Origin of the sequence: Tessaracoccus lubricantis (assembly GCF_039544535.1) — a bacterium.
Classification (GTDB): Bacteria; Actinomycetota; Actinomycetes; order Propionibacteriales; family Propionibacteriaceae; genus Arachnia; species Arachnia lubricantis.
Genome location: NZ_BAABLV010000017.1, coordinates 113767 through 158578 on the forward strand (window position 1 = coordinate 113767; position 44812 = coordinate 158578).

Consider the following 44812-nt stretch of genomic DNA (forward strand, 5'->3'; position numbering starts at 1 on the left):
GGTGACGTGGACGTCGTGGCCGCAGGCGTGCATCACCGGGACGATGGTGCCCTCACGGTCCGCCATGGTCTTGGTGGAGGCGTACGGCAGGCCGGTGGCCTCCTGGACGGGGAGCGCGTCGATGTCGGCGCGGAACATGACGGTGGGTCCGTCACCGTTGGCCAGCACGCCCACCACGCCGCCGCCGATCTCCCGCGTGTCGTAGCCGTGGTCGTCGAGCCGCCGTCGGATCTCTGCGACGGTGTCGGCCTCCTGCATGGAGAGCTCCGGATTGCGGTGGAGTTGTTGGTAGAGCTCCTCGAGCTCCGAGCGGTGCTCCGACACCTTCTCGCTGACCCATTGCGTGTTCGGTCCGGTGGTCATCTGATCCCCCTTCGGGGTGTGACTGCGCCTGTGAGCGGCCTCGTCGTCCCTGTCTATCACCGCAGCGGGGACAATCACAGGATTCAGGAATAGTTGAAACATCAATTATGTTGTACAGTAGTGACAACAGCTTCCAGGAAGGCAGATCATGCAGTTCGGCATCTTCACCATCGGTGACGTCACCACCGACCCCACCACGGGCAAGACGCCCACCGAGAACGCCCGCATCAAGGCCACCGTCGAACTGGCGATGAAGGCCGAGGAGGTCGGCCTCGACGTGTTCGCCACCGGTGAGCACCACAACCCCCCGTTCATCGCGCCGGCCAACCCGCCCATCCTCATGGCGTACCTCGCCGCCAAGACCGAGAAGATCCTGCTCTCGACGGCTACCACCCTCATCACCACCAACGACCCCGTGCGCCTCGCCGAGGACTACGCCTACGCGCAGCACCTGACCGAGGGCCGCATCGACCTCATGATGGGCCGCGGCAACACGGGCCCGGTCTACCCGTGGTTCGGCAAGGACATCCGTGAGGGCATCGGCCTCGCCGTCGAGAACTACTCGCTGCTGCACGCGCTGTGGCGCGAGGAGGTCGTCAACTTCGAGGGCAAGTACCGCACCCCGCTGCACGGCTTCACGTCGACGCCGCGCCCGCTCGACGGCATCCCGCCGTTCGTCTGGCACGGTTCCATCCGCTCGCCCGAGATCGCCGAGCAGGCCGCCTACTACGGTGACGGCTTCTTCCACAACAACATCTTCTGGCCCGCGTCGCACACCCGACGGATGGTCGAGCTGTACCGTCGCCGCTACGAGCACTACGGTCACGGCACGGCCGACCAGGCGATCGTCGGCCTCGGCGGCCAGGTGTTCATGCGCAAGAACTCGCAGGACGCCATCCGTGAGTTCCGCCCCTACTTCGACAACGCCCCGGTCTACGGCGGCGGCCCGTCGCTGGAGGACTTCACGCGCGAGACGCCGCTCACCGTCGGCTCGCCGCAGCAGGTCATCGAGCGCGTGCTGAGCTTCCGCGAGTACGCCGGCGACTACCAGCGCCAGCTCTTCCTCATGGACCACGCCGGCCTGCCGCAGAAGGTCGTGCTGGAGCAGATCGACATGCTGGGCGAGGACGTGGTGCCCGTGCTGCGCAAGGAGTTCGCCAAGCTGAAGCCCGCGCACGTGCCCGACGCCCCGACGCACGCGAGCCTGCTCGCGGCCCACGGCCCCGTCGAGGAGGTGGCGCCCAGCGAGCCGCAGGTCGACCGCTGGACCGGCACCCGCGCCGAGGACGGCAACAAGCTCTGACCCGTCGTCGCCTCGGCCCCATCCAATTGCTCACGGAGACCACCCCAAGGAGAGACATGAAGAAGATCGTCGTGATTTCAGGCGGCCTCGGGTCGCCGTCGTCCACCCGAGTGCTCGGCGACGACATCGTCGCCCGGCTGCGCGAGGACCTCGCCGCCAAGGGCGAGGAGCTCGAGGTCACCGTCGCGGAGCTCCGCGAGCTGGCCCACCCCATCATGGACGCCATGCTCACCGGCTTCCCCACCGGCGACCTGGCCCGCATCACCGACGCAGTGGCCGCCGCCGACGGGCTCGTCGTGGTGAGCCCCACGTTCTCCGCGTCGATCTCGGGCCTCGTCAAGAGCTTCTTCGACATCCTCGAGATGGACACCCTCAAGGGCAAGCACATCCTCATGGCCGCCACCGGCGGCACCGAGCGCCACTCGCTGATGCTCGAGTTCGCGATGCGCCCGCTGTTCAGCTACCTCGGCGCCCTCCCGGTGCGCACCGCGATCTTCGCGGCCACCTCCGACTTCGGCGGCCCCGGCGTCGGCTCCCTCGACCGCCGCGTCCGCGCCGGTGCCCAGGAACTGGCGGACGCGCTGGCGGGCTCGCAGCGCGCGGTGGAGGCCGACGACTTCGTCGAGTTCGCCACCCTGCTGCGGAACTGAGGCTGCCTATGCTGGACGACATGCTTCCCGATCGCCGACTCCTGCTCGTCCACGCCCATCCCGACGACGAATCCAGCCAGTCCGCCGCCACCATGGCGCGCTACCTCGCAGAGGGCGCCCAGGTCACCCTCGTGACGTGCACGCTCGGCGAGCTCGGCGAGATCCTCGTGCCTGACTGGGCGCACTACTCCCCGCGGGAGCTGGGTGAGCACCGGCAGGCGGAGATCGCCGAGGCCATGGCGATCGTCGGCGTCACGGACCACGTCTTCCTCGGCGGGGCCGGCCGCTACCACGACAGCGGCATGGTGACCACGCCCGACGGCCGGGCCGGGGTGCCCGACGACATGCCGGCCAACGCGTTCTGGCGCGCCGACCTCCTCGAGGCGGCCGACCACCTCGTCGAGGTCATCCGCACCCGTCGCCCCCAGGTGGCCGTCACGTACGACCCGCACGGCAACTACGGCCACCCGGACCACATCCAGGCCCACCGCGTGCTGATGTACGCCGTCCAGTTGGCGGCGACACCCTCACACCGCCCCGACCTGGGCGCGCCGTGGCAGGTCCAGCGGGTGCTGTGGAACACGCACAACACCAGCCGGTGGGCCGAGGCCTACGCGATCGCGCGGGAGCGTGGGCTGCAGCTGTGGGAAGAGGCGGACCACGACCACGGCGACGACTCGGCCGGGCGCATGTTCGGGCCGGACCCCGACCAGATCGTCGCGGTCGTCGAACTCCAGCCCTACCTCGACATCTGCCGGCGGGCGCTGTTCACGCACCGCAGCCAGGTCAACGCCGAGGACCCGTTCTGGCAGTTCTTCTCGATCATGCAGGAACTCCCCGGCTCCGGGGAGGCCTACCTCCTGGGCGCCGGCCAACCGTTCCCCGCCGGAGACGGCCCGGCCACGGACCTGTTCGAGGGCCTCACTCCCGACGGCCGCTAGGGCCCACCAGCCGTCCCGCCGATGCCGTCGATGATGACCACCGCGATAGCGTGAGGCCATGAGTGACGAACAGCACCTGGCAGACGAGTGTGTGTTCTGCGGCATCGTTGCGAGCACCGTGCCCAGCGCGAAAGTGGCCGAGGACGAGCTGACCCTCGCGTTCATGGACATCGATCCGGGCGCGGACGGACACCTGCTGGTCATCCCGAAACGTCACAGCACCGACCTCATCGACGTGCCGGCCGACGACCTCACCGCCACCACCTTGGCGGCGCAGCGGATCGCGAAGGTGGTCCTCTCGCACCTCGGCGCGGACGGCGTCAACCTGTTCAACTGCTGCCGCCCCGCCGCGTGGCAGACGGTCTACCACTTCCACCTCCACGTCATCCCACGCTACTTCGACAAGGGCAAGGACCGGATGGAGCTGCCCTACGAGCCCGGCCACCCCGCAGACCTCGACGCCATCGCCGACCGGGCGAGTGTCCTCGCCGCCGCCCTTGGGCATTGAGCCGGGGCCGCGCCCCGCCCACCGGGTCGCGGAACGCGTGGCCGACCCGGCTGAGGTGTGCACCTAGAATTGCCGCCATGAGGAACAGACTCGCCGCAGTAGCTCTCACCGTCGTCGCCGCCGTGTCGCTGGCCGCGTGCTCCGGCTCCGACGAGCCCGCGCCGCAGGACACCCCCGCCGGGGCCACCGAGACCCAGACGGGCCTGCCGCAGCCCGAGGAGCAGACGTTCACCGGCGAGATCCAGACCGAGGTGATCAAGGTCGGCCCCATGGACGTCACCGTCCCCAAGGGCATCAAGCTGCCCGAGAGCACCATCGTCACGCAGTCGGAGCAGTCGGCCGTCATGATGATCGACGAGGACCCGCAGCCCGTCATCGACGCCGTCATGGCGAGCGCGGAGGAGGCCGGCTACGAGGTCTTCGCCAAGCCCAGCGAGGACCAGACGGTGTTCGTCGGCAATGGCAACGCCGTCCTCTTCACCGCCATCCCCAACGCGCAGATCCTCACCTGGGGCCCCGAGTCCATGAAGGAGATCCTCGCCGAGGGCTGACCCCGCCGTCGGGCACCCCGCGTGTACAGTCACCCGCGTGACCGACATCGACCCCGCCAAGGCCAAGCCGCTGCGGCGCACCGTCCTCATCGTCGCGCTGCTCAACCTCGGCTACTTCTTCATCGAGGCGACGGTGGCGTGGGGCATCGGGTCGGTGTCGCTGTTCGCCGACTCGGTCGACTTCCTCGAGGACACCGCCGTCAACCTGTTGATCTTCATCGCGCTGGGCTGGCCGCTGGCCCACCGCGCGAAGGCCGGCAAGCTGATGGCCGGCATCATCCTGGTGCCCGCGGCCGCCGCGCTGTGGCAGGCCGTCGCGAAGTTCTCCAACCCCGACGCCCCTGACCCGCTGTCGCTGATCCTGACCGCCGGGGGCGCCGTCGTCGTCAACTCCGTGTGCGCCTACCTGCTGCTGCGGCACCGCGACCACGGCGGCTCCATGACGAAGGCCGCCTGGCTGGCCGCCCGCAACGACGTCATCGTCAACGTCGGCATCATCGCGATGGGCGCGCTCACCCTCACGGTGGTGCGCAACGGCTGGCCCGACCTGCTGCTCGGGCTCGGCATCGTGGCGCTCAACCTGCACGCCGCCAAGGAGGTGTGGGAGGTGGCCGAGGAGGAGGACCTGGCCGCCAAGGCCCTCGCGGGCGAGGTCGACGACGACTGAACCACCCCAGCCAAACAGCCCCTGACAAGGACCGTGAGACGCCGACACCGGCCTGCGTGACGTGTGGGGATAGTCTTTCCGCATGACGGAGAGCAGCCAACCCGGGCACGGGTATGTCCTCGCCGGCCGCTACCTGCTGGAGGAGAAGCTCGGCCGGGGCGGCATGTCGACGGTGTGGCGGGCGCGCGACCAGGTGCTGGACCGCGAGGTCGCGGTCAAGGTGGTCAACGAGATGGAGGACGCGGAGATCACCGCCGAGCGCTTCCGTCGCGAGACCCGCGTCACCGCGGCGCTCAACCATCCCAACATCGTCACCGTGTTCGACGCCGGGGTCGACAATGACCGCGCGTTCCTCGTCATGGAACTGCTCCCCGGCGCCACGCTCGCAGACGACCTGCGCACGCGGGGCGCACTGCCGTTCGACGAGATCCGGAGCATCGCCCTGCAGGTCACCGCAGCACTGGGCGCCGCGCACGAGGCGGGCCTGGTGCACCGTGACGTCAAGCCGGGCAACATCGCCCGCACGGCCGACGGCGGGGTCAAGGTGCTGGACTTCGGCATCACCCACATCCTCGACGAGGCCGTCAACGACTCCGGCTCCCCGCTGACCGCCACGGGCGCCGTCATCGGCACCGCCGCCTACCTCGCCCCCGAGCAGGCGCGGGGCCAACGCGTCGACCAGCGCGCAGACCTGTACGCCCTCGGCTGCGTGCTGTACGCCCTTATCACGGGCCGCCCGCCGTTCCAGGGCCCCACGGCCGTGTCCACGATGATGGCGCACGCCACCGAGCCCGTGCCGGACCTCAAGGCCGCTCGGCCGGACGTGCCGGCTGGCCTCGCCGCCGTCGTCACCGCGATGCTGGCGAAGGACCCCGAGGCGCGGCCGGCGGACGCGGCCACCGTGGCCGCCGCCCTCAGGGCCGAGACCGCGGAGGCCGCCACCCTGTTCCTCCCGGCGCCCGTGGTAGGCGACGACACCGTCACGGTCCCCGCCCCCGGCCTGCCCGCGCCCATGCGCGCCTACCCCGCGGACGCGCCCGGTCCGCAGGTCGAGTCGACCACGCCCATCACCCCGGCCCGCGCCATCGAGGACGACGAGGCCGACGGCCTCCTGCTGGCGCCCGACGAGGTCGACGAGGACCGCAACCGCCGGCGACTGCTGGTGGTCCTGGTCGCCGTCGCGCTGCTCATGGTGGTCGGCTTCGCGTGGTGGCTGCTCTCGGGCGAGCCCCCGACGGCGTCGCCCACCCCCACCTCGGCCGTCCCCGCCTCCACGTCACCCAGCTCCGACGACTCGCCCACCGACAGCGCGAGTCCCACCCCCAGCGGCTCACCGTCGGCCTCGCCGAGCCCCAGCCCGTCGCCCAGCCCCAGCCCGTCGCCCACGGCGGCCACCACGACGGCGGCTCCGGCCACGACGCAGGCCCCGGCCAGTACGCAGCCACCGGCGCAGACCGCCCCGGCGGAGACGCAGGCGCCGCCCCCGCCGCCGGCGCAGGAGCCGCCGGCCGGCCAGACGGCCGCCGAGGCCGCCCAGCAGGTCCAGGGGACTGCCGACGACCTCAGCGTCGCCGTCCGCGACGCCTTCACCAGTGGCAGCCTCGACAACGACGCGCGCAAGAGCATCGACGCGGGCCTGCGCGACCTGTCCGGCGCGCTGCGCAACGGCGACGAGCAGGCGGCCAGCGACGCGCTCTCAGCCGTCGACCAGGCCATCAGCGACTCCGGCCGGAAGGACTCGTTCGAGGGCCTCTACGAGCGGCTCAAGGACCAGGTCGACGACTGGAAGGACGTCCTCTAGGCGAGGCCCAGCAGCGGCCGGAGGTCGTCGAGCCGCGCCACAGAGTGCGGTGCCGGGTCGTCGACGGCGGCCTCAGGCGACTCGAGGGTCGCCGCCCCCAGGCCAGCCGCCATGGCCGCCGCTGCGTCGATGGGCCGGTCGCCCACCGAGAGGCACTCGGCGGGGTCGAGCCCGTGCCTTTCGAGCATGACGCGGTACATCTCCGGATCGGGCTTTCGCGGGTGGCCGTCGGACGTGGAGATCAGGTCGTCGGCCACGAGCCCCAGCCCCTCCAGCAGCGACTCGGCCGAGCCGCGGGCGCGGTGCGTCACCACCAGGTTCAACCCGTCGGCGGCGGTCACGTCGCGCATCAGCTCGCGCGCGCCGGGCATCGACGGCGGGGGAGCGGAGCGCCAGCGCTCCTTGAGCGCGTCCTCGGCCGCCTCGAACTCCGCCTCCGGCACGTCGAACCGGGCGCTCAGCGCAGCCACTGCCTCGCCCGTGGAGCGCCTCGTGAGCACGGCGACCTCGGAGTCCAGCAGCTCGTGGCCCCTTGCCCGCACCACGTCGGCAAGCGCGGCGTCGAGCGCCGGGTAGGTGTCGACGAGGGTGCCGCCCAGGTCCCAGAAGACGTGCCTGTACATCCTCACAGACTACGCGTGGGCGGGTCCTGCGGGTGCTCGTCGGTGCGCCACTCCCACAGCTCCGCGGCGGCGGCGAGCACGTCGTCCCTGAGGCTGACTGGGTCGCGATACTCGGTCACCGGGAGCCGCGTGATGCGGGTGAGCGCCTGCGGCACCCGGCCCGCCGCCTCCCGCGCGCGCACCGAATTCGGTTGCCAGCAGCCCCAGGACCGCATAGCCCAGGTGGGCGACGGCCACGAACGTCGGGAGGTACGGCCGCATCCGCGCGGGCTCGTCGGCCGACGCCTTTGCCATGGGGTGGCCACCCCCAGCGCCGCCGACAGCGTCAGCCCCAGCCCCACCGTCGGCAACAGCCTGGCGCGGAACCGGCCTGCGGTGTTGGCGCCGAACAGCACCGTGAAGGAGCCGAGGCCGGCCATGAGGCCCAGGCTGACGTCGCCCACCAGCGTGGCCACCAGCACCGGCCCGGCCACCGCGACGGCGGCGCGCACCGCGAAGGGTAACCTCCCCGGGGCCTTGTTCACGGCGAGGACTGGATGCACCCGGTCATCTTCTCACGCCCGGCTGGGCCCCCTCCGGGTGCAGACCGGCGACCCCCGGATGCGCCACAATCGAAAAATGATCATCGCACTCGACGAATCCGGCTGGGCGACGGCGGACTGGCCGCTGGGCACCACCCCGTCAGCGGAGGGCATCACGTTCGCCGTGTACGCCCCTGCCGCCACGCGCGTCCAACTGGAGATCTACCCGGAGGCGCTGGGTGCCGACGCGTCGCACACGTTCCTGCCGGCGAAGGGGCGCGACGGCATCTGGCGCGCCAACGTCCAGGGCCTGCCGCTGGGCGCGCTGTACGGCTACCGGGTGTGGGGGCCGAACTGGCCGTACGTGGAGACGTGGGAGCCGGGTTCCGAGGAGGGCTTCGTGTCGGACCTCGACCAGGAGGGCAACCGGTTCAACCCCAACAAGGTGCTGTTCGACCCGTATGCCCGCGAGGTCACCCACAACGTGTTCTCCGACGGCATCCTCGAGCACGGCACCGACGCTGTGTTCGGCACCGGCGGGGAGGAGGTGGACCCCACCCCCGCCGTCGTCGAGGTCGAACCGGAGGAGCCGCTGCCCACCCGCCGTTCCGTCGACACGGCCCGCCAGGCGCCCAAGGGCATCGTGATCACCGACTTCACCCCGGTGCACGCCAAGCCCGGCATCCCGGGCGAGAAGACGTCGATCTACGAGGTGTCCGTCCCGCAGCTGACCGGCCATCCGTCGGCGTGCCGGCTGGGTGACCTGCTGAAGGACGAGCCCGGCTTCGAGGGCGTGGTCAACGTCCCCGACGAGTACCGCGGCACCTACAAGGGTGCGGGCATGATGGCGCCCTATCTCAAGGCGTTGGGCTTCACCACGGTCGAGCTGTTGCCGCTGCAGCAGACCAACGCGTCGGAATCCGCCCGTCAGGGCTACACCAACGCCTGGGGCTACATGACGCTGAGCTACTTCGCGCCCCACCGCGACTATTCCTCCGACAAGAGTTGGGGCGGGCCCACGCGCGAGTTCAAGGAGATGGTCTCGGCCTTCCACGCGGTGGGCATGGAGGTCTACCTCGACGTGGTCTACAACCACACCGCGGAGGGCGGCAACTGGGACGGCGACGTCAACACCACCGGCTTCACGTCGCTCGGCGGCTTCGCGACGGCCGAGTACTACCAGATGACCGCCGACTTCCGGCTCGTCGACGGCGCCACCGGCACGTCGAACCAGCTCAACTTCTCGTCGGACGCCGCCTGCCGGTTGGTGCTCGACTCGCTGCACTACTGGACGCACGACATGGCGGTCGACGGCTTCCGCTTCGACCTGGCCACCGTGCTGGGCCGCAAGCCCGACGAGGCGCACCCCGAGGACTGGGCCAGGCAGAAGCGGTTCTTCACCGACCACCCGCTGCTGGTGTCGATCGCCGAGTTCGCGGCTCGCGAGGGCATCGAGGTCATCGCCGAGGCGTGGGACCTGTGGGGCTACGAGGTGGGCAACTTCCCGCGCGGCTGGGGCGAGTGGAACGGCCGCTACCGCGACGCCGTGCGCCGCTACACCAAGGGCGACGGCAACACCCGCGACTTCCTGGACATGGTCAACGGCGACTACCACCACTTCCACGACTCGGGCGGCGCACAGAAGTCCATCAACTTCGTCGACGCCCACGACGGCTTCAACATGGTGGACCTCGTCAGCTACCAGGAGAAGAACAACGACGAGCCGTTCCCGTTCGGCCCCTCCGACGGTGGTTCGGACAACAACCTCAGCTGGGACTCCGGCGGCTCGCAGGAACTGCGCCGCCAGCGGGTGCGCAACCTGTGGACGCTGCTGTTCTTCTCACGCGGCGTGCCCATGGTGGTGGCCGGCGACGAGTTCGGCCGCACCCAGAACGGCAACAACAACCCGTGGGAGCTCGACTCCGTGGCGATGCTGAACAACTACGCCATGATCCCGACGGCGGCGCCGCACCTCGTCGACGTCGAGGCCGACGTCGAGGCGGCCTACCACGACAACCTCGGCCGGTTCGACAACGACGAGGACGTCAACGGGCTGTTCCGCTTCGCCACGTTCCTGGCGAACCTGCGGCAGCGCCACGAGTCGCTGCAGCAGAAGCACTGGGGCGACCTCATCCCCGACAACAAGGACGTCAGCTACCTCTTCCACACGCCCACGGGCGAGGGGTACCCGGAGGAGGGCCACCGCGCCGTCGCGATCTGCATCAACAACCCCGGCGACGACTTCTGGGTGCTGATCAACATGGCCGAGCACTCCATCGAGTTCACCGTGCCGCCGCCGGTGCACGGCCACGTCCACCGGCGCGTGATCGACACCGCGGTCTGGGCGGAGCCGAACCACAACTTCTGGCCGGAGGGCGAGGGCGACGTCATGGAGGGCCCCACGTCGGTGGAGCCGTGGTCCATCGTGGTGTGGCAGGAAGTGCCCCTGCGCTCGGAGAAGGGGACAGACTAGGCCCATGAGCACCCTCGCAGTGATCTTCAACCCCACCAAGATCGACCGCGCCGACATCGAGGCGGTCGTCGAACCGGCCCGCGCCGAGGCCGGCTGGGAGGAGACCCTCTGGCTGGAGACCGCCGTCGACGACCCGGGCGTGGGCATGGCGCGCGAGGCGGTGGAGAAGGGGGTCGACGTGGTGCTCGCCGTGGGCGGCGACGGCACCATCCGGTGCGTGGCGGAGGGGCTGCGCGGCAGCAGCGTGCCGTTGGCGCTCGCGCCGCAGGGCACCGGCAACCTGCTGGCCCGCAACCTGGACCTGACGCTGGACAACCTGCCGGAATCGGTGGACTCGGCGATCAACGGGCGGTCGCGCCCGGTCGACCTGGGCGTGGCCGAGTGGGAGCGCCCCGACGGGTCACGCGAGGAGCGCGTCTTCGTCGTGGCGGCGGGCGTGGGGCTCGACGCGCAGATCATGTCGAACACCGACGAGGCGCTGAAGAAGCGCGTGGGCATGCTGGCCTACGTCAAGGCCGGCGTCGAGGCGCTGTTCCGCAACCGCCGGATGTCGCTGACGTACCGCCTCGACGACGCCGAACCCGAGCGCGCCCGGCTCCACACCATCCTGGTGGGCAACTGCGGCTCGATCGGCGGCAACGTGTTGCTGCTGCCCGACGCCGCCGTCGACGACGGCGTGCTGGACGTGGTCGGCATCCTGCCGCGCGGAGTGTTCGGGTGGCCGCGGGTGATCTGGAAGGTGCTGGTGGACAACGCCATCCTGCACCGCACCCGTAGCGAGTTCTGGCGCAAGCAGCGCGACCGCGGCCGCGAACTCAACTACCAGCAGTGCCGCGAGATCCAGGTGACGTTCCGGCGCACCGAGGAGATCGAGCTGGACGGCGACCACTTCGGCGAGATCGTGGCCGTCGACATCCGCGTCGAGGAGAAGGCGCTGCTGGTGCAGATGCCGTCCGACTGGACGCCCGACGACGCCCACTGAGCCCCCACCGCACCCTGATTGCACCCCCAATGCCCTGTGCGTGGGCCGCTGCCCGCCGCATACTCGACGCATGGAACTGTTGCCACTGACGTTCGCCTCGGGCTGGGCCTCCGGCATCAACGCCTACGCGACGGTGTTCGTGCTCGGCGTCCTCGGCCGCTTCGTCGGCACCGACGGCGTGCCCGAGGGTTTCCAGCGCACCGACGTGCTGATCATCATGGGCATCCTCGCCCTGGTCGAGCTGGTGGCCGACAAGGTGCCGGTGGTCGATTCGGTCTGGGACGTGCCCTCCACCGTGATCAGGCCGGTGGCCGGCGCGGTGATCGGTGCGCTGATCGCCGGCGCCAACGGCGACCTGCTCACGATCACCCTCGCGGCCGTCGGCGGCGTCACCGCCCTGGTGAGCCACCTGGCGAAGGCGGGCATCAGGCTGGCGGTCAACACCTCACCCGAGCCGGTCTCGAACGTGACCGCCTCGGTGGCCGGGGACGTCGGCGTGGTGGGCGTGACCGCGCTGGCCGTCCTGTACCCGGTGGCCGCCGCCGTCATGGCTGCGGTGCTGCTGGCGTTGATGGTCTGGCTGGCGCTCGCGCTGATGGCGAAGATCCGACGCGGCTGGCGCTGGCTCAAGCAGCGCTGGACGGCCCCGCCGCCCTCGGATCAGTCGGCCTGAGCGGCCCTTCGGCGCAGCCACCAGCGGATCACCAGCAGCGCCGCCAGGCCGGCGCCGGCCACGATGAGCGCCGTGTAGGGCAGCGCAGGGCTGCCGGTGTCGCCGCCGGGTGAGGGCGTCGTCGACTCCGGGGCCCGGGGCGTCAGCGCAGAGGGCTCCCCGAGGGCAGCGGTGATCTCGCCGATGGTCGACTCACTGATGGGCCCGGTGCCGTCGCAGAGATTGGAGCGCCACACGCCGCCGTCGTCGCGGGAGAACAACGCGATCGTCGTGCCCTCGGAGATGCCCTCGAGCCCGCAACTGGGGCCCTCGAGGGCGGACAGGACGGCCACTTGCGGCACGTCCGGGCCCTTCCACAGCCGGGTCAGCTCGACGGTGTACGTGGCGTCGTCGGCCGAACTCACCGCATTCTCGGGCCGGTCCACGCCCACGACGACGCCCTCGGCCACGAGGTCGGCGCTCTGGGCCTTCTCTGCGATCGACAGGTCCGCGCAGCTGCACGCCATCGCGCGGGGCGCCTGGTGCCAGCTCACGACGCCGATGCCGGCCAACAGGAACAACACCATCAACCACGACCTCGTCCTCATCACCCCAGTGTCGCGCCGTCGCAGCCGTCCCGCGCGCGCGGGGGGGAAGCGCAACCGGATCGTTATCGCCGCTGGTCGAGCCGGGGTCTCGACACGCTCAAGCAGCGAACGGGGTCCAGTCTCGGCCGAACGCCTCGGCCACCGGCTGCGACGTGAGCCGGCCGCCGTGGGTGGACAGGCCCTTCGCCAGCGCGTCGTCGAGGCGCATCGCCTCGCGCCAGCCGTGCTCGGCCAGCCGCTCCACGTAGGGCAGCGTCGCGTTGGTCAGCGCCCACGTGGACGTGTTCGGCACCAGAGCGGGCATGTTGCCCACGCAGTAGAAGATCGAGTCGTGCACCCGGTAGGTCGGGTCGTCGTGCGTGGTGGGGCGGGAGTCCTCGAAGCAACCGCCCTGGTCGATCGACACGTCCACCAGTACCGAGCCCGGCTTCATCTGCTCGACCATGTCGTTGGTCACCAGCCGCGGCGCCCGGCCGCCAGGGATGAGGACGGTGCCGATCACCAGGTCTGCCTCCGGCAGGTATTCGCGGATCGCCATCTCGGACGAGCGCAGCCCGCGCACCCGGTTGTCCCAGCGCCAGTACGCCTGGCGCAGCTTGTCGATGTCGGTGTCGAGCACCGTCACGTCGGCGTTCATGCCCAGCGCCGTGTTGACGGCGTTCTGCCCGGCGACGCCGCAGCCCAGCACCAGCACCTTCGCGTTGGGCACGCCCGCGACGCCGCCCATCAGCACGCCGCGGCCGCCCTGCGTCTTCATCAGGTGGTACGCGCCCAGCTGGGGGGCGAGGCAGCCCGCCACCTCGCTCATGGGGTACAGGAGGGGCAGCAGGCCACTGGGCTTCTGCACCGTCTCGTAGGCGATGGAGGTGGCGCCGGAGGCGAGCAGCGCGTCGACCAGCGGTTCGTCGGCCGCCAGGTGCAGGTAGGTGAACAGCGTGAGGCCCTCACGGAGGCGGTGGTACTCCTCGGCGACGGGCTCCTTGACCTTGAGCAGCAGCTCGGCCTCGCCCCACACCCGCTCCACGTCGTCGACGACGGTGGCGCCGGCATGGCGGTACGCCTCGTCGCCGAACCCCGAGCCCAGCCCGGCCCCTGCCTCGACGACGACCTCGTGCCCGCGGCGGGTCAGCTCCTGCGCGCCCACCGGGGTGATGGCGACGCGGTTCTCGTTGTTCTTGACCTCGCGGGGGACGCTGATGCGCATTGCTGATTCCTTCCGGTACCCGCTCAGGCTATCGGCCGATCCCGGGGCCCGCGCCAAGGCGCGACAGGTCTGCTCCGGGTGCGGTTTCACACCGGTGAACACAGGCTGAGAGTTCTCAGATCGACGGTGTGCAAGGGCAGCTGATTCCGCTTGTCAGGGCGCGGATCGGCAAATAACCTGAAGGTAATCCTGAGAAAATCTTTGGAAATCGGGGTCAGGGGGTGTTAACGTCATCCCGCTACTTCGAAAGGACCCCCCTCCATGCTGAAGCGCCTCATCGCCGCCGCGTCCGCGGCTGTCGCCGGTCTCGCCCTGGGCCTCGTGGCCCCGCAGGCCGCGCACGCCGTCGAGACCAACCAGTACACGCAGCCGGGCAACCACCTGGTCAACGGCCGCTACTGGAAGACCGCGTGCGAGAAGTACTCCGACCTCATCGTGCGTTGCCGCACCGAGATCTGGGCCACCAAGGTGGCCACGGTCCAGGGCCAGCACGTGCTGCACGACGGCTGGGTCTTCAACAACCTGACCTACCTCCCCTCGGGCCGCGGCCAGTGGGCCGGCAACCCCCTCGCCGCAGGCGGCAAGGTGGGCGGCACCCGCACCTGGACGGCCGCCGACGGCCGCCAGTGGCGCACCGAGTGCGACACCGCCACCACCGGCCGCAACGGCTGCCGCACCTACGCGCTGACCTCGGTCACCGCGCACGACGGCGGCGCGTTCGTCACCGAGGACCAGTGGCAGTTCAACAACATCATCCAGTTCGCCACCTCCGAGATCCCCGCGGTGACCACCATCCCGGCCGCCGCCCCGCCGCTGGCCGGGGTCCCCGTCGAGACCGCGCCGCAGCTGCCCGCGCACCTGCGCATTGACCTCAGCCGCGCCGCCACGTGGGACCGCATCGCCCAGTGCGAGTCCGGCGGCCGCTGGAACATCAACACCGGCAACGGCTACTACGGCGGCCTACAGTTCAACCTCGCCACCTGGCGCTCCGTCAACGGCGGCGACTTCGCGGCCTACCCGCACCAGGCCACCCGCGAGGAGCAGATCACCGTGGCCAACCGCCTCTACGCGCAGCGCGGCTTCCAGCCGTGGAGCTGCGCCTGACACCCCCCCAGAAATAGCTGACGAACCCCCGGGCGATCCGCCCGGGGGTTCGTTGCCTAGACTGGTGGACCGTGCGTTCGAAGTGGTTGGCCCTTGTCGGCGGTGTGTTGGTCCAGTTGGTGATCGGCGGTGTGTACGCGTGGAGCCTGTTCGGCCACGCGCTGCAGGCGCCGGAGGCGATGGGCCTGAGCCACGTGCAGGCCACCATCCCGTTCGAGACCGCCATCGGCATGATCTTCGTTGGCGCCTCGATCGGCGGGCGCCTGCAGGACCGCAGCAGCGCCCGCACCGTCGCGGTGGTGGGCATGGTCCTCTACGGGCTGGGCGTGCTGCTGGCGTCGCTGGCCACCGATCCCGGCCACCTCTGGCTGCTGGTGCTCGGCTACGGCGTCATCGGTGGCTTCGGGCTGGGCATGGCCTACATCGTGCCCGTGGCGCTGCTGCAGAAGTGGTTCCCGCGGCACACGGCGCTGGTGACGGGCCTGGCGGTCGGTGGCTTCGGGTTCGGTGCGACGGTGACCTCGCCGTTCGCCGCGTGGCTCGTCGCCATGACGCCCGAGACCCCCGCCATGGCCTTCCGCTGGCTGGGGCTGGCCTACCTGGCGCTGGGCCTGACGGGCGCGGCGATGCTGGTCTCACCGGTCGTCGGCGCTGCCACGAAGGCCGCGGTCGAGGGCGACCTCACCGCCCCGCAGGCGCTGCGCACCCCGCAGTGGTACCTGCTCACCGGCATCCTGATGCTCGCCGTCATGGCGGGCATCTCGCTGATCTCGATGGTGGCGGGCGCCGCCATGGACGTGGGCGGGTTCTCCCCGGCCGGCGCCGCGCTCATCGTCGGCGTGCTGGCGCTGTTCAACGGCGGCGGCCGGGTGGCCTGGGCCGCCGTCGCCGAACGCCTCGGCCGGCTGCGGGTGCTGACGGTCATCCTGGCGCTGGAGGGCGTGGCGCTGGTGCTGCTGCCGCACACGCAGGGCGCGGTGTTCGTGGCGCTCGCCGCCGTCGTCTACCTCTGCTACGGCGGCGCGTTCGGCGTGTTGCCGTCGACGGCGGGCCAGTTCTTCGGGCTGACGCATGCAGGCGCCATCTACGGCCTGATGCTCGTGGGCTGGTCCGCCGGCGGCGTGCTCGGCCCGCTGCTGGCCACCGGGCTGGTGGGGGACGCCGGTTCCTACACGCGGGCCTTCTCGGTGATGGGCGCGCTCGCCCTGGCCGCGGTGGCGCTGCCGCTGGTCACCCGGCCGGTGCGCCGGGGCGCGGTTCAGGCGTCGAGCACGCCCAGCTCGATGAGCCACTCGCGAGTGTCCTGATCGCTGACCCAGCGGCGGGCGTTCCAGCCCACCGCCAACGCGCCGTCGACGTTGGCCTGCTTGTCGTCGGTGAACGCGATCTCCTCGGGCCGTAGCCCCAGTTCGTCGGTGACCCGCTCGTAGATGGCGGGGTTGGGCTTGACGGCGCCCAGCGTGGCCGAGACGTACAGGTGGTCCACGTCCGCGCGCCAGTTCGCGCGGTCCGCAGCCACCTGCATGGCGTGCGGGGAGTTCGAGAGCACCGCGACGACGGCCCCGGCCGCGCGACAGTCGCGCAGCAGCTGCCACGCCGCAGGGCGCAGGTTGGACCAGGTGTCGGCGTCGAGTTGGGCCATCTCCTCGATCAGCGCGTCGTCGTACTCGGGGGTGCCGACGGCCTCGAGGAGGCGGCCCCAGTAGTCGCGGTCGGGGCTGCCGGCGTCGTAGTCCGCGCGGCCCGTCCAGTAATGCTGCGTGAGGAGTTTCTCCGTGGTGCCGACGCGTTCGGCGAGCAGCGGGATGAGGGAGGGCGGCGAGGAGAGGACCTCGCCCAGGTCGAACACGACGGCCTTGATCATGGCCCCACCCTAGGCGGTGGGGTCAGTGGGGGAGGGCGAGTTCGTCGCCGCGGGCGACGGCGAGGCCGTCGGCGACCAACGAGTCGATGCCCCGGCCCAGCTGCTCCGGGTCCGGCCACACGAGGTCTGCGCGCGGGACGTGGCCGTGCGCCGCGCGCAGGGCGGCCATGATGCGGCCGCGGCACTGCCTGTCGGTGCCCTCCCACGCCTGCGCCACGCGCGGCGGACCGTCCCACTCCGGCTTGCCGGCCCTCAACCAGGCGCAGTGCGAGGCCACGGGGCAGCGCTCGCAGGCCGGGTTCCTCGCGGTGCAGACCGTCGCGCCCAGCTCCATGGCGGCGGCCGACCACAGCGCGGCTTCTGAGTCGCCGTCGGGCACGTACGTCCAGGCGCGGCGCCGTTCGGCGGCCGTCTCGGTCCGGGCGGGGTGCTCGGCCCCGGCGTCGATGCGCGCCAGCACCCGGCGGACGTTCACGTCGAGCACCAGCGAGCGGCGGCCGAACGCGAACGCCAGCACGGCAGCGGCGGTGTAGCTGCCGACGCCGGGGAGCGCCAGGAGCGCGTCCTCGTCCGGCGGGAGTTCGCCGTCGTAGCGTTCGACGACGGCGCGGGCGGCCCCCTGGAGGCGCAGCGCCCGGCGCGGGTACCCGAGCCGGCCCCACGCCCGGAGCACGTCCGCGGTGGTCGCCTCGGCGAGTCGGGCGGGCGTGGGCCAGCGTTCCATCCACGCCAGCCAGGGGCCCTCGACGCGCGCCGCAGGCGTCTGTTGCAGCATGATCTCGCTGACCAGGACGCCCCACGGGGACACACCTGCGGCGCGCCACGGCAGCGGCCGGGCGTTGGCGGCGAACCAGGCGCCCAGCGCGTGCTGGAGCTCGCCCTCGCGAGCCGCGCTCACGCGTCGAGGATGGGGGTGATGACGGCAGCCAGGTCGGGGGAGTCGGCGACGGCCTCGCGCAGTTCCCGCGCACCGTGCGGTGCCAGCGCGGCCCGGTAGCCCCTCACCAGCAGCGGGACGTAGCGGCTGTCGATGCCGCTGTCCAGGATCATGGCCGCGGTGTCGGCCACCTGCCGGGCGGCCTTCGCGCGGACCTGCGGCGCGCTCAGCCGCCGCATGCGCATCAACGTGGAGGTGTAGGACGCGTCCTCCAGGCCGGAGGCGAAGTAGACGCGGGCGGCATCTGCCAGCTCGGCGTCGACGTCGTCGACCCCCGCCTCGCGGATGGCCGCCACCACGGCGGCGTCGTGCTCGAACTTCTCGACATGCCTGCGCACCGTGCGCTCGTTGGGCCGCAGCTGCCCCGACTCCACCAGCAGCGCCAACCAGAAGCCCACGAACTGGTCACCGGAGCGGCGCTTGCCGTAGCGGGCGAGCGCGAGCGCGGGATGCATGTCGTCGGGGTCCGTGAGGTGGTACTCGGTGAGCAGCGCGGCCATGGGGACACGCTACCCGCTGTCCTCAGCTGTCAGTGAAACCCCTCAGGGAAGGTTGAATCCGCCCCTGCGGGGGCGTGGAATGGGGACATGGAGAAGTTCCAGTTGCTGCGTACCCCCATCCGGTCGATAGTGGTCGACGACTCGGCCTGCGACGTCAACGACCTCGCCGTCTGCGGCGGCGTCCAGGTGACCGTGCCGGCCACCGAGGGCTGGGCAGACCTGGTGCAGCGCGCCGTCGACTCCGACTGGACCGGCATCGAGGCGCTCGCCGGCATCGACGGGACGGTGGCAGACGTTGTCCGCCGCAACGCCTCAGCCCACGGGCAGGAGGTCTCCGACACGGTGATGTCGGTGCGCACCTGGGACCTGGAGGCCGACACGCAGCGCACGTTCGCCGTCGTGGACTGCGGGTTCGGGGAGGGCACCACGCGCTTCGAGGAGCGCCTCGACGACGGCTCCCCGCGCTACGAGATCCTGGACGTGAACTTCCTCTTCCGCCAAGGCGACCTGACCCGCGTCAGCGACGACGAACTGGCGCGCCGTCTTTCGGTCGCGTTGGGGGACCGGGTGCCGCTGCGCACCGTCGCCGATGCCGTGGCGCCCTGATCACATGGGGGCGTTGGTGAACCGGCTGTAGTGGCCCTGGAACAGCGCGTCGATCTTGCCCGTCTCGCCGTTGCGGTGCTTCGGGATGTGGAACGCCGCCAGGCCGCGCTCCTCGTCGGAGGGGTTCTGCGAGTACATCTCGGGGCGGTGCAGCATCAGCACGATGTCGGCGTCCTGCTCCAGCGAGCCGGACTCACGCAGGTCTGACAGCTGCGGGATGCCGTCCTTGCGCTGCTCGGTGTTACGGGACAGCTGCGACAGCGCGATGACGGGGATCTCGAGTTCCTTGGCCAGCAGCTTGATCTGGCGGGAGAACTCCGAGACCTCCAGCTGGCGCGACTCCACCTTCTTGCCCGAGGTCATCAGCTGGATGTAGTCGATGCAGATGAGCTGCAGGTCATGACGCTGCTTGAGGCGCCGCGCCTTGGCGCGGATCTCCATCATGGTGAGGTTGGGGGAGTCGTCGATGAAGAAGTTCTTCTCCGCGAGGATGGCCGACTTGTCCGTGACGCGCTGCCAGTCGTTCTCGTCCATCTTGCCGCCGCGGATACGCCCCAGGGGGACCGACGCCTCGGCGGAGAGCACCTTCATCACGATCTCCGTGCGGCTCATCTCGAGCGAGAAGAACGCGGCGGGGAGGTTGTGGTGGATGGCGGCGGAGCGGCACACGTCGAGCGCGAACGTCGACTTGCCGACGCCGGGGCGGGCCGCGACGATGATCATCTGGCCGGGGTGGAGGCCGTTGGTGATGCGATCGAGCTCCGTGAAGCCCGTGGGCACGCCGGAGAGGGCGTCGCCACTGTTGGCGATGGCCTCCATCTCGTCGAACGTGGGCTCGAGCAGCTCGCGCAGCGACTTGTAGTCTTCCGACGAGTTGCGCTCCGTCACCTCGAACAGCGTCTGCTGGGCCTCGTCGACGATCTTGTCGACGTCGCCCTGGCCCGCGTAGCCCAGCTGCGCGATGCGGATGGAGGCGTTGACCAGACGACGCAGCACTGCCTTGTCGCGGACGATCTCCGCGTAGTACGGGGCGTTGGCGGCGATCGAGACGCTGGAGAGCAGGTCGTGCAGGTAGACGGCCCCGCCGACCTTCGCCAGCAGGCCCGTCTTGCCGAGCTCTCCCGCGACGGTGATGGGGTCTGCGGGTTCGCCGCGGCCGTAGAGGCTGATGATGGCTTCGTAGATCGACTCGTGGTTGGGCCGGTAGAAGTCTGCGCCCCGCAGTACCTCGACCACGTCGGAGATGGCGTCCTTCGACATCATCATCGCGCCCAGCACGCTCTGCTCCGCAGCGAGATCCTGCGGAGGCGTGCGGTCGAGCTCCCTGTCGTCGTAGACCGCAGCCGGTGCCTGCGCCGTCATCAGCCCCATCCCCTTCCAGTTCGTGCCCAAGGCTAAGGCACCCCACCGACGGTTCCGTCGGGCCCGGTGTGGAGCAGCCTGTGGACAGCCGGACCGGGGCTGTGGACGGCTGTGGACAACTCCTGCGGGCAGGGAGGGATGGGTGTGGATGAACCTGTCGGCTGAGCGTGAAGTGCCCGTTATCAAATCGTTATATTGGCCCCACCCGGGGGCCGCGGGGCCAATTGTCCACAAAGAGACGCGCCGGCTCCTTCAGCGGATGGTCATCTGCATCGGTGCCGCGCGCCACGTGAGGGCCCAGGGCCAGCCAATTAGGCAATGACAAGCCGCTTCGGTGCTACATCGGCCCGCCTCGCGCCGACGCCCCACGTCGTGGTATACCACGCCCGTTCACGAGGACTTCACCTCCCGGACGGCTGTTGTCCACAGGCCCTGTGCGTTGGATGTGGACAACCTCGTCGTCCTCCGGCGTCCCTGGCGCGCTGCGCCGCCCCATCAGGGCCTGTCGGGGGCCGGTATCGCACCCCGGCCCCGCCGTCGTCAGTGCTCAATGCGATGATGGATCGAGATTGAGTTCCTTACCCCCCGGGGGTATAGTCAGTCGAGAGGGAGGTGCCATGACAACGGAAACCGAAACCTGTCACGCACATGGCTACACGCCGGAGAAGGCCGCCTATCTGCGGCGCCTGCGGTTGATCGAGGGCCAGGTGCGCGGTCTCGCCCGCATGGTTGAAGAGGACCAGTACTGCATCGACATCCTGACCCAGGTCACCGCGGTGACCTCGGCGCTCAAGGCGGTCTCGCTCGGGTTGCTCGAGGACCACCTCACCCACTGTGTCGCCGACGCCGCACGCAAGGGCGGGCCGGAGGGCAAGGAAAAGATCGACGAGGCAATGCAGGCGATCAAGCGCCTCACCCGATAGCCCGTCTGACAAGGAAGGAATCTCCCCATGATCACCCAGTACACCGTTTCCGGCATGACCTGCGGCAACTGCGTCAACCACGTGACCGAAGAGGTCTCCGAGGTCGAGGGCGTCAAGAACGTCTCCGTGTCCCTCGAGGGTGGCGCCATGTCCGTCGAGTCCGACGAGCGCATCCCGTTCGACGCCATCATCGAGGCCGTCCGCGAGGCCGGCAACTACAGCGTCGTCGAAGCCTGACCTAGACCCCCACCGGGTATGACCCCCGGGCCATCGTGCCCGGGGCCTATTCGGCCTGCCCGCACCCCCGCGGGCGGCCGTCGCACCACACACGCGCCACGAGTCAGAGGACCCATGTCCATCACGAAGACCCAGCCCATCACCACCAAGATCCAACTCGACATCCAGGGCATGACCTGCGCGTCCTGCGCGGCCCGGATCGAGAAGAAGCTCAACAAGGTCGACGGCGTCTTCGCCTCGGTCAACTACTCCACGGAGAAGGCGACCGTCGAGGCCCCCGCGAACCTCACCGCCGACGACCTCATCGCGGTCGTCGAGCAGAGCGGCTACGGCGCCAGCCTGCCCGTGCCGATCGAGCAGAAGAGCGACGAGGCAGCGCTGCTCAAGCCGCGCGTCATCTGGTCGTTCGTGCTCAGCGCCCCCGTGGTGCTCGTCTCGATGGTGCCGGCGCTGCAGTTCCCGGGCTGGCAGTGGGTGGCGCTGGCGCTGTCCACCGTCGTGGTGCTGTGGCTGGGCCGCTCGTTCCACAAGGCGACCTTCACCAACCTCCGCCACGGCGCGACCACGATGGACACGCTCGTCACGATGGGCACCGGCACCGCCTACGCCTGGTCGCTGTACGCGATGCTGTTCGGCCACGCCGGTGAGATCGGCATGAAGCACCACTTCGAGTTCACGCTCTCGCGGCAGGACGCGATGGGCTTCATCTACTTCGAGGCCGCCGTCGTCATCATCTCGTTCCTGCTGCTGGGCCGCTACATCGAGGCCCGCGCCAAGACCGAGTCGGGCGCCGCGCTCCGTGCGCTGCTCGAGGTGGGCGCCAAGCAGGCCACCGTCCTACGCGGCGGCGAGGAGCAGCGGGTCGACGTCAAGCAACTGCGGGTGGGTGACCTGGTCGTCGTGCGCCCGGGCGAGAAGGTCGCGGCCGACGGCGAGGTCGTCGAGGGCCGCTCCGCCGTCGACGCCTCCATCATCACCGGCGAGTCCCTGCCCGTCGAGGTGGAGCCCGGGTCGACGGTGGTGGGCGGCTGCGTCAACACCACCGGCCGCCTCGTCGTGCGCACCACCGCCGTCGGCGCGGACTCGCAGCTGGCGCGCATCGCGAAGATGGTCGAGGAGGCCCAAGAGGGCAAGGCCGACGTGCAGCGGCTGGCCGACAAGGTCTCCGGCATCTTCGTGCCCGTCGTGCTGGTCATCGCGGCGCTCACGCTCGTCGGCCACCTCGTCGCGCAGCACGGCTGGACGGTGGCGCTCTCCGCGGCCATCTCGGTGCTGATCATCGCCTGCCCCTGCGCGCTGGGGCTGGCCACGCCGTCGGCGCTCATGGTGGGCACTGGCCGCGGCGCCCAGCTGGGCACCGTGATCCGCGGCCCGCAGGTGCTGGAGCGGGCCCGCCGCGTGCAGACCATCGTCTTCGACAAGACCGGCACGCTCACCAGCGGCCACATGTCCGTGGTCGACGTCGAACCGGCCGAGGGGGTCGACCGCGACGAACTGCTGCAGCTCGCCGCCGCCGTCGAGGCCGCCTCCGAGCACCCGATCGCCGCCGCGCTCGTCGCCGCCGTCGACAGGCCGCGTCCCGTCGAGGACTTCCAGAACGTGCCCGGCCGGGGGGTGCGCGGCGTCGTCGACGGCCGCACCATCCACGCGGGCTCGCCCGCCTACATGGCGGACCTGGGGCACCAGCCGGTGGCGTGGAGCCGTGACGTGCTCGGGTCGGTCGTCGAGGTGGCAGACGACGAGCGCGTCCTCGGCCGCGTGGTGGTGGCCGACACCATCAAGGACTCCGCGGCAGACGCCGTCGCGCAACTGAAGCGGCTCGGGCTGACCCCGGTGCTGCTCAGCGGCGACAATGAGGCGACCGCACGCGCGGTGGCCGACGAGCTGGGCATCGCAGACGTGCGCGCCGGCGTGACCCCGGAGGGCAAGGTCGCCGCGATCAAGGAACTGCAGGCCGCCGGCCAGCAGGTCGCCATGGTGGGCGACGGCGTCAACGACGCGGCTGCCATCGCGCAGGCAGACCTCGGCATCGCCATGGGCACCGGCACCGACGCGGCCATCGCGGCGGGCGACATCACCCTGATGCGCCACGACCTCGGCGCCGCCGTCGACGCGGTGCGCCTCTCCCGCGCGACGCTTCGAACGATCAAGGGCAACCTGCTCTGGGCCTTCGGGTACAACACCGCTGCAATTCCCCTGGCGGCGTTCGGCATGCTGACCCCGATGATCGCCGGTGCGGCCATGGCGTTCTCCAGCGTGTTCGTGGTGTTGAACAGTCTCAGGTTGCGCGGTTTCCGCTCCCTCGCCAAGGGCTGAGACCGGGCTCTGGCTAGGCAAAGCGCCCCTGAGAAGTGCTTTCAGGAAAAACTCAGAAAAAGATCCGACGATTTGGCGGCTCCGGCTTTGCAGAAGCCCGAAATCTGGGTACAGTAATCACATCTTCCGCTGACGCGGAAGCCCGAAAGCCGCCCGGCCCGCTGCCGCCCCCCAAGGGCAGCGGGCCGGGCCTTTTCATGCGCACCGCCCCGCCGTCGCTCCCAGGTCTCACCTTCGCCGGATTGGGCCCGACATGTCTGCGCGGCGGGGTAGCGTCGGGGGCATGGCACGCATTGAATCCGACTCAATGGGCAACATCGAGGTTGCCGAAGACCGCTACTGGGGCGCGCAGACCGAACGCAGCCTCCACAACTTCGACATCGGCCGCAACGCCTTCGTCTGGGGGCGCCCCATGGTGCGCGCGCTCGGCATCCTGAAGAAGGCCGCCGCGCAGGCCAACGGCGAGCTGGGCGAACTGCCGCAGGACGTCGCAGACCTCATCGTCCGCGCCGCGGACGAGGTGATCGCCGGCGGGCTGGACGACCACTTCCCGCTGGTGGTGTTCCAGACCGGCTCCGGCACGCAGTCGAACATGAACTCCAACGAGGTCATCTCCAACCGGGCCATCGAACTGGCCGGCGGCGAGATGGGCTCGAAGAAGCCCGTGCACCCCAACGACCACGTCAACCGCGGGCAGTCGTCGAACGACACGTTCCCCACCGCCATGCACATCGCCGTGGTCAGCGAGCTCAACTCGCTGCTGTACCCCGCCATCAAGCACCTGCGCGACGTGCTCGACTCGAAGGCCAAGGAGTACGACGACGTGGTGATGGTGGGCCGCACCCACCTGCAGGACGCCACCCCCGTGCGCCTGGGCCAGGTGTTCGCCGGCTGGGTCGCACAGCTGGACTTCGCGCTCGACGGCATCCGCTTCGCTGATTCCCGCGCACGGGACCTGGCGATCGGCGGCACCGCCGTCGGCACCGGCCTCAACGCGCACCCCGAGTTCGGCGCGCTCGCCGCGAAGAGGATATCCGAGGAGACCGGGCTGGAGTTCCGCCAGGCCGACAACCTGTTCGCCGCGCTGTCGGCGCACGACTCGCTCGTCGAGGTCAGCGGCTCTCTCCGCGTGCTCGCCGGGGCGCTGATGAAGCTGGCCAACGACGTGCGCTGGTACGCGTCGGGGCCGCGCAACGGCATCGGCGAGCTGGTCATCCCGGAGAACGAGCCCGGCTCGTCGATCATGCCGGGCAAGGTGAACCCGACGCAGTCGGAGGCGCTGACCATGGTGGTGGCACGGGTGTTCGGCAACGACGCGACGGTGGGCTTCGCCGGTAGCCAGGGCAACTTCCAGCTCAACGTGTTCAAGCCCGTCATGGCCCACGCAGTGCTGGAGTCGATCCGCCTGCTGGCGGACGGCATGCGGTCGTTCACCGACCACTGCGCCGTCGGCATCGAGCCCAACCACGAGCGGATCCGGGCGAACCTGGACTCGAACCTCATGCTCGTCACCGCGCTCAACCGGCACATCGGCTACGACAAGGCCGCGAAGATCGCCAAGCAGGCGCACAAGGAGGGCACTTCGCTGAAGGAGTCGGCGGTGGCCAATGGTGTCGCGGCCGAGGACTTCGACGCCTGGGTGATCCCCGCCGACATGACCGGCAAGTAACGCTGGTTGAGCCGGGCGCTCACGTTGGTTGAGCCGCGAGCTCTGCGAGCGTGTCGAAACCCCCAGACGTCTCTCCGGCCGTAACCCACGTCGCGTCACGTCGGCCCGGTTGGTCTGTTTCCGCGGAGGTCGCGTGAAGAAGGGCGCGAGTGTTGCCCTTGCTGCCGTGGGCGACGTTGCGGCGTCGCCCCACGGCGTGGACTCTGAACTCGCGCCCTTCATCACCCGACCTCCGCTTCGATCCTTCGCCCAGGCTGGAGTGCAGTCCGATACCGTGCTCGACCTGGTTGCCGGACCGCCCGGCGACGGGGTGGCTCCGTCGTCGGGTCGCCCGCTCCGGGCAACAGTTACCTGAGCGCGGGGTCGGGTCCGCCTCACGCACTTGCATCCCCCGCCCCCGGCCGCTCCTTGATCCCTGGTGACCACAGCTTGGCCGCGACGATGTCCTACCTGTCGATCGCCGCCGCGTCGCACTCGCAGACTGGAGGGACCCGGACCCTTCCCCGCGGCGCAACTGCATCGAGTTGGCACTCAACACGTCGCCAGCGCGCCCTCAGGAAGCAGAGTCCGCGACCTCGGCGTAGATCGACAGCATCTCCGCGGCCTGGGACGCGATGCTCCACTGTGACCCCAACTCCACGGAGCGCTCACGGGCCCGAGAACGCCAGGCGTCGTCGGGCAGCTTCTCGAACACGCGGATGATCCCCGCCGCGAGTGAGGCCGCCGTCGGCCGCGTGACCTCGCCGTTGACGCCCGGGTCGATCACCAGCTGCAGCTCGTGGTCGACCGACACGATCGGCAGCCCCGCCAGCGCCGCCTCGTGCAGCACCAGAGCCTGGGTGTCGGTCAGGCTGGGGAAGGCGAACACGTCGGCCATGCCGTAGTAGGCGCCGAGGTCGTCGCGCTTCTGCTCGCCGGGCAGGATGATGCGGCCGGCGTCGCGGCCCTCGGCCAGGATGCGCTTGATGCTGGCGTACCGCTGCCAGTCGCCGACGATGCACAGCCTCGACTCGGGGTACTGCGCATGCACCAGCCTGAACGCCTCCGCCAGCAGCGGGATGCCCTTCTCGGGGGCGATGCGCCCGGCGTACAGCACCATGGGCCCGGCCGGGTGGTCGAACGGCGGCGGGCCGGGCGGCAGCGGGTCGACCCCGTTGGGCACCACCCGCACGTTGATGTTCTCGGTGATGTGGGTGCAGCGTTCCGCGGTCTTGGGCGACGGCGTGGTCACCAACGTGGCCGTCTCGAGCATCTTCTGGCACAGCGCCAGCAGCGATGCGGTCGAGCGGCCGCGGTCCTCGTAGCGCACCTCGGCGGCGCGGAGGTCGCGTTGGGAGACGAAGTCGCCGCGGGTGATGGTGGCCCAGGCCCGGACGACACCGGTCAGCAGCGGCAGCACCGTCGAGTAGTGGTCTGCGTAGGCGTCGAAGTCGGTGTGCCACGTCAGCAGCATGGGGATGCCCAACCGCTGCGCGGCCCAGGTGCCGAGCACGCCGATGGTGCCGAACCCGTGGACGTGCAGCACGTCGGGCTTCAGCTTGGCGATCTCGTCGATGGTCCGTTCGAAGTGCCGCCCGTTCGCGACCCTGGTGGGCATCTTCGGCACCCGCACGGACGGCAGCCTGATCTCGGTGCGGCCGGGCCTGCCGTGGTGCGGGTTGGGGCCCTTCGCGGCCGGCGCGACGACCACCACCTCGTGCCCGGCGTCCAGCAGGTTGCCCTCGAGTTGCTGCACCGCGAACATCAGGCCGTTGGAGCCCGGGCCGTAGTTGTCGATGAACTGGGCCACCTTCAGGCGGCGTCCATCGGTGGAAACGGCAGCGGTCACCCGGCCACTCTAGCGTCATCGCGCCTGCCCGGGCCGGGCGGTGCCGGCCCTTCCCGAATGGACCCCGCCCGGGTTACGGTCAGGGATGCGCGTGGTGATCGCCCCCGACACCTTCAAGTCGACGATGACCGCCGTCCAGGCCGCACGCGCGATCTCGGACGGCTGGGCAGACGTGCGCCCCGGCGACCGGGTCACCCTGCGCCCCATGGCCGACGGCGGCGAGGGCACCCTGGACGCTTTCGCCTCGCTTGCGGGTGCCCAGCGCCTGCCGTTGGAGACCGTCGACGCGCTCGGCGAGTTGCGTCAGGCTTCCTGGGTGCGGCTGGAGGACGGCACCGGGGTGGTCGAGCTGGCACACTGCTGCGGCCTGGGCACCATCGGCCACCTCGCCCCGCGCGAGGCGCACACCTACGGCTTCGGCCTGGCCATCCGGGCAGCGCTCGACGCCGGTGTCAGGCGACTCCTCCTCGCGCTCGGCGGCAGCGCCTCCACTGACGGCGGCCTCGGGCTGCTCGTGGCGCTCGGCCTCGGCGTGGGCCGCGACCCGCGCAAGGGGACCGAGAATTTATCGCTACCCCGGAAGGGCCTCGATGTGGATAATCCACATCGAGGCCCCGAATCGGTAGGGATAAGTTCGCCGTTCACGGAGCACTTCGGCAACGCCGCGCTCCAGGAGGTCACGGAGGTCGACTGGGCGGGCGTCGTGCCCCTCCCGGAGGACGGCGCGCTGGTGCTGTCGGACGTCACCAACCCGCTGCTCGGCCCCTTCGGGGCGGCCGCGGTGTTCGGCCCGCAGAAGGGCGGCGCCTCATTGGTGGCGGAGATGGATCAGAACCTCGCCCGCTGGGCCGCCCTCGTCGGCGGCGACCCGAACGCACCCGGCGCCGGCGCCGCGGGCGGGGCCGGGTTCGCGCTGCAACTCTGGGGCGCGACCACGACCTCCGGCGCCCGGGTGGTGGCCGACGTCATCGGCCTGCGCGAGGCCATGGAGGACGCCGACCTCGTCATCACCGGCGAGGGCTCCTTCGACGCCCAGAGCTTCAGCGGCAAGGCGGTCGACGTGGTGCGGCAGTTGGCGGTGGAGGTGGCGCAGTCGCGTGGGCGGGACCTGCCCGTCGCGCTCATCGCCGGGCGCAGGGACGCCGACTTCGGTGGGCCCGCCGTCGCCCTCTGGGACTTCGCGGGGGAGCGGGCGCTCCGTGACCCGGTGGGCGTCGCGCGTGAGGCCGCCCGTCAGCTGGCACTGCAGGTCACCGAGGAGCGTCGCTGACGGCGGCCGGGTCCATCCGCACCACCCGGGTGCACTGGGCCATGACGTCCGGGTCGTGCGTGATCACCAGCACCGGGTGCTCGGCGAAAGCGCGCCAGACGTCGGCCATCAGCGCATCTGCCGTCTCCCTGTCGAGGTGTTCGGTGGGTTCGTCGAGGATGATGAGGTCGCGCCGGCCCACCAGCAGCCGGGCCAGCGCCAGCCGGCGACGCTCGCCGCCGCTCAGCGTCGTGCCCGATTCGCCGATCCGTCGCTGCGGGTCCATCGGCAGCCCGGCCCTGGCCAGCGCCTCGACGACGGCCTCGTCGGTGGCGTCCTTGTCGCCGATCCTGACGTTCTCGGCAACGGTCGTGGCGAAGATGTGGGCGTCCTGCTCCAAGTAGCCGACGTGCCCGCCCCGCGACACCCGGCCCGCGAGCGGGGCGATGAGCCCCATCGCGGTGGCGGCCAGCGTCGTCTTGCCGACGCCCGAGGGCCCCACCAGCGCCACCCGTTCGCCCGGCGCCACGGCCAGGGACACGCCCTCCTGCACGACGGCGACCCCACCGTCGGGCAGCGGCCAGCCCAAGGTGGCGGCCTCCAGCTCGAGCCCCGGCGCGCCCTCGCCGGGCACCACGTCGCCGGTGCCGACGGGTTCGGCCTCCAGCACCTCCGCCACCCGGCCCAGCGCTGAGCGCGCCCGCGTGTGGGTCTGCGCGGCCTGCGCGAACGTGCCGAGCACCTCGTGCAGGGCGAGCGGCGTCAGCGTCAGCACGGCCAGCATCCGGGGGTCGAGGCTCCCCGCGGCCAGCGCCTGCGTGCCGAAGAACAGCGCGGCGCCCACGGCGACTCCGGCCGCCACCAGCTGCCCGCCCGTCGCGATGCCCCGGATCCAGGCGCCGCGGGCCTCCAGGCGGCGCAGCTCGTCGTCGACCTCGAGTAGCCGCTCGAGTGCAGCGCCGTCCGCGCCGTAGGCGACGAGGTCGGTGGACGTGCGCGCCACCTCGCGGACGCCGTCGGCCAGTCGACCCCGGGCGGGTCCGGCGGCGAGGTCGACGGCGAGGCTGGCCCGCTGCGTCCACCACGGCAGCACCACGCCGGCCAGCAGCGCCGTGACGAGGAGGGCCAGCGCGGTGGGCCAGTTGAACACGGCGAACATCGCGGTTGTGCCCACGACGACCACCGCGGCCGACACGAACGGGATCACCACGCGCACCACCAGGTCCTGGATGGCGGTGACGTCTGCGACGACGCGCGTCAGCAGGTCGCCGCGGCGCCGCCCGATGAGGGTGGTGGCGGCCAGCCGCTCGTAGACGCGCACGCGCAGGGCGGTCTGCATGCGCAGTGCGAGGTCGTGGCCGACGATGCGCTCGACGTAGCGGAACACGCCGCGCGAGATCGCGAAGGCCCGCACCCCGACGGCGGCCGGCTGGAGGTACAGCACCGGCGGTGCCATCGCGGCGAACGACAACAGCCACGCCGACACGCCCAGCAGCGCCACCGACGAGGACGACGCCAGCATCGCCAGCAGCACCGCGAGCAGGAACCGGCGGCGACCCTTCGGCACCTCGTCCATCAGGTCCCGCGCCAGGGCGACGACGGGCCGCGTCTGGTTCAGCCAGCGCATGTCGCCACCTCCACGACCCGGTCGGCCGCGGCCAGCACGGCGGGCCGGTGGCTCACGATCAGCGCGCCCGCGCCCGTGGCCCGCACGGCCTCGATGACCCGGGCCTCCGTGTCGGCGTCCAGCCCCGCCGTCGGCTCGTCCAGCACCAGCAGCCGGGCGCCGCCCATCCGGATCCGCACCAGCGCCCGCGCCAGCGCCACGCGGCGGCGCTCGCCGGCCGACAGCCCCTCGCCGTCGTCGCCGACGTGCTTGCCGGCGCCGAACTCGGCCCCGGCGTCCGCGAGTGCCCGCGCCACGTCGTCGGGCGTGGCCGACGGATGACCGAGCGCGACGTTGTCGCCGACGGTGCCGTTGAGCAACCCCGGCTCCTGCGCCACCCAGGCCACCTCGGCGCGCCAGGACGCCAGGTCGACGTCGGCCAGCGACACCCCGCCCACCGTCACGCGCCCCGAATCCGGGGCCAGGAAGCCCATCGCCAGCGCCAACGCAGTCGACTTCCCGCCGCCCGACGACCCGCTCAGGGCCACCACCTCGCCCGGCTCCACTCGCAGGCTCAAGCCGTCGACGGCGGGCTCGGCGCTGCCGGCATACGTGAACGACACGTCCTCGAGGGCAAGCGCCCCGTCGGGCGCCGGGAGCGTGCCCGAGTGTGCCCGAGCCTCGTCGATGACCTCGAACGCGGCGTCGGCGGCGGCGATCCCGTCGGCCGAGTCGTGGAAGTGGACGCCCACCTGCCGCACCGGCAGGAACGCCTCGGGCGCGAGGATCAGCACGAACAGGGCGGTGGTGAAGTCGACGTGCCCGTAGACCAGGCGGAAGCCCACCGTCACCGCCACGATGGCCACCGACAGCGACGCCAGCAGCTCCAGCGCGAACGCCGACAGGAACGAGATGTACAGCACCTTCATCGTGGCGCCGCGGTACTGCTCCTCGGTGAGGTCGACGCCGCGGCGCTGAGCCCGGGCCCGCGCGAACGCCTGGAGCGTGGGCAGGCCGGCGATGAGGTCGCCGAAGTGGTTGGCCAGCCGGTCGGCCAGCGAGTAGGAGTGGCGGGTGGCCTTCTCGGTGGTCCAGCCGATCAACGCCATGAACACCGGGATGAGCGGCAGCGTGAAGGCGATGATCAGGGCCGACTGCCAGTCGGTCAGCAGGATCACCCCACCCACCAGCAGCGGCACGGTCGCCGCCAACCCCAGCTGGGGGAGGTACTTGGCGAAGTAGCCGTCCAGCGCGTCGAGCCCCTGCGTGACCGTGCGCATCAGCGATGCCGACGATGTCGCCGACACCGGGGTGGCGAGCCGGGCCGCCAGCACGTCGCGGCGCAGCGTCGACTTCACCGACGCCGCGCTCCGGTGCGCCAGCCACGAGTTCAGCCAGGCCAGCGCCCCGCGCCCCACGAACACCAGCGCGAGCAGGGCCAGCGCGGCCTGCCACCCCGTCGGGAACCCGCCGAGGTCGAAGGCGGCGGTGACCCAGTCGGCGATCAGCCATGCCTGGGCGATCAGGAGCCCGGCCGTCGCGATGCCGACGAGCACCGTCGCCACCAGGAAACGACGGGTCGCCTCGGCCCGCTTCAGCAGTCTGGGATGGATCGGCCCGGCCACTCACTCCTCCTTAACAGAATCCCGCCTTGAAGAAACGTCCCGATCCCCCCGGATGTGGGCGGATCGGGACGTTTCCCCAAGGCCACGGTACGTCAGGCCGCGACGTGGACCTCGTCCGGGATGTTCTTCGTGGAGATCCGCTTGCGGAACACGTAGTAGCTCCAGCTCTGGTACCCGATCACCACGGGCACGAAGATCACCGCGGCCCACGTCATGATCGTGAGCGTGGTGGGCGACGACGCCGCCGAGAGCATCGTGAGCCGCTCGGCGATGGGCAGCGTCTCGTTCTGCGCGAAGCCCAGGTTGCCGTACATCTTCAGGAAGATGCCGGTGAACAGGGCCACGACGGTGACACCGGTGGCCACGAAGCTCCAGCCATCGCGTCCCTTGGCGATCAGCACGGTGCCGGCGACGATCGCCACGATCGCGACGATGCCGGCCGCCCACGCGTAGACCGAGAAGTCGCCGAACTCCGAACTGGCCGGCCAGAAGATGTTCTGGCCGAGCACGAACAGGGCCACCAGCCCGGCCGCGAGCCAGCCGAACTTCGACGCGAACGCCTTGGCCCGGTCGTGGATGATGCCGCTGGTCTTGAGCGCCAGGAACATCGAGCCGTGCACCAGGAACAGCACCACCAGCATCACGCCGCCCAGCAGCGCGAACGGCCCGAACAGCCCCAGGAAGGTGCCGTCGAACAGCGGGGCCGGCCCGGCCGGGGTGTCGACGGTGGCCTGCGGCAGCCCGACGACGAAGTTGGCGAAGCCGACACCCAGCACCAGGGTGGTGACGAAGGAGCCGGCCGTGGCGAACCAGTCGAGCATGGCGCGGTACTTGGAGTCGTGGTGCTTCGAGCGGTACTCGAACGCCACGCCACGCAGGATCAGCCCGACCAGCACCAGCAGGAGGGGCAGGTACAGCGCCGAGAACGTCGTCGCGTACCAGCCGGGGAAGGCGGCGAACATCGCGCCGCCGGCGGTCAGCAGCCACACCTCGTTGCCGTCCCACAGGGGGCCGATGGTGTTGACGACGACCCGCTTCTCCTTCTCGGTCTTGCCGAAGACGGGGATGAGCATGGCCACGCCGAAGTCGAAGCCCTCGAGGAAGAAGAAGCCGACCCACAAGACGGCGACCAGCGCGAACCAGACCGCGACGAGCACTGGGGTCTGAACAGTGGTTTCAAGCAGATTCAACATGTCTCAACCTGTCAGTAAGCGAAGCTCATCGGGGCGTCGGAATCGGTCTGCACCTCGACGGGGGCCACCTCTGGGAGGCCGGCCCGTGCGTACTTGAGGAACAGCCAGACCTCGAGGACGGCCAGGCCGCCGTAGAGGAGGGTGAACACGATCAGCGAGAACAGCATCTCGCCCGCGGTCACCGACGGGGACACGGCCGCCTGCGTGGGCAGCACGCCCGCCACGATCCACGGCTGGCGGCCCATCTCGGTGAAGATCCAGCCGAACGAGTTGGCGAACAACGGCAGCAGCGGCATCGCGAACATCAGGCCCGTCCAGAGCCTGCCGGGCTTGGGCAGCCGGTCCTTGCGCACCGTCCACAGCGTGAACGCGGCGATGGCGATGCCGATGAAGCCCAGGCCGATCATCAGGCGGAACGTCCAGTAGGAGATGGGCACGTTCGGCATCGGGTCCACGTCGTAGTTGGCCTTCAGTTCGGCGGCGTACTCCTGCTGCAGCAGGGTCTTGGTCTCGTCGAAGCGCTGGAAGCCCTTCTCCTGGTACTCGGCGCGCAGGTCGTTGATGCCCTTGACCTCGTCGTGGCCCGACAGCAACGACAGCAGGCCCGGCACCTTGACGGCGAAGACCTCCTCGGTGCCCTCGAGGTTGCCGATCGTGATGATGGAGAACGGCGCGTCCTCGGTGGTGTTGAACAGGCCCTCGGCGGCGGCCATCTTCATGGGCTGGACCTCGGTCATGATCTTCGACTGGAGGTCGCCGGAGATGATCACGCCGACGGAGGCGACCAGCAGCACCCAGGCGCCGAACTTCGTGGCGAACCGGTAGGGCTGCGTGTCGCCTTCCCTGGCCTCGCCGTCGCGGCGGATCTTGGCCAGGTGCCAGCCGCCGATCGCGGCCAGCAGGCCGCCGGCCACCATGTAGGCGCCGAGGATCACGTGCGGGAACGTGACGAGGAAGACCGGGTTGCTCAGCACCTCGAGGAAGCCCTCGACGCCGTCGAGTTCGGCGCGGCCATTGTTGAAGGTGGTGCCGACGGGGTGCTGCATCCAGGAGTTCGCCGCCAGGATGAACACGGCCGACAGCATGGTGCCGATGGCGGCCATGTAGATCGACAGGAGGTGCAGCCACTTGGGCAGCTTGTCCCAGCCGAAGATCCACAGGCCGAGGAACGTCGACTCGAGGAAGAACGCGAGCAGCGCCTCCAGCGCGAGCGGGGCGCCGAAGACGTCGCCGACGAAGCGGGAGTACTCGGACCAGTTCATGCCGAACTGGAACTCCTGCACGATGCCGGTCACGACACCGAGGGCGAAGTTGATCAGGAAGAGCTTGCCGAAGAACTTGGTGAGGCGCAGGTAGGCGTCCTTGCCGGTGCGCACCCAGAAGGTCTGCATGACCGCGACCAGCATCGACATGGCGATCGTGATGGGGACGAAGAGGTAGTGGTAGACGGTGGTGATTCCGAATTGCCACCGAGCGAGAATCACTGGATCCATGCTCGCACGCTACTACTTTTCGTCATATTTGGACAACCTGTCGCTAAAAGTGCGATGAGTTGCGCCTATGCTTGCCCCATGTCGTCCAGGGGTGAACTCGAGCAGCGCGTGATGGAGCTGCTGTGGGCTGCCGACGCGCCCATGAGCGTGTCTGACGTGCATGCCAAGCTCACGGAGGAACGCGAGCTCGCCTACACCACGGTGATGACCGTGCTGGACCGCTTGGCGAAGAAGGACCTCGTGGACCGCGAGCTGGTCAGCCCGCGCGTGGCGCTACACGCCGCGCGGCAGCCAGGCGCAGGTGATCGCCGCAGACATGTGGCGCGCGCTGGACGGCGTGGAGAGCTCCGTGAGGGTCGAGGCGCTGAAGCTTCTGGTGCTCAAGCTGCCCGACGGCGAGCGCGCCGCCGTCGAACGCCCCGCCGAACTCGTCTAGCCGCGCCCGACGTCCCCTGAGCCTGTCGCGCCCGAGGAACGAGGGCCGCGACAGGTCGAAGGGCGCCAAGCATCCCCGGTTCCCCGAGCCAGTTCGCCCGAGGAGGGCGCCCCGCTCACGAGCCGCGTTGGTCGAGCAGTCGACGCTTGTGGGTCATGGTGGCCTGCAGGTCGGCCAGCAGCACCGCGCGCTTCGCCTCCAGTGAGTCGACGGCGGCGTCCTGCACGTCCTTCGGCTCGCCCTGCGTGCGGATGAGGGCGGCCTCCTCGGAGACCTCGAGGCTGTTGTCGATGGCGTCGAGCACCGTCTCCTCGGTGTCGGCGTAGTCCTCGGCCAGCGCCTCGGGCGACATGGACCTGGCGAGCCGCTCCCGCTCGGCCTCCGGCGTCCACTCCTCCTCTGGCTCGGGCCAGCTGAGGTCGAGGTCGATCAGCGTGCGCAGCAGCACCTCCGTCACCGCCAGGCGGGCGTACCACTTCTTGTCGGCCGGCAGCACCATCCACGGCGCGTGATCGGTGCTGGTGAGCCGGAACACGTCGGAATAGGCGGCCTGGAACTCGTCCCACTTGTCGCGAGTGTCGAGGTCGCCCGGGTTGTACTTCCAGCGCTTGTCGGGGCGGTCAAGGCGCTCCATGAGCCGCTTGGCCTGCTCGTCCTTCGAGACCATCATCGCGAACTTCAGCACCACGAAGTCGTCGTCGACCAGACCCCGTTCCCACTCGTTGATCTCGTCGTAGCGCTTCCGCCACACGTCCTCCTCGACCAGCTCGTCGACGCGCACCACCAGGACGTCCTCGTAGTGGGACCGGTCGAACAGCCCGATCAGCCCGGGCCGGGGGAGTGCCTTCTCGATCCGCCAGAGGTAGTGGTGGGCGCGTTCCTCCTCGGTGGGGGCGCCGAAGCTGGTGAGGCGGATGCCCTGCGGGTCGAACAGCCCGAAGACGTGGCGGGCGATGCCGCCCTTGCCGGCGGTGTCGAGGCCCTGGACGATCACGAGGACCTTCTTCGTGCCGCCGCTGCGGCCATGTGCGAACAGGCGCTCCTGCAGTTCGTCGAGCAGCTTCTCGTGGTCCTTGATGTACCGCTCGGCGTCGGCCTTCGAGCCTGCCCAGCCGGGGGCGGAGTTGCGGTCGAACGCGGCGAGGTCGAAATCGGGCGTCACGCGAAGCGCGTGGCGCGGGTCCTGGCTCCAGAGCTCGGTCATGGGCGGTCCTTTCGAGGGGATCTCCCATTGTTGCCTGCCTCAGGTCCGCCGGGGTGAAATTTATCGCTACGCAAACAGAGCCCTCGATGTGGATAATCCACATCGAGGGCCCTCAGCGGTAGAGATATATTCCGCGGCTACTGCGTGTCGGCCGTGAGCCGGATCTCGTTGCGCCATGGATCGAGCACCGTGAGCGTGCGGCCGTCGTGGGTCGGGGTGAAGCCCGCGAACCGGAGGCGTTCCTCGGCCTTGGCCACCTCGTCGACCGTGGGCACGAGGATGTCGACCACGCCCATGCCCAGCGTCTTGGTGCGCGGGCCGGCGCCGGCGGAGTTCCACACGTTCATGGCCATGTGGTGGTGGTAGCCGCCGGCGGAGACGAACAGCGCCTGCCCGTTCATGAGGAAGGTCTGGTCGAAGCCCAGCGCGTCCACGTAGAACTTCTGGGCCGAGGCGATGTCGCCCACCTGCAGGTGCACGTGCCCCAGCGAGCCCGCCTGCGAGGTGGGCTTGTCGGTGAGGTGCTTGCGGACGAACTGCTCCGGGTCGATGTAGAGGGTTGCCATCTGCACCTGATCGCCCTGCCAGGTCCACTCGCTGCGGGGGCGGTCGTGGTAGAGCTCCACGCCGTTGCCCTCGGGGTCGGTGAAGTAGAACGCCTGCGACACCAGGTGGTCACCCGTGCCCGCGTAGGTCTCGGGGAACTTGGTGTACATCGACACCAGCGTGTTGGCCAGGTCCGGCAGCTCGTCGAACACGACGGCCGTGTGGAACAGGCCCGCCGCGCTCCGGGGCGCGGACCGCAGGTCCTTGGATTCGGTGAGGCGGACGATGGGGGTCTGACCCAGGCCCAGTGTCACTGCACCGGGCTCGTCGGACAGCGGCACGAGGCCGACGCCGTCGGTGTAGTAGGCGAGTTGCGATTCCATGTCGCGCACGCGCAGTTCGAGGCGGCCCATGTGGGTTTCGGGTGCGAGAGTCATGCTCCCAGCTTACAGTTGAAAGTTAAACTAATCAAGAGGGGGAGGGGCTGCTTCCTGGGCAGCGTGTTCTGCGAGTGGTCGAAGGACCGGTGGGTTGCGTCGTCGTTTCCTGAGCCGCGAGTTCTACGAGCGGTCGAAGGACCGGTGGGTTGCGTCGTTGTTTCCTGAGCCGCGAGTTCTACGAGCGGTCGAAGGACCGGTGGGCTGACAGGGACGGTGGGTTGCGTCGTTGTTTCCTGAGCTGCGAGTTCTACGAGCGGTCGAAGGAGCGGTGGGTTGCGTCGTCGTTTCCTGAGCCGCGAGTTCTACGAGCGGTCGAAGGACCGGTGGGCTGACAGGGTCGCCCACGTGGCAGCGCCGCGAGAGCTCGCCGTCGGCGTGGGTGGGCGTGGCCGAGTCTGGGTGACGGATGGTGGCGCCGGGTGAGGCAGCTACCGCAGCAGGTGAGCGCCTGGTGGGGCCGGCTCGGCGACTTGCGGTCACGCTGCGGGATTCTTCGGCGTCCACGCCGAAGAATCCCGAACCTTGACCGGAGCTCACGCTTGACTTCGGGATTTGTCGGCATGGGCGCCGAGGAATCCCGCAGCTTGTCCGGGCAGGTGTCCCTCCGGCTGGGTGTCCGCTGTTCGAGCGCCCTTGCCCCCAGGTCCTACGAGCGGCGAGGGCCTGGGCTCGCCTGCCGACGGCGGGTCGAGCGGTGCTGCCGCGTTTGCTGCCTGCCCAGAGCATCCGGCGGCGCAGCGTCCAACGGGTGAGCCGCGCGGTCCGCGGCTCCGACAACACCCATACAGGGAGCCCAAGTCCAGACTCGGCCCACCCGCCGACGAAAAGGGCCGCCGGGTGCTCAGGGGAAGCACCCGGCGGCTGGTGGTCCGCCGGGCGCTTGGGGGCGCGGCCCGACGGGGATCAGGGGACGACGACCTACTCCTTCACCGCGCCCGCGCTGGCGTTCATGATCTGGCGTTGGAAGATGAAGAACACCACTGCCACGGGCACCGTCATCAGCGCAGCTGCCGCCAGCTTCAGCGGGTACTGCGTGCCCTGGCTCAACTGGCCGGACGCCAGCTGCGCCACGCCCTTGGTCAGGGTCGTGAGCTCCGGGTCCTGCGTCGAGATGATGAAGTGCGTCAGCTCGTTCCACGAGCCCTGGAAGCTCAGGATGATGATCGTCATCAACGCAGGCCGGGCCATCGGCAGAACCACGTGCCAGAACGTCTGGAACGTGTTGGCGCCGTCGATGCGTGACTGTTCCTCCACCGACACCGGGATCGACTCGAAGAAGTTTTTCATGATGAACACGCCGGCGGCGTCCACCAGCAGCGGCAGCACCATGCCGGGGTAGCTGTCGTAGATGCCGAGTTGCTTGATCACCAGGAACTTCGGGATCAGCAGCACGACGGCGGGCACCGCCATGACGGCGATCAGCAGCGCGAAGATCACCCGGCGCCCGGGGAACCGGAGCCGGGCCAGCGCGTAGCCGGCCAGCGAGTTGAAGAACACGCGCCCGATCGTCACGAAGAACGTCACGAGGAACGAGTTGAAACCCCAGGTGGGGAAGTCGGAGAAGGCGAACAGCCGGGTGTAGGCCGCCGTCGTGAACGGGTTGGCGATCAGCGACATGGGGTTGCCCGCCGCGTCGCCGTCGGTCTTGAACGACGTGGCCACCTGGACCACGAACGGGAAGATGTAGCCGAATGCCATGCCGATGAGGACGGCGTAGCCGACGATGGTGGCGATGAACGCCAGCGGCGACATCTCGCGCTTGCGCTCCACCGTCCCACGCGTGCGTTCCGCGGAGGCAACCGCGGCGGTGGACGTGCTCATACGACCCCCTCCTTCTTCACCTGGCGCTCGGCGGCGATGGCTGCGGCCCGGTCTGCGCGACGTTGGGCCCGGGTGGGCTTGGTGTAGTCGGCGTCGCCGAGGATCAGCCGTTGCAGCACGGTCATGATCACGACGATGGCGAACAGGATGAACGCGATCGCTGCGCCGCGACCCCACGCCTGGTCCTGGAACGCCGACGTGTAGCTGAGGTAGGCGGGCGTCATCGTCGTCTTCGCGGGGCCGCCCTGCGTGCCGGTGTAGATCTGGTCGAACACCTGCCAGGTGCCGATGAGGCCGAGCGTGATCACGGTGAACAGCGTGGGCTTCAGCATCGGCAGCGTGATGTGCCAGAACCGTTGCCACGCCGTCGCGCCGTCGACCATGGCGGCCTCGTTGGTCTCGTCGCCGATGTTCTGGAGCGCGGCGATGAACAGCAGCATGAACGTGCCCGAGGTGGTGAACACGGCCATGAGGATGAACGCCGACATCGCCACCGACGGCCCGGCCACCCAGTCCCAGCCGGAGATGCCGAACAGGATGGGCTGCTGCCAGGCCGGCGACGGCTGGACCCCCACCGCGCCGAGGATGATGTGCAGGACGCCGCGGGGGTCGGCGAACCAGTTGGGCCCCTCGATCGACAGCCACGACAGCACCTTGTTGACGACGCCGGAGATGTTGAACAGGAACAGCCACAGCACCGTGATGGCCACCGACGAGGTCACCGACGGGAAGTAGAAAGCGGTGCGGAAGAAGCTCTTGCCGCGGATGGCCTTGCGGGTGACCATCACGGCCAGGAACAGCGACAGCACCGTCTGCAGCGGCACCACCAGCAGCACGTAGAACACGTTGTTGCGCATGGCGGTGCCGAAGTCGCGGCCGGGCAGGCCCTTGCCGCCGAGCACGTCGGCGTAGTTCTGCCCGCCCACGAAGTTCACCGTCGAACCGAACGGCGACAACCGGCCGCTCCAGTCGGACATGCTCACCCACAACGCCATCACCACCGGGATGAACAGGAACACCCCGAGGACGACGACGGTGGGGGTGACGAACGCCCACCCGGCCAGGCGCTGGTTGTTGATACCAGGGCCTGACCGGCGTCGGGTGGCGCTAGCCATGACGGGGGCTCCAACGTCAGCCGGCGACGACCGGCTCGAGGAGCGGCTGGATGGAGTCGAGCATCGCCTTGGGGTCGTTCGACTTCAGCTGGGTGAGCTGCGAGTTGAACTCGGCGATCACGTCTGCGGCGCCGGGCATCGACGGCAGGTTCTGCGCGTAGTCAGCGCCCACCACGAAGGCCTCGAGCTCCGGGTTGGCCGAGATCCAGTCCTCGCGGGCCGACTCGATCGACGGCATGGGGCCGAACGCCGCGGAGAACGCGAGCTGCTGTTCCTTGGTGGTGAGGTACTCGACGAGCGACTTGGCGCCCTCGATGTTGTCGCCGTCGGCAGCGATGCCCCAGCAGTTGGTGTACTGCAGCGTGCCCTTCTCCTCGCCCTCGGGGAGCTCGACGACGCGGAAGTCGACGTTGGGGAAGTCGTTCTGCATGGCGCCGGTGATCCAGTTGCCCTCGATGGTCATGGCGGCCATCTCCTTGCCGAACGCCTCGCCGCCCCAGCCTGCGCCGATGTCGGACGAGAACGCGAAGGTGCCGGCGTTCATCTGTTCCTTGACGTAGTTGAGGGCCTCGATGTTCTCCTCGGTGTTGGCGGTGGCGGCGCCGTCGGTGACGAGCCCGCCGCCGGCCTGGGCCATGAACACGCCGACGCGCTGGATCTCGGGCCCGAACACCAGGCCCACCCTGCCGTCGGTGGTCAGCGTCTTGGCGACTTCGGCCAGCTCGTCCCACGTGGTGGGGATGTCGTCGTCGGTGAGCCCGGCGTCGGTCCACAGCTTGTTGTTGATGACCAGCGCGAGCGTGGAGAAGTCCTTCGGGGCGCAGTAGAACTGGTCCTCGAAGGTGAAGGCGTCGCGGAGGCCCTCGTAGAAGTCGTCCTTGTTGGCCAGTTCGTCGCCGTAGGCCAGCAGCGACCCGTTCTGCGCCCAGCCCGAGAACGCGTCGGTGGAGACGTAGAGCACGTCGGCGGGGGTGCCGGCGGCGAAGCCCTGCGAGGCCTGCTGGGGGAGATCGGAGGCGACGATGACCTCGGCCGGCACGCCGCTCTCGCCCGACCATGCGGCGACGGCGTCCTGCACCGCCTTGGTCTCCGCGTCGCCGGAGGAACCGATGAGCACCGAGATCTGGTTGGTGTTGGCGGCCGGGGATTCGCCGCCGTCGGTGCCGGTGGCACCTCCGGTGGCGCCCCCGGTGGCGCCGTCAGTGGCGGCGGGCTCCTCGAACCCGCCACCGCCGCAGGCGCTGAGCGCCAGGGCGGCTGCGGCGAGGGTGGCTCCCATGGTGAAGATTCGCTTGGACATGGGTGTTCCTTTCAGGAGGTGGACGCGACGGTGCGTGCCTGGAGGGTGGGGGGAAGGAGGATGTGACGGGGTTCGCCTTCTGGGTCGGAGATGCGGCCCAGCAGCGTCTCGACGACGTGCTTGGCCACCTCGTGCACGGGTTGCCGCAGTGAGCTGAGGCCGATCATCCGGGCGACGGGGGTGTCGTCGAAGCCGACGACGTGCCCGGCCACGCCCTTGTCGCGGAGGCGTCCGAACGCGCCGATCGCCAGCGAGTCCGACGCGCACACGACGGCGGTGACCCCCTCGTCGAGCAGCTTGGCCATGGCCTCGCCGCCGGCGACGGGGGAGTCGAGTTGGCGGGTGCTGTAGCGCCGCTGCTGGTCGGCGGAGTAGCCGGTGGCTCGCGCCCAGCCGGCGTAGCGGTCTGCGCCGACGCCGGTGTCGTCGGGCCAGCCGATGAACCCGACGGGGGTGTGGCCGTCGTCGAGGAGGCGGCGGGTGGCTTGGGCGACGCCCGCGGCGCCGTCGACGTCGACCCAGTCGTGCTCGCCCTCGCGGTCCCATGGGCGCCCGAAGGCGACGACGGGGAGGCGCAGGTCGTGGATGGCGTTGGGGCGCTGGTCACCGGCGTGGGTGTCGGTGAGGATGACGCCGTCGATGGCCTTCGAGTCGCGGAACTCGCGGATGATGTCGAGTTCGGCGGAGTCGTCGGCGGCGGTGAACAGGGTGATGCGGTAGCCCCGGAGGCCGGCGGCCGTGACCAGGGCGTGGAGGAAGCCGTCCATGACGGCCCCGTTGATGCCGTCGCCGGCGTTGCTGAGGCGCATGGCGAGGGTGTGGGTGCGTTGGGTGCGCAGCGCGCGGGCGGCGTTGGAGGGTCGGTAGCCGGCGGCCTCGATCGCCGCCAGGACGCGCTGGCGGGTCTGCGGGGACACCTTCTCCGGCTTGTTGAGCACGTTGGAGATGGTCTGCCGTGACACGCCCACTTGGGCGGCCAGGGTGTCGAGAGTCGGCTTCTTCATCACACCTCCTCGTGCAGTAGTTGAAGGTTCTATTGATTTTATCGATAAACCCTTGTTCAATGGTGGTCACAGTTCTTCGCGGGTGTCAAGGATTTTCCAGATCGGTAACCCAAAAGAGATGAGGACGGCCATGAAGCAACCCTTCCTTCACAGGCTCGTTTGCATCCTGAAGGCCCCTGTCCAGTGGTGGTCGCGCACCGACGGCGACCTCACCGGGGAGGGGGCTGAGGGAATCTACTGTGGCGACGACAGGGTCGTCGCTGGCGTGCGGCTGGTGGTGGCCTCGCACGAGGTCGAACCCATCGGCCACGCCGTCGAGGGTTGCCGCGGCAGATTCACCGCCGTGCTGCGCACCCCGTCGGAGGGCGCCGACCCGGTGCTCACCCTCACCCGGCACCGGGAGGTGACCGGCCAGGGGGTTCGGGAGAGGGTGGAGGTGTCGTCGGCGGCGGAGTCGCCGCAGGAGGTCTCGCTGACCGTGACCTTGGAGTTGGACGCCACGCCGATGGAGTCGATCAAGGTGGGCGCGGCGCGGACGGCGTCGGCGGAGCCGCCTGTGGAGTCCGACGACGGCTGGACGTGGCACTGGCGTGACGCCAACACCACCGCGACGCTGGTTGAGCCCCGCGCGCTGGTTGAGCCCGGCACGCTGGTTGAGCCCCGCGCGCTGGTTGAGCCCGGCACGCTGGTTGAGCCCGCGAGCCCTGCGAGCGGTGTCGAAACCCCCAAGCATCCGGACCGCCTCACCCTCCACTGGGCAACCACGGTCGACCCGGGCCAGTCAGCCGACTTCACCTGGGCGCTCACCCTCACCGACACCGACGCCAAGTTCATCGCCGCCGACTCCACCTTCACCCTCCCCACCACCAGCGACGCCGCGCTCAACAGGCTCCTCCACGCTTCGGCAGCCGACCTCCAGGCCCTCACCCTCGCCGAGCGCAGCGACCCGACCCGCTACTTCCTCGCCGCCGGCGCCCCGTGGTTCTTCACCCTCTTCGGCCGCGACTCCCTCATCGCCGCCACCATGGCCGCGCGCGTCGCCCCTGACCTCGCCCTCGCGACGCTGCGCACCCTCGCTGCCCGGCAGGGCCGCGACTCCGTCGTGTCGACGGCGGAGCAGCCCGGCAAGATCCTCCACGAGGTACGCCGCGTGGCGCTCGACCTGCACGACGACAGCACCGTCCTGCCGCCCGAGTACTACGGCACGATCGACGCGACGCCGCTGTGGCTGATGCTGGCCGGTCGCCTCATGGACCTGGGCCGGGCCGCAGATGTCGCCGACCTGCTCGACAACGTCATCGCCGCGCTCGGCTGGATCCGCAACCACGCCGACCCCGACGGCGACGGTTTCCTGGAGTACTTCGACGAGAGCGGCCACGGCTTGGCCAACCAAGGCTGGAAGGATTCCGGCGACTCCATTCGCAACGCCGACGGTTCCATCGCCGAGGGGCCCATCGTGCTCCTTGAGGTGCAGGGCTACGCTGCGGCCGCCGCCCGTGCCGGCGCACGCATCCTGGAGGAGTTCGGCCGCTCCGAGGAGGAGATCGCCTCGGCGCAGGAGTGGCGCCGCTACGCCGACGACATGGCCGCCCGCATCCGCAGCCACTTCTGGGTGGAGGACGACGACGGGCCATACCCGGCGATTGCGCTCGACCGCCACAAGCGCCCCGTCGACGGTGTCGCCTCCAACATGGGCCACCTGCTGGGCCTCGGCGTGCTCAACCACGACGAGGAGCGGCTGGTGGTGGAGCGCCTCACCTCCCCGTCGATGGACAGTGGCTACGGCATCCGCACCATGTCGACCACCAATGGCGCCTACTGGCCCATGCGCTACCACGTGGGCTCCGTGTGGACGCACGACACGGCCTGGATCATCGACGGCATGGCCCGGGCCGGCTTCCGCGCCGAGGCCCAGAGGATCGCCCGCCACCTGCTCCGGGCCGCCGAAGGCTTCGACTTCCGACTTCCTGAGCTCTTCGGCGGCTGGAGCGCCGACGAGGCCGCCACACCCATGCCGTACCCCGCCAGCTGCCGCCCCCAAGCCTGGGCGGCCGCGAGCGCCTTCGTCCTCGCCGACGTCCTCGGTTCCTGAGCCGCGAGTCCAGCGCCCGTTTCCTGAGCCGCGAGTCCTACGAGCGGTCGAAGGACCGGCGAGCTGACAGTCAGGCCATGGTCACGTCTGGCGCCCTTCGACCGGGCGCGGGGCGCCCGGCTCAGGGAACGAGCAGCCAGCGCCCACCCGGTTCCTGAGGGGCGCCAGCGACGAAGGAGCCAGCGCCCACGAAGGAAAGCCCCCACTCCTCATTCCTGATACCGCCAGGCGGGTGAGGATTCGCTTTGTTGGGGTGGGGGTTGGGGTGTTGGGCGTGGTGGTGCCTTTGTGGGTGCGGTGAGTCCGCGTGGTAGTCGACGGCCGAGGTTGAGTCGGCGGGGTGCTCGGCGTCGGCTGCCGTCCCGGTTCCTGCCCGGTGGCTGATCCGGCGAGTGTTCGTAGAGGATCGCGCGGAGTTGGAAACGCCGGTGGAGTTTGGGTGTTCTGCCGGGGTCGATGTGTGTGGGTGGGGTGAACCAGGGCAGTCCGGTGTCG

General features: G+C 70.1%; 41 protein-coding genes and 1 pseudogene (1 of these 42 cut by a window edge). 22 read left to right on the plus strand and 20 right to left on the minus strand.

Features of this window, described 5'->3' with window-relative positions; genetic code table 11:
• Positions 1-363 carry the 5' end (the start) of an amidohydrolase gene (locus ABEA30_RS05280; protein ID WP_345580039.1) on the minus strand. The gene continues 867 nt to the left of window position 1, outside the view, so 363 of the gene's 1230 nt are visible here — the first part of the coding sequence; its start codon is at positions 361-363; its stop codon lies beyond the left edge, outside the window.
• A gap of 148 nt (positions 364-511) precedes the next feature.
• On the opposite strand from ABEA30_RS05280, the gene ABEA30_RS05285 reads away from it, so the two are divergent.
• The 7 genes from ABEA30_RS05285 to ABEA30_RS05315 all read left to right on the plus strand — a co-directional run bounded on the left by ABEA30_RS05285 (position 512) and on the right by ABEA30_RS05315 (position 6784).
• Complete coding sequence (locus ABEA30_RS05285) at positions 512-1666, plus strand: LLM class flavin-dependent oxidoreductase (protein WP_345580042.1); 1155 nt, start codon at positions 512-514, stop codon at positions 1664-1666.
• 56 nt (positions 1667-1722) lie between these two features.
• Positions 1723-2316, plus strand: coding sequence for a CE1759 family FMN reductase (locus tag ABEA30_RS05290; RefSeq protein ID WP_345580045.1), 594 nt, complete (start codon positions 1723-1725; stop codon positions 2314-2316).
• 20 nt (positions 2317-2336) lie between these two features.
• Positions 2337-3257, plus strand: coding sequence for an N-acetyl-1-D-myo-inositol-2-amino-2-deoxy-alpha-D-glucopyranoside deacetylase (mshB, locus tag ABEA30_RS05295; protein ID WP_345580048.1), 921 nt, complete (start codon positions 2337-2339; stop codon positions 3255-3257).
• Between the two features lie 58 nt (positions 3258-3315).
• On the plus strand, positions 3316-3765 hold the full coding sequence (locus tag ABEA30_RS05300; RefSeq protein ID WP_345580051.1) for an HIT family protein: 450 nt from the start codon (positions 3316-3318) through the stop codon (positions 3763-3765).
• A 77-nt stretch (positions 3766-3842) separates the two neighbouring features.
• Entirely contained in the window at positions 3843-4316 is a 474-nt protein-coding gene (locus tag ABEA30_RS05305) for a hypothetical protein (RefSeq protein WP_345580054.1), read from the plus strand.
• Positions 4317-4353: 37 nt separating this feature from the next.
• Positions 4354-4983 carry a cation transporter gene (locus ABEA30_RS05310; protein WP_345580057.1) on the plus strand — a complete coding sequence of 210 codons (630 nt, stop codon included), beginning with the start codon at positions 4354-4356 and terminating at the stop codon, positions 4981-4983.
• An 82-nt stretch (positions 4984-5065) separates the two neighbouring features.
• Entirely contained in the window at positions 5066-6784 is a 1719-nt protein-coding gene (locus ABEA30_RS05315; RefSeq protein ID WP_345580060.1) for a serine/threonine-protein kinase, read from the plus strand.
• On the opposite strand, the gene ABEA30_RS05320 is transcribed toward ABEA30_RS05315, so the two are convergent.
• Both ABEA30_RS05320 and ABEA30_RS05325 read right to left on the minus strand, forming a co-directional pair.
• Positions 6781-7407: an HAD-IA family hydrolase gene (locus ABEA30_RS05320; RefSeq protein ID WP_345580063.1), complete on the minus strand. Its 627-nt coding sequence runs from the start codon at positions 7405-7407 to the stop codon at positions 6781-6783. The two genes, ABEA30_RS05315 and ABEA30_RS05320, sit on opposite strands and share 4 nt — an antisense overlap.
• Positions 7408-7409: 2 nt before the next feature.
• Positions 7410-7949: a hypothetical protein gene (locus ABEA30_RS05325; RefSeq protein ID WP_345580066.1), complete on the minus strand. Its 540-nt coding sequence runs from the start codon at positions 7947-7949 to the stop codon at positions 7410-7412.
• A 76-nt stretch (positions 7950-8025) separates the two neighbouring features.
• Here ABEA30_RS05325 and ABEA30_RS05330 point away from each other — a divergent pair, with 76 nt between their 5' ends.
• The 3 genes from ABEA30_RS05330 (at position 8026) to ABEA30_RS05340 (ending at position 12056) form a co-directional block, all read left to right on the plus strand.
• A complete protein-coding gene (locus ABEA30_RS05330) occupies positions 8026-10401 on the plus strand; it encodes an alpha-amylase family glycosyl hydrolase (RefSeq protein ID WP_345580069.1) in 2376 nt (791 codons plus the stop codon).
• Between the two features lie 4 nt (positions 10402-10405).
• Positions 10406-11383, plus strand: a complete 978-nt coding sequence (locus ABEA30_RS05335; protein WP_345580072.1) for a diacylglycerol/lipid kinase family protein — start codon at positions 10406-10408, stop codon at positions 11381-11383.
• A 70-nt stretch (positions 11384-11453) separates the two neighbouring features.
• On the plus strand, positions 11454-12056 hold the full coding sequence (locus ABEA30_RS05340) for a DUF4126 domain-containing protein (RefSeq protein WP_345580075.1): 603 nt from the start codon (positions 11454-11456) through the stop codon (positions 12054-12056).
• Here the strand turns inward: ABEA30_RS05340 and ABEA30_RS05345 are convergent.
• Together ABEA30_RS05345 and ald are read right to left on the minus strand one after the other, a co-directional pair.
• Entirely contained in the window at positions 12044-12643 is a 600-nt protein-coding gene (locus ABEA30_RS05345; protein ID WP_345580078.1) for a hypothetical protein, read from the minus strand. The genes ABEA30_RS05340 and ABEA30_RS05345 overlap by 13 nt on opposite strands.
• A gap of 97 nt (positions 12644-12740) precedes the next feature.
• Positions 12741-13847 (minus strand): alanine dehydrogenase, encoded by a 1107-nt coding sequence (ald, locus tag ABEA30_RS05350; RefSeq protein WP_345580081.1) that lies wholly within the window; start codon positions 13845-13847, stop codon positions 12741-12743.
• A gap of 261 nt (positions 13848-14108) precedes the next feature.
• On the opposite strand from ald, the gene ABEA30_RS05355 reads away from it, so the two are divergent.
• Both ABEA30_RS05355 and ABEA30_RS05360 read left to right on the plus strand, forming a co-directional pair.
• Positions 14109-14951, plus strand: a complete 843-nt coding sequence (locus ABEA30_RS05355) for a transglycosylase family protein (protein WP_345580084.1) — start codon at positions 14109-14111, stop codon at positions 14949-14951.
• A gap of 71 nt (positions 14952-15022) precedes the next feature.
• On the plus strand, positions 15023-16258 hold the full coding sequence (locus ABEA30_RS05360; RefSeq protein WP_345580087.1) for an L-lactate MFS transporter: 1236 nt from the start codon (positions 15023-15025) through the stop codon (positions 16256-16258).
• On the opposite strand, the gene ABEA30_RS05365 is transcribed toward ABEA30_RS05360, so the two are convergent.
• Genes ABEA30_RS05365 through ABEA30_RS05375 form a run of 3 tightly spaced genes read right to left on the minus strand, consistent with a single transcriptional unit; the run spans position 16210 to position 18252 of the window.
• Entirely contained in the window at positions 16210-16815 is a 606-nt protein-coding gene (locus tag ABEA30_RS05365) for an HAD family hydrolase (RefSeq protein ID WP_345580090.1), read from the minus strand. The two genes, ABEA30_RS05360 and ABEA30_RS05365, sit on opposite strands and share 49 nt — an antisense overlap.
• Positions 16816-16837: 22 nt before the next feature.
• A complete protein-coding gene (locus tag ABEA30_RS05370; RefSeq protein WP_345580093.1) occupies positions 16838-17713 on the minus strand; it encodes an HhH-GPD family protein in 876 nt (291 codons plus the stop codon).
• Entirely contained in the window at positions 17710-18252 is a 543-nt protein-coding gene (locus ABEA30_RS05375; protein ID WP_345580096.1) for a DUF6553 family protein, read from the minus strand. Before ABEA30_RS05375 ends, ABEA30_RS05370 begins: the two co-directional genes overlap by 4 nt.
• Before the next feature lie 87 nt (positions 18253-18339).
• On the opposite strand from ABEA30_RS05375, the gene ABEA30_RS05380 reads away from it, so the two are divergent.
• Positions 18340-18858, plus strand: a complete 519-nt coding sequence (locus ABEA30_RS05380) for a hypothetical protein (RefSeq protein ID WP_345580098.1) — start codon at positions 18340-18342, stop codon at positions 18856-18858.
• Here ABEA30_RS05380 and dnaB read toward each other — a convergent pair whose 3' ends face one another.
• On the minus strand, positions 18859-20220 hold the full coding sequence (gene dnaB / locus ABEA30_RS05385) for a replicative DNA helicase (protein ID WP_345580101.1): 1362 nt from the start codon (positions 20218-20220) through the stop codon (positions 18859-18861). It abuts the gene before it with no gap.
• A gap of 617 nt (positions 20221-20837) precedes the next feature.
• On the opposite strand from dnaB, the gene ABEA30_RS05390 reads away from it, so the two are divergent.
• The 4 genes from ABEA30_RS05390 (at position 20838) to fumC (ending at position 25365) form a co-directional block, all read left to right on the plus strand.
• Positions 20838-21143, plus strand: a complete 306-nt coding sequence (locus ABEA30_RS05390; RefSeq protein ID WP_345580104.1) for a metal-sensitive transcriptional regulator — start codon at positions 20838-20840, stop codon at positions 21141-21143.
• 27 nt (positions 21144-21170) lie between these two features.
• Positions 21171-21380, plus strand: coding sequence for a heavy-metal-associated domain-containing protein (locus tag ABEA30_RS05395; protein WP_345580107.1), 210 nt, complete (start codon positions 21171-21173; stop codon positions 21378-21380).
• A 114-nt stretch (positions 21381-21494) separates the two neighbouring features.
• Positions 21495-23696, plus strand: coding sequence for a heavy metal translocating P-type ATPase (locus ABEA30_RS05400; RefSeq protein ID WP_345580110.1), 2202 nt, complete (start codon positions 21495-21497; stop codon positions 23694-23696).
• 283 nt (positions 23697-23979) lie between these two features.
• Positions 23980-25365 (plus strand): class II fumarate hydratase, encoded by a 1386-nt coding sequence (fumC, locus tag ABEA30_RS05405; RefSeq protein ID WP_345580113.1) that lies wholly within the window; start codon positions 23980-23982, stop codon positions 25363-25365.
• A 553-nt stretch (positions 25366-25918) separates the two neighbouring features.
• Here the strand turns inward: fumC and ABEA30_RS05410 are convergent.
• Positions 25919-27193 (minus strand): glycosyltransferase, encoded by a 1275-nt coding sequence (locus ABEA30_RS05410; protein ID WP_345580116.1) that lies wholly within the window; start codon positions 27191-27193, stop codon positions 25919-25921.
• A gap of 85 nt (positions 27194-27278) precedes the next feature.
• On the opposite strand from ABEA30_RS05410, the gene ABEA30_RS05415 reads away from it, so the two are divergent.
• Positions 27279-28463 (plus strand): glycerate kinase, encoded by a 1185-nt coding sequence (locus ABEA30_RS05415; protein WP_345580119.1) that lies wholly within the window; start codon positions 27279-27281, stop codon positions 28461-28463.
• On the opposite strand, the gene cydC is transcribed toward ABEA30_RS05415, so the two are convergent.
• The 4 genes from cydC to ABEA30_RS05435 form a co-directional block, all read right to left on the minus strand.
• Entirely contained in the window at positions 28444-30069 is a 1626-nt protein-coding gene (cydC, locus tag ABEA30_RS05420; RefSeq protein WP_345580122.1) for a thiol reductant ABC exporter subunit CydC, read from the minus strand. The genes ABEA30_RS05415 and cydC overlap by 20 nt on opposite strands.
• On the minus strand, positions 30057-31613 hold the full coding sequence (cydD, locus tag ABEA30_RS05425) for a thiol reductant ABC exporter subunit CydD (RefSeq protein WP_345580172.1): 1557 nt from the start codon (positions 31611-31613) through the stop codon (positions 30057-30059). Before cydD ends, cydC begins: the two co-directional genes overlap by 13 nt.
• A 152-nt stretch (positions 31614-31765) precedes the next feature.
• Positions 31766-32866: a cytochrome d ubiquinol oxidase subunit II gene (gene cydB, locus ABEA30_RS05430; protein WP_345580125.1), complete on the minus strand. Its 1101-nt coding sequence runs from the start codon at positions 32864-32866 to the stop codon at positions 31766-31768.
• Positions 32867-32877: 11 nt separating this feature from the next.
• Positions 32878-34359 carry a cytochrome ubiquinol oxidase subunit I gene (locus ABEA30_RS05435; protein WP_345580128.1) on the minus strand — a complete coding sequence of 494 codons (1482 nt, stop codon included), beginning with the start codon at positions 34357-34359 and terminating at the stop codon, positions 32878-32880.
• A 141-nt stretch (positions 34360-34500) separates the two neighbouring features.
• On the opposite strand from ABEA30_RS05435, the pseudogene ABEA30_RS15925 reads away from it, so the two are divergent.
• Together ABEA30_RS15925 and ABEA30_RS05440 are read left to right on the plus strand one after the other, a co-directional pair.
• A pseudogene (locus tag ABEA30_RS15925) lies at positions 34501-34554 on the plus strand (hypothetical protein); the annotation flags it as partial.
• Positions 34555-34660: 106 nt separating this feature from the next.
• Positions 34661-34795, plus strand: a complete 135-nt coding sequence (locus tag ABEA30_RS05440) for a hypothetical protein (protein WP_345580131.1) — start codon at positions 34661-34663, stop codon at positions 34793-34795.
• A 115-nt stretch (positions 34796-34910) separates the two neighbouring features.
• On the opposite strand, the gene ABEA30_RS05445 is transcribed toward ABEA30_RS05440, so the two are convergent.
• On the minus strand, positions 34911-35999 hold the full coding sequence (locus tag ABEA30_RS05445; RefSeq protein ID WP_345580134.1) for a PPK2 family polyphosphate kinase: 1089 nt from the start codon (positions 35997-35999) through the stop codon (positions 34911-34913).
• Between the two features lie 137 nt (positions 36000-36136).
• Positions 36137-36982, minus strand: coding sequence for a VOC family protein (locus ABEA30_RS05450; protein ID WP_345580137.1), 846 nt, complete (start codon positions 36980-36982; stop codon positions 36137-36139).
• 276 nt (positions 36983-37258) lie between these two features.
• On the opposite strand from ABEA30_RS05450, the gene ABEA30_RS05455 reads away from it, so the two are divergent.
• Entirely contained in the window at positions 37259-37408 is a 150-nt protein-coding gene (locus ABEA30_RS05455; protein WP_345580140.1) for a hypothetical protein, read from the plus strand.
• Positions 37409-37903: 495 nt separating this feature from the next.
• Here the strand turns inward: ABEA30_RS05455 and ABEA30_RS05460 are convergent, their stop codons facing one another.
• Genes ABEA30_RS05460 through ABEA30_RS05475 form a run of 4 tightly spaced genes read right to left on the minus strand, consistent with a single transcriptional unit; the run spans position 37904 to position 42225 of the window.
• A complete protein-coding gene (locus ABEA30_RS05460; protein ID WP_345580143.1) occupies positions 37904-38806 on the minus strand; it encodes a carbohydrate ABC transporter permease in 903 nt (300 codons plus the stop codon).
• On the minus strand, positions 38803-39921 hold the full coding sequence (locus tag ABEA30_RS05465) for a carbohydrate ABC transporter permease (protein WP_345580146.1): 1119 nt from the start codon (positions 39919-39921) through the stop codon (positions 38803-38805). Before ABEA30_RS05465 ends, ABEA30_RS05460 begins: the two co-directional genes overlap by 4 nt.
• Before the next feature lie 16 nt (positions 39922-39937).
• Positions 39938-41221 carry a sugar ABC transporter substrate-binding protein gene (locus tag ABEA30_RS05470; RefSeq protein WP_345580149.1) on the minus strand — a complete coding sequence of 428 codons (1284 nt, stop codon included), beginning with the start codon at positions 41219-41221 and terminating at the stop codon, positions 39938-39940.
• Positions 41222-41232: 11 nt separating this feature from the next.
• The gene (locus ABEA30_RS05475) at positions 41233-42225 is read right to left on the minus strand and encodes a LacI family DNA-binding transcriptional regulator (protein ID WP_345580152.1); all 993 of its coding nucleotides are present in this window, start codon (positions 42223-42225) and stop codon (positions 41233-41235) included.
• A 130-nt stretch (positions 42226-42355) separates the two neighbouring features.
• Between ABEA30_RS05475 and ABEA30_RS05480 the strand changes: the two genes are divergently transcribed.
• Positions 42356-44317, plus strand: a complete 1962-nt coding sequence (locus ABEA30_RS05480; RefSeq protein WP_345580154.1) for an amylo-alpha-1,6-glucosidase — start codon at positions 42356-42358, stop codon at positions 44315-44317.
• Positions 44318-44812 lie beyond the last annotated feature (495 nt).

Coding starts and splice junctions, on each gene's coding strand:
- ABEA30_RS05285 (WP_345580042.1), top strand. CDS start 512: ATGCAGTTCGGCATCTTCACCATCGGTGACGTCACCACCGACCCCACC.
- ABEA30_RS05290 (WP_345580045.1), top strand. CDS start 1,723: ATGAAGAAGATCGTCGTGATTTCAGGCGGCCTCGGGTCGCCGTCGTCC.
- mshB (WP_345580048.1), top strand. CDS start 2,337: ATGCTTCCCGATCGCCGACTCCTGCTCGTCCACGCCCATCCCGACGAC.
- ABEA30_RS05300 (WP_345580051.1), top strand. CDS start 3,316: ATGAGTGACGAACAGCACCTGGCAGACGAGTGTGTGTTCTGCGGCATC.
- ABEA30_RS05305 (WP_345580054.1), top strand. CDS start 3,843: ATGAGGAACAGACTCGCCGCAGTAGCTCTCACCGTCGTCGCCGCCGTG.
- ABEA30_RS05315 (WP_345580060.1), top strand. CDS start 5,066: ATGACGGAGAGCAGCCAACCCGGGCACGGGTATGTCCTCGCCGGCCGC.
- ABEA30_RS05320 (WP_345580063.1), bottom strand. CDS start 7,407: ATGTACAGGCACGTCTTCTGGGACCTGGGCGGCACCCTCGTCGACACC.
- ABEA30_RS05330 (WP_345580069.1), top strand. CDS start 8,026: ATGATCATCGCACTCGACGAATCCGGCTGGGCGACGGCGGACTGGCCG.
- ABEA30_RS05335 (WP_345580072.1), top strand. CDS start 10,406: ATGAGCACCCTCGCAGTGATCTTCAACCCCACCAAGATCGACCGCGCC.
- ABEA30_RS05340 (WP_345580075.1), top strand. CDS start 11,454: ATGGAACTGTTGCCACTGACGTTCGCCTCGGGCTGGGCCTCCGGCATC.
- ABEA30_RS05345 (WP_345580078.1), bottom strand. CDS start 12,643: ATGAGGACGAGGTCGTGGTTGATGGTGTTGTTCCTGTTGGCCGGCATC.
- ald (WP_345580081.1), bottom strand. CDS start 13,847: ATGCGCATCAGCGTCCCCCGCGAGGTCAAGAACAACGAGAACCGCGTC.
- ABEA30_RS05355 (WP_345580084.1), top strand. CDS start 14,109: ATGCTGAAGCGCCTCATCGCCGCCGCGTCCGCGGCTGTCGCCGGTCTC.
- ABEA30_RS05365 (WP_345580090.1), bottom strand. CDS start 16,815: ATGATCAAGGCCGTCGTGTTCGACCTGGGCGAGGTCCTCTCCTCGCCG.
- ABEA30_RS05375 (WP_345580096.1), bottom strand. CDS start 18,252: ATGGCCGCGCTGCTCACCGAGTACCACCTCACGGACCCCGACGACATG.
- ABEA30_RS05380 (WP_345580098.1), top strand. CDS start 18,340: ATGGAGAAGTTCCAGTTGCTGCGTACCCCCATCCGGTCGATAGTGGTC.
- dnaB (WP_345580101.1), bottom strand. CDS start 20,220: ATGACGGCGCAGGCACCGGCTGCGGTCTACGACGACAGGGAGCTCGAC.
- ABEA30_RS05390 (WP_345580104.1), top strand. CDS start 20,838: ATGACAACGGAAACCGAAACCTGTCACGCACATGGCTACACGCCGGAG.
- ABEA30_RS05395 (WP_345580107.1), top strand. CDS start 21,171: ATGATCACCCAGTACACCGTTTCCGGCATGACCTGCGGCAACTGCGTC.
- ABEA30_RS05400 (WP_345580110.1), top strand. CDS start 21,495: ATGTCCATCACGAAGACCCAGCCCATCACCACCAAGATCCAACTCGAC.
- fumC (WP_345580113.1), top strand. CDS start 23,980: ATGGCACGCATTGAATCCGACTCAATGGGCAACATCGAGGTTGCCGAA.
- ABEA30_RS05415 (WP_345580119.1), top strand. CDS start 27,279: ATGCGCGTGGTGATCGCCCCCGACACCTTCAAGTCGACGATGACCGCC.
- cydC (WP_345580122.1), bottom strand. CDS start 30,069: ATGCGCTGGCTGAACCAGACGCGGCCCGTCGTCGCCCTGGCGCGGGAC.
- cydB (WP_345580125.1), bottom strand. CDS start 32,866: ATGTTGAATCTGCTTGAAACCACTGTTCAGACCCCAGTGCTCGTCGCG.
- ABEA30_RS05435 (WP_345580128.1), bottom strand. CDS start 34,359: ATGGATCCAGTGATTCTCGCTCGGTGGCAATTCGGAATCACCACCGTC.
- ABEA30_RS05445 (WP_345580134.1), bottom strand. CDS start 35,999: ATGACCGAGCTCTGGAGCCAGGACCCGCGCCACGCGCTTCGCGTGACG.
- ABEA30_RS05450 (WP_345580137.1), bottom strand. CDS start 36,982: ATGACTCTCGCACCCGAAACCCACATGGGCCGCCTCGAACTGCGCGTG.
- ABEA30_RS05460 (WP_345580143.1), bottom strand. CDS start 38,806: ATGAGCACGTCCACCGCCGCGGTTGCCTCCGCGGAACGCACGCGTGGG.
- ABEA30_RS05465 (WP_345580146.1), bottom strand. CDS start 39,921: ATGGCTAGCGCCACCCGACGCCGGTCAGGCCCTGGTATCAACAACCAG.
- ABEA30_RS05470 (WP_345580149.1), bottom strand. CDS start 41,221: ATGTCCAAGCGAATCTTCACCATGGGAGCCACCCTCGCCGCAGCCGCC.
- ABEA30_RS05475 (WP_345580152.1), bottom strand. CDS start 42,225: ATGAAGAAGCCGACTCTCGACACCCTGGCCGCCCAAGTGGGCGTGTCA.
- ABEA30_RS05480 (WP_345580154.1), top strand. CDS start 42,356: ATGAAGCAACCCTTCCTTCACAGGCTCGTTTGCATCCTGAAGGCCCCT.